This is a genomic window from Ruminococcus sp. 1001136sp1_2201st1_G3_2201SCRN_220225 (genome assembly GCF_040924365.1).
GTDB lineage: Bacteria > Bacillota > Clostridia > Lachnospirales > Lachnospiraceae > Blautia_A > Blautia_A faecis.
This window is the reverse complement of the sequence record NZ_JBCOME010000025.1, coordinates 1-57,671: the sequence shown is the minus strand read 5'-3', so window position 1 is coordinate 57,671 and position 57,671 is coordinate 1. Positions and strand designations below refer to the sequence as shown.

General features: G+C 43.5%; 42 protein-coding genes (1 of these 42 running past the window's edge). 40 read left to right on the top strand and 2 right to left on the bottom strand.

The window, feature by feature from the left end:
- From AB5642_RS09795 to AB5642_RS09725, 15 genes are all read left to right on the top strand, one after another.
- On the top strand, window positions 1-945 hold the 3' portion of the coding sequence (locus AB5642_RS09795; RefSeq protein ID WP_173734870.1) for a LacI family DNA-binding transcriptional regulator. The gene continues 63 nt to the left of window position 1, outside the view; 945 of the gene's 1,008 nt are visible here — the last part of the coding sequence; the start codon falls outside the window, past its left edge; its stop codon occupies window positions 943-945.
- Window positions 942-2,456: a xylulokinase gene (gene xylB, locus AB5642_RS09790; protein WP_173734871.1), complete on the top strand. Its 1,515-nt coding sequence runs from the start codon at window positions 942-944 to the stop codon at window positions 2,454-2,456. Before AB5642_RS09795 ends, xylB begins: the two co-directional genes overlap by 4 nt.
- A 14-nt stretch (window positions 2,457-2,470) precedes the next feature.
- Window positions 2,471-3,520 (top strand): galactitol-1-phosphate 5-dehydrogenase, encoded by a 1,050-nt coding sequence (locus AB5642_RS09785; RefSeq protein WP_118577758.1) that lies wholly within the window; start codon window positions 2,471-2,473, stop codon window positions 3,518-3,520.
- Window positions 3,521-3,524: 4 nt separating this feature from the next.
- Window positions 3,525-4,454 carry a 1-phosphofructokinase gene (gene pfkB / locus AB5642_RS09780; RefSeq protein WP_173734872.1) on the top strand — a complete coding sequence of 310 codons (930 nt, stop codon included), beginning with the start codon at window positions 3,525-3,527 and terminating at the stop codon, window positions 4,452-4,454.
- Between the two features lie 88 nt (window positions 4,455-4,542).
- Window positions 4,543-5,553 (top strand): aldo/keto reductase, encoded by a 1,011-nt coding sequence (locus AB5642_RS09775; protein ID WP_118577756.1) that lies wholly within the window; start codon window positions 4,543-4,545, stop codon window positions 5,551-5,553.
- Between the two features lie 417 nt (window positions 5,554-5,970).
- Complete coding sequence (locus AB5642_RS09770) at window positions 5,971-7,593, top strand: response regulator (RefSeq protein WP_173770688.1); 1,623 nt, start codon at window positions 5,971-5,973, stop codon at window positions 7,591-7,593.
- Window positions 7,590-8,660, top strand: a complete 1,071-nt coding sequence (locus AB5642_RS09765) for an FAD:protein FMN transferase (protein WP_195391729.1) — start codon at window positions 7,590-7,592, stop codon at window positions 8,658-8,660. Before AB5642_RS09770 ends, AB5642_RS09765 begins: the two co-directional genes overlap by 4 nt.
- A 116-nt stretch (window positions 8,661-8,776) precedes the next feature.
- Window positions 8,777-10,591 carry a sensor histidine kinase gene (locus AB5642_RS09760; RefSeq protein WP_173717496.1) on the top strand — a complete coding sequence of 605 codons (1,815 nt, stop codon included), beginning with the start codon at window positions 8,777-8,779 and terminating at the stop codon, window positions 10,589-10,591.
- The gene (locus AB5642_RS09755; RefSeq protein WP_195391730.1) at window positions 10,578-11,573 is read left to right on the top strand and encodes a substrate-binding domain-containing protein; all 996 of its coding nucleotides are present in this window, start codon (window positions 10,578-10,580) and stop codon (window positions 11,571-11,573) included. Before AB5642_RS09760 ends, AB5642_RS09755 begins: the two co-directional genes overlap by 14 nt.
- A 374-nt stretch (window positions 11,574-11,947) precedes the next feature.
- Window positions 11,948-12,925, top strand: a complete 978-nt coding sequence (locus AB5642_RS09750; protein WP_118577750.1) for an ABC transporter permease — start codon at window positions 11,948-11,950, stop codon at window positions 12,923-12,925.
- A gap of 20 nt (window positions 12,926-12,945) precedes the next feature.
- A complete protein-coding gene (locus AB5642_RS09745) occupies window positions 12,946-14,457 on the top strand; it encodes a sugar ABC transporter ATP-binding protein (protein WP_148461187.1) in 1,512 nt (503 codons plus the stop codon).
- A gap of 10 nt (window positions 14,458-14,467) precedes the next feature.
- Window positions 14,468-15,445 carry an ABC transporter permease gene (locus AB5642_RS09740; RefSeq protein ID WP_118577748.1) on the top strand — a complete coding sequence of 326 codons (978 nt, stop codon included), beginning with the start codon at window positions 14,468-14,470 and terminating at the stop codon, window positions 15,443-15,445.
- A gap of 179 nt (window positions 15,446-15,624) precedes the next feature.
- Window positions 15,625-16,737, top strand: coding sequence for a substrate-binding domain-containing protein (locus AB5642_RS09735; RefSeq protein WP_148461188.1), 1,113 nt, complete (start codon window positions 15,625-15,627; stop codon window positions 16,735-16,737).
- A 414-nt stretch (window positions 16,738-17,151) separates the two neighbouring features.
- Complete coding sequence (gene rhaB / locus AB5642_RS09730) at window positions 17,152-18,555, top strand: rhamnulokinase (RefSeq protein WP_118577746.1); 1,404 nt, start codon at window positions 17,152-17,154, stop codon at window positions 18,553-18,555.
- 170 nt (window positions 18,556-18,725) lie between these two features.
- On the top strand, window positions 18,726-20,144 hold the full coding sequence (locus AB5642_RS09725) for an arabinose isomerase (RefSeq protein WP_173717089.1): 1,419 nt from the start codon (window positions 18,726-18,728) through the stop codon (window positions 20,142-20,144).
- Window positions 20,145-20,310: 166 nt separating this feature from the next.
- On the opposite strand, the gene AB5642_RS09720 is transcribed toward AB5642_RS09725, so the two are convergent.
- Together AB5642_RS09720 and AB5642_RS09715 are read right to left on the bottom strand one after the other, a co-directional pair.
- Window positions 20,311-22,158: a sensor histidine kinase gene (locus AB5642_RS09720; protein ID WP_237925890.1), complete on the bottom strand. Its 1,848-nt coding sequence runs from the start codon at window positions 22,156-22,158 to the stop codon at window positions 20,311-20,313.
- Window positions 22,159-22,228: 70 nt separating this feature from the next.
- Window positions 22,229-23,776 (bottom strand): response regulator, encoded by a 1,548-nt coding sequence (locus AB5642_RS09715; RefSeq protein WP_173717937.1) that lies wholly within the window; start codon window positions 23,774-23,776, stop codon window positions 22,229-22,231.
- A 319-nt stretch (window positions 23,777-24,095) separates the two neighbouring features.
- Here AB5642_RS09715 and AB5642_RS09710 point away from each other — a divergent pair, with 319 nt between their 5' ends.
- From AB5642_RS09710 to AB5642_RS09590, 25 genes are all read left to right on the top strand, one after another.
- Window positions 24,096-25,607 carry a sugar ABC transporter ATP-binding protein gene (locus AB5642_RS09710; RefSeq protein ID WP_227200983.1) on the top strand — a complete coding sequence of 504 codons (1,512 nt, stop codon included), beginning with the start codon at window positions 24,096-24,098 and terminating at the stop codon, window positions 25,605-25,607.
- On the top strand, window positions 25,607-26,602 hold the full coding sequence (locus AB5642_RS09705) for an ABC transporter permease (RefSeq protein WP_195590354.1): 996 nt from the start codon (window positions 25,607-25,609) through the stop codon (window positions 26,600-26,602). Before AB5642_RS09710 ends, AB5642_RS09705 begins: the two co-directional genes overlap by 1 nt.
- A 2-nt stretch (window positions 26,603-26,604) precedes the next feature.
- Window positions 26,605-27,609 (top strand): ABC transporter permease, encoded by a 1,005-nt coding sequence (locus tag AB5642_RS09700; protein ID WP_173770682.1) that lies wholly within the window; start codon window positions 26,605-26,607, stop codon window positions 27,607-27,609.
- 110 nt (window positions 27,610-27,719) lie between these two features.
- Window positions 27,720-28,742, top strand: coding sequence for a substrate-binding domain-containing protein (locus tag AB5642_RS09695; RefSeq protein WP_368371566.1), 1,023 nt, complete (start codon window positions 27,720-27,722; stop codon window positions 28,740-28,742).
- 197 nt (window positions 28,743-28,939) lie between these two features.
- Window positions 28,940-29,872, top strand: coding sequence for an AraC family transcriptional regulator (locus AB5642_RS09690; RefSeq protein WP_173770680.1), 933 nt, complete (start codon window positions 28,940-28,942; stop codon window positions 29,870-29,872).
- 1 nt (window position 29,873) lies between these two features.
- A complete protein-coding gene (locus AB5642_RS09685; RefSeq protein WP_148461197.1) occupies window positions 29,874-30,386 on the top strand; it encodes a hypothetical protein in 513 nt (170 codons plus the stop codon).
- Window positions 30,387-30,673: 287 nt separating this feature from the next.
- On the top strand, window positions 30,674-31,960 hold the full coding sequence (locus AB5642_RS09680; protein WP_148461198.1) for an ABC transporter substrate-binding protein: 1,287 nt from the start codon (window positions 30,674-30,676) through the stop codon (window positions 31,958-31,960).
- A 231-nt stretch (window positions 31,961-32,191) separates the two neighbouring features.
- Window positions 32,192-33,091, top strand: a complete 900-nt coding sequence (locus AB5642_RS09675; protein WP_148461199.1) for a carbohydrate ABC transporter permease — start codon at window positions 32,192-32,194, stop codon at window positions 33,089-33,091.
- Window positions 33,084-33,911: a carbohydrate ABC transporter permease gene (locus AB5642_RS09670; RefSeq protein ID WP_173717083.1), complete on the top strand. Its 828-nt coding sequence runs from the start codon at window positions 33,084-33,086 to the stop codon at window positions 33,909-33,911. Before AB5642_RS09675 ends, AB5642_RS09670 begins: the two co-directional genes overlap by 8 nt.
- A 229-nt stretch (window positions 33,912-34,140) precedes the next feature.
- Entirely contained in the window at window positions 34,141-37,266 is a 3,126-nt protein-coding gene (locus AB5642_RS09665; protein WP_173770679.1) for a glycoside hydrolase family 2 TIM barrel-domain containing protein, read from the top strand.
- 75 nt (window positions 37,267-37,341) lie between these two features.
- The gene (locus tag AB5642_RS09660; RefSeq protein WP_313719196.1) at window positions 37,342-39,366 is read left to right on the top strand and encodes a beta-galactosidase; all 2,025 of its coding nucleotides are present in this window, start codon (window positions 37,342-37,344) and stop codon (window positions 39,364-39,366) included.
- A gap of 107 nt (window positions 39,367-39,473) precedes the next feature.
- The gene (locus tag AB5642_RS09655) at window positions 39,474-40,457 is read left to right on the top strand and encodes an AraC family transcriptional regulator (protein ID WP_173769564.1); all 984 of its coding nucleotides are present in this window, start codon (window positions 39,474-39,476) and stop codon (window positions 40,455-40,457) included.
- 177 nt (window positions 40,458-40,634) lie between these two features.
- Window positions 40,635-41,939 carry a BMP family ABC transporter substrate-binding protein gene (locus AB5642_RS09650; RefSeq protein WP_173769565.1) on the top strand — a complete coding sequence of 435 codons (1,305 nt, stop codon included), beginning with the start codon at window positions 40,635-40,637 and terminating at the stop codon, window positions 41,937-41,939.
- Between the two features lie 252 nt (window positions 41,940-42,191).
- The gene (locus AB5642_RS09645) at window positions 42,192-43,724 is read left to right on the top strand and encodes an ABC transporter ATP-binding protein (protein ID WP_243249467.1); all 1,533 of its coding nucleotides are present in this window, start codon (window positions 42,192-42,194) and stop codon (window positions 43,722-43,724) included.
- On the top strand, window positions 43,725-44,822 hold the full coding sequence (locus AB5642_RS09640) for an ABC transporter permease (RefSeq protein ID WP_173734883.1): 1,098 nt from the start codon (window positions 43,725-43,727) through the stop codon (window positions 44,820-44,822).
- The gene (locus AB5642_RS09635) at window positions 44,823-45,815 is read left to right on the top strand and encodes an ABC transporter permease (RefSeq protein WP_148461206.1); all 993 of its coding nucleotides are present in this window, start codon (window positions 44,823-44,825) and stop codon (window positions 45,813-45,815) included. It abuts the gene before it with no gap.
- Between the two features lie 241 nt (window positions 45,816-46,056).
- Complete coding sequence (locus AB5642_RS09630) at window positions 46,057-47,361, top strand: hypothetical protein (protein WP_368371565.1); 1,305 nt, start codon at window positions 46,057-46,059, stop codon at window positions 47,359-47,361.
- A 192-nt stretch (window positions 47,362-47,553) separates the two neighbouring features.
- Window positions 47,554-49,230 (top strand): M3 family oligoendopeptidase, encoded by a 1,677-nt coding sequence (locus tag AB5642_RS09625; RefSeq protein ID WP_178728704.1) that lies wholly within the window; start codon window positions 47,554-47,556, stop codon window positions 49,228-49,230.
- Between the two features lie 80 nt (window positions 49,231-49,310).
- Complete coding sequence (locus AB5642_RS09620) at window positions 49,311-49,883, top strand: hypothetical protein (RefSeq protein WP_178728707.1); 573 nt, start codon at window positions 49,311-49,313, stop codon at window positions 49,881-49,883.
- Between the two features lie 202 nt (window positions 49,884-50,085).
- Window positions 50,086-52,347 carry an ABC transporter substrate-binding protein gene (locus AB5642_RS09615; RefSeq protein WP_368371564.1) on the top strand — a complete coding sequence of 754 codons (2,262 nt, stop codon included), beginning with the start codon at window positions 50,086-50,088 and terminating at the stop codon, window positions 52,345-52,347.
- A gap of 91 nt (window positions 52,348-52,438) precedes the next feature.
- Window positions 52,439-52,567 (top strand): DUF6783 domain-containing protein, encoded by a 129-nt coding sequence (locus AB5642_RS09610; RefSeq protein ID WP_368072609.1) that lies wholly within the window; start codon window positions 52,439-52,441, stop codon window positions 52,565-52,567.
- A 51-nt stretch (window positions 52,568-52,618) separates the two neighbouring features.
- Window positions 52,619-53,605, top strand: a complete 987-nt coding sequence (locus AB5642_RS09605) for an ABC transporter permease (RefSeq protein WP_118579276.1) — start codon at window positions 52,619-52,621, stop codon at window positions 53,603-53,605.
- Between the two features lie 10 nt (window positions 53,606-53,615).
- On the top strand, window positions 53,616-55,358 hold the full coding sequence (locus AB5642_RS09600) for an ABC transporter permease (protein WP_226836499.1): 1,743 nt from the start codon (window positions 53,616-53,618) through the stop codon (window positions 55,356-55,358).
- Window positions 55,359-55,510: 152 nt separating this feature from the next.
- The gene (locus tag AB5642_RS09595) at window positions 55,511-56,563 is read left to right on the top strand and encodes an ABC transporter ATP-binding protein (RefSeq protein WP_368371568.1); all 1,053 of its coding nucleotides are present in this window, start codon (window positions 55,511-55,513) and stop codon (window positions 56,561-56,563) included.
- Window positions 56,556-57,563, top strand: coding sequence for an ABC transporter ATP-binding protein (locus tag AB5642_RS09590; RefSeq protein ID WP_173734888.1), 1,008 nt, complete (start codon window positions 56,556-56,558; stop codon window positions 57,561-57,563). Before AB5642_RS09595 ends, AB5642_RS09590 begins: the two co-directional genes overlap by 8 nt.
- Window positions 57,564-57,671: the final 108 nt, after the last annotated feature.

Below are 57,671 nucleotides of genomic sequence, written 5' to 3'. Positions count from 1 at the left end.
TATTTCAATGGGGGGAATGTAAGAGAGAAGAACCGTATCAAGATCGAAGAAGCCATCGAAGAATTACATTACGAAGTAAATGAAGTTGCCCGCGGTCTGAAGACCAATGCGACCAAGACAGTGGGGGTTGTGATTCCAGAGCTGAACAATGTTTTCTGCGCAGAAATCATCAGTGGAATGGAGGATATCCTCCGAAGCCATGGATATGCAGCGATTGTCTGTGACTGCAGAACAGATAAGAAGCTTGAAAAAGAAGCAGTGGATTTCCTTACCCGGAAACGTGTGGATGGAATTATCAATATGCCGGTAGATATGACTGGAGCCCATCTGAATGAATTTCAGAAAACAGGTAAACCCATTGTGCTTATCGACCGTATGATCCAGGGAATATCCTGCGACTGTGTGCTGGTGGATAATGTAAATGCAGCTGAGAAGGCTGTTGGCATGCTGGTAGAAGAACAGCATCAGAAGATTGGTCTGATCGGTGGACCGGATGAGGTATTCACTGCCAGACAGCGTATGTTAGGATATATGAAAGCACTTAAGGCTCATGGAATTGCGGTTGATGAAAAGCTGATCTGTCATGGTGATTACACGATCCAGGGAGGGGTTCAGGCAGTAGAAGAGCTGGTGAAAGAGAATCCGGATATGACAGCTGTTTTTGTGACGAACTATGAGATGACTATGGGGGCAGTGATCGGGCTTAACGAGATGGGGGTATCCATGCCAGAGGAGATTTCCCTGGTGGGATTTGACAATCTGCCTTTTGCCCGTGCATGCAGACCTGCACTTACCATTGTTTCACAGCCCACAGAGAAAATTGCAAGGGAAACAGCACAGATCATGCTGGAACGGCTTGAAGGAAGAGATGAGCTTCCTGACCATATTGTACGGAAACTTCAGACTGATATTTTTATGGGGAAATCCATAAGGAGACAAGGATGAGCAAAGACTATTTATTAGGAATTGATATTGGAACCAGCGCGTGCAAGGTTGCCATATTTAACAAGAACGGAAAGGTGATGGCTTCCGCCAATGGGGATTACCCTGTTTATTATCCTCATGAGGGATGGGCGCAGCAGAAGCCGGATGAATGGTGGCATGCGGTTTGCGGCGCTATTTGCGAATGCCTGGAGACAGGTAATATTTCAGGAGAGCAGATTGCCGGAGTGGGAATTGATGGGCAGAGCTGGTCGGCTATTGCCATTGACCATGAGGGAAATGTTCTGACAGATACACCTATCTGGATGGATACAAGAGCCCAGGAAATCTGCGACAGACTCAATAATGAAATCGGCAGTGAGAATATTTTCAATGTTGCAGGTAATTCTCTTCAGCCTTCTTATACCACAGCGAAGATTCTCTGGTATAAGGAGAATATGCCTGAAGTATATAATAAGATTTACAAGATCCTTCAATCAAACAGCTTTATTGCTTACAGACTGACTGGTGCCATCACACAGGATCTTTCACAGGGATATGGCCTGCATTGCTTTGATATGCGTACTGGTACCTGGGATGAAGTGATGTGTGAGAAAATGGGAATTCCTGTGGATTTTCTTCCGGAGATTGTTGCGTGCGATAAGATAGTGGGAACTGTGACGGAAGAGGCGGCAGCCCAGAGTGGACTGACTGTCGGAACTCCTGTAGTGGCCGGTGGTCTGGATGCAGCCTGTGGAACACTTGGTGCAGGTGTGATCCATCCGGGGGAGACCCAGGAGCAGGGTGGACAGGCTGGTGGCATGAGCATCTGCACAGATACATACAAAGCAGATCCAAGTCTGATCTTAGGATATCACGTAGTGCCAGGCAAGTGGCTTCTTCAGGGAGGAACTACCGGAGGCGGCGGTGTCATGCGCTGGTTTGAGAGAGAATTTGCAGCTTATGAGAGGAGCCGCAAGGCGGATACCGGGAAATCCTCTCTGGAACAACTGAATGAAATTGCCGAGGCAGTACCAGCCGGAAGTGAAGGCGTTGTGTTCCTTCCATATATGTCCGGGGAGAGATCCCCTGTCTGGAATCCATACGCCAAAGGCGTTTTCTATGGACTTGATTTTGCTAAGACCAAGGGACACATGGTAAGAGCCTGTATGGAGGGCGTAGCATTTTCCCTGCGCCATAATCTGGAGGTGGCTGAAGCAGCAGGTGCTAAAGCAGAAGTTCTTCGTGCTATGGGAGGTTCAGCCAATTCCCTTCTCTGGACTCAGATTAAGGCTGATGTGACAGGCAAGGCAGTGGTGGTCCCTGCTTCCGATACAGCAACCACATTAGGTGCTGCAATCCTGGCTGGCGTAGGAGTTGGATTTTATAAAGATTACGAGGAAGCGGTTTCCATGACAGTGAAAGAGACAAGACGCCATGAGCCCAATCCTGAGAATAAAGAAGTTTATAATAAGACATACCGTACATATAGGGATTTATATGAATCTCTGAAAGCTATGATGGTACGGAAGTAAGGAGGTATTTCAAGATGAAAGCAGCAGTTGTAGTTGCAAACGAGGATGTACAGTACCAGGAAATCGAAGAACCGCAGGCAAAACCAGGCTGGGTAAAGATTAAAGTAAAAGCTTCCGGCATTTGTGGCTCTGATGTTCCGCGAGTATTGAATCATGGTGTTCATTTTTATCCTATCGTTCTTGGACATGAGTTTTCTGGTGATGTAGTAGAAGTTGGCGAAGGGGTCACTAAGGTGAAAGTTGGCGACCGCGTTTCCGGGGCTCCGCTTCTTCCGTGCATGAAGTGTGATGATTGTCAGAATGGAAACTTCTCCTTATGTAAGCATTACAGTTTTATCGGTTCCAGGCAGCAGGGAAGTAATGCGGATTATGTAGTAATTCCAGAGCAGAATGCGATTCCTTTTGATCCGTCTATTTCCTATGAACAGGGTGCAATGTTCGAGCCATCCACAGTTGCTCTTCATGGACTCCTTCAGAATGATTATCAGGGCGGTCGCTGCGTAGCAATTTTAGGATGTGGAACAATTGGCATATTCACAATGCAGTGGGCAAAGATCTTTGGTTCCAAGAAGGTTGTCGTATTTGATATTAGTGAGGAACGCCTGGATCTTGCCATGAGAATGGGCGCAGATGCAGTTATCAATACAACCAAAGAGAATTATATGGAAGAGGCTATGGCAATTACCGGTGGTAAGGGCTATGAATATGTGTTTGAAACAGCCGGACAGGTTCCCACTATGCATATGGCATTTGAACTTGCTGCGAATAAGGCACACGTATGCTTCATTGGAACACCTCATGCAGATCTTACATTTACACCAAAGCAGTGGGAGAATATGAATCGTAAAGAATTTAAACTTACAGGCTCCTGGATGTCCTATAGTTCCCCGTTCCCAGGCAAAGAGTGGGATCTTACAGCTCATTATTTTGCAACCGGTCAGCTGAAATTTGATCCGGGATTTATTTATCGCAAAATGCCAATGAGTCAGGCTCAGGAAGCATTCCAGCTCTATAAGACACCTGGTCTTGTAAAGGGGAAGATTCTTCTGATGAATGAGGATTGAGCATATGATACTGACAGTAACATTAAATGCAGCCATTGATAAGCGGTATGTGGTAAATAACTTTAAGACTGGAGAAGTGAATCGTGTAAAGGAATGTACTTATGTTCCTGGTGGAAAAGGTCTGAATGTATCCAAGCCGGCTTCAATTTACGGAGCAGAGGTGACTGCCACAGGTTTTGTAGGTGGTTATGCAGGAGCTTATATTGAGAATGCATTGAAACCGTTTGGTATTAAAAGTGCTTTTTATCATGTAGCTGCAGAAAGCAGATCCTGTATTAATATCTGGGATGAAGTTAATAAAGTTCAGACAGAATTTCTGGAACCTGGGTTTACCCTTACAGAAGAGGATTTTGCCGGATTTGAGGAAAAATTCTGTAATCTTGTAAAAGAAGCGAAAGTAGTTGCAATGTCAGGAAGTGTTCCGAAAGGACTTGATGGAACTGCTTATCAGCGACTTATAAAGATTGTAAAAGAGGCAGGAATTCCGGTTATTCTGGATACCAGTGGCAAACTTCTTGAAATGGGAATTGAAGCAGCACCTACTATGATCAAGCCCAATATTGATGAAATCCGTATGCTCACAGGCAAGAAATGTGATAATATTCAGGATATTATAGATGCGGCGAAAGAGATTCATGCAAAAGGTGTGGAAATCGTAGCTGTTTCCCTGGGAGCTGACGGTTCTCTTGCAGTAGGTAATGGAGGAATTTTCCGTGCACTGGTTCCGAGAATAAATGCAGTGAACACAGTTGGGTGTGGAGATTCTATGATCGCAGGATTCGCACTGGGTTTATCCAGGAGACTTTCACTTCCTGAGACAATGAAACTGGCAAGTGCTATTTCAGCGGCAGCAGCCATGCGCGAGGAGACTGGATTTTTTGTGATGGAAGATATGGAAAAACTGCTTCCACAGATTGAGGTTACTAAATTATAAGAAAATGTAGTAAAAGATATTAAGCGAAAGTAAATTGCGTTGTAATTGAAAGCCATAGTGCAAAAGAAATGTTAAGGAGGATAAGAAAATGACAATGATTGATCCGGCAATTGTTCCGCAGAGAACACTTTATACTGGCGCTAAGATGCCAGCTGTTGGAATGGGTACTTTTGGAAGTGACCATGCAGATGCAGACGCAGTTTCTGCTTCTGTTGCAGGTGCACTTCGCGTAGGTTACCGTTCTTTTGATTGTGCTGCATGTTACGGAAATGAAGATATGATCGGAAAGATTTTCGCAGATGCATTTGCAGAAGGTATTGTAAAAAGAGAAGAACTTTTTATTGCCTCCAAAGTATGGAACGATATGCATGGTGACGGAGATGTACTGATTGCCTGTGCGAAGACCTTAAAGGATCTGAAGCTTGACTATCTGGATATGTATTATGTTCACTGGCCATTCCCGAACTATCATGCACCACATTGTGATGTGGATTCCAGAAATCCTGATTCCAAACCGTTTACAGTAGAGCGCTTTATGAAAACCTGGCGCCAGATGGAGCGCCTGGTAGATATGGGTCTGACGAAACATATCGGTATGTCTAATATGACAATCCCGAAACTGGAGGCAGTACTTCCACTTTGCAGAATTAAACCAGCTGCGATCGAGATGGAGCTTCATCCATGCTTCCAGCAGCCGGAGCTGTTTGATTATTGCAGAGCGCATGGTATTGAAGTGGTAGGATTCTGCCCAATTGGTTCTCCTGAACGTCCGGAACGTGATAAAATGCCAGAAGATATTGCGGATATTGAACTGCCAGAGCTGAAAGCAATTGCAGCGGCACATGGTGTACATCCAGCAGTTATCTGCATTAAATGGGCTGTACAGAGAGGTGCTTCCCCAATTCCATTCTCTTTGAAAGAGAAGAATTACACCATGAATCTGAAATGTGTCACGGAAGATCCTCTGACAGAAGAAGAGATGGAAACCATCCGTTCCCTTGATAAGAATAACCGTCTGATCAAAGGCCATGTATTCCTGTGGGAAGGTGCAAAGGACTGGCACGATCTCTGGGATGAGGATGGAGTGATTGTAAAATAATGGTTATAATTTCAAAGCTTCTTTGAATATCTTACACAGCAGAAAAGCTGCAGGGTTTATAATGCTTATAACTTTGCAGCTTTTTTGTTACCAGTAAACAGTAACAGTAACCAAACAGTTACTGTTCACTGGTAACGTTCCGCGAGGCGTTTTTTGTGAACAAAGTTCACAGAAAACCCGAGAATTGCGGCGCGAAATCATGCGAATGCATGATTTCTGTGCATCGCGAAGCGCGTTACTGTGAACGGAGTGAACAGTAACACACCAAACACACTCTGGAATTGTTTGTTTAGTTTGCATGATTTTATGGTATGTGATAATATAATATTTAGCTGAAATTAATAGAATACCATGTGCAAACAGGCGCAGGGGAGCCGATGAGGTACATGCTGTGTATAGAAAGGGAAAGCGAAAACTATGTATCGAATTTTACTTGTAGATGATGAGATCCTGGTACGTGACGCCATAAAGGAGAATATTGACTGGAAGTCCATGGATTGCCAGCTTGTAGGAGACTGCGAAAACGGAAAGCAGGCAGCAGATTTTGTGAAGAGCCATCCGGTAGATATTGTTCTCACAGATATTTTGATGCCGTATATGGATGGAATGGAACTGAGCCATTTTCTGCATGATAATTACCCGGAGATCGTAATTGTGATCTTCAGTGGCTTCGGGGAATTTGAATATGCAAAGAAAGCAATTCAGTATAATGTAAGCGAATACATGCTGAAGCCGGTAACTGCTATGGAGCTCAGAGAAGTTATTGGCAAAATGAAAGAAAAAGTAGATCTGCAGAGAAAAGAAAAGAAGAAAATAGAATCCCTCACAAAGACATCTCAGGATTATCACAAAAATGCTCTGGTGATTCGTTCGAAAGCGATTGAATCTCTGGTAAGCTGTACGCGGGATGTGCAGGAGAGCCTGGAGGAATTGTCTGGAATGGGAATTAATCTGGAGGCAGCATCTTATCGGGTTGCGTTATTTGACATGGATCTGTTTTCCGATATTCATCAGATTGATATGGAAAAACGCCAGGAGAGCGCATTAATGGCTTTTGTTTTATTTAATGTTGCAGATGAGATCGTGACAGATCGTAATGCAGGAATTGCCTATCAGGAAGGAAATAACCGGGTGTGTATCCTCTTTATGGGAAACCGCAGCAGGGAGTTTTCCAGAGAAATACAGGAAATCTGTCAGGAAATCCAGAAAAAAGTAAAAGAAGTGATCGGCATTGAAGCTTCAGCAGGAATTGGGGGCTGGGTAAGGAATCCCGGAGATACGATCCAGTCTCATAACCAGGCTGAGAAGGCTATTGAACTGCGCTATTTACTGGGCGGAAATCTGCTCATTGATACAGAAACACTGAATCCGGAGAGAAGTATTTCTTTGCAGCAGCCATTAAGCGATATGGTAGATGGAATCAAGAAAGGCAATGAAGCTGAGATGAATCAGGCTCTTTCTGTTATGAAATCTGAGATCAAAAAGGCCAGAGTGGATAAAAGTCAGGCCTGTGTCTGCCTTCAGATGATTCTGCGCCATGCAGGAAGCTGCTGGGAAGCTCTTTCTTCTGAGAATGAAGATCTGTTCCACAAAAGAGAAATTCTCATGGGACGGGTAACCGAACAGAAAACTTTTAAGGAAGCTTTTAAAATGGCAGAGGACTATGTTCACGAGGTATTCGAAAGGTGCTCTTCCCTGAACAGCTCCAGCGGGCAGAAGCAGGCGGTACTTGCTATGGAATATATTCGCCAGCATTACAATGAGCCGGAATTAGGATTGAATGATATCTGCTCCTATCTGAATATTGGTACAAGCTATTTCAGTACTATTTTTAAGGAAGCCACAGGAGGCACTTTCCTGGAATTCCTCAGTAAGACCCGTATGGAAAAGGCAAAGGAACTCCTGGAACAGACTGCACTTAAGAACTATGAGATTGCGGAGAAGGTGGGCTTTTCAGATCCCCATTATTTTGGAATTTCTTTTAAGAAAATGACAGGTAAGACTCCTACCGAGTATGCAAGGGAAAAAAGATCCATATGAAAAGAAAAGTACTGACGGCAGCCGGCATATGTATTGGAATTTTGATTCTTACAGAAGGCAGCAGGTATTTTGTTCAGAATCAGAAATGCCAGAAGCAGCTGTTTGCGATGGACACCTATATGGAGTTTACCGCATATGGTAAAAATAGCGAAAAAGCTGTAGATGCAGCTATAGAAGAAGTACAGAAACTGGATGCGATGTTATCAGCAGAAAACAGTAAAAGTGAAGTATATGCCTTAAACGAACAGGGAAATCTGCAGGCAACAGATGATCTGGCAGAACTGATCCTCCGGGGAAAAGAGATTTATCAGGAGACAGACGGACTTTTTGACGATACGATTTATCCGGTGATGAAGCTATGGGGATTTCCCACAGGTAATTATCATGTGCCTACAGCTGCAGAAGTACAAAAAAAACTGGCACTGGTGGATGGAAATAAAGTAGAAATACAGACCCGGGACTCTGATGAAAAGGGCAGGGACAGCAAAGAAAAAGCAAAGTTTGTAACGCTTGGAGCAGATCAGCAGATTGATTTTGGAGGAATTGCAAAAGGATATACAGGTCAGAAGCTGGCAGAGCTTTTTCAGGAATATGGCGTTTCTTCCGCATTGGTTTCTCTTGGAGGAAACATTCAGGCGATAGGGACGAAGCCAGACGGCAGCAGCTGGAAAGTGGGAATACGTGATCCAAAAGGCGGACAGCAGGATTATATTGGTGTTTTATCTGTGGAAAATCAGGCCGTAGTTACTTCTGGCGGTTATGAGAGGTATTTTGAAGAAAATGGGGAGACCTATATTCATATCATCAATCCCAGGACAGGATATCCGGCAGATGGAGATCTGCTGTCTGTGACAATCGTATCAAAGGACGGTACACTTGCGGATGGAATGTCCACGGCTCTTTATATTATGGGCTATGAGAAGGCTTGTCAATTCTGGCGGCAGCACAGGGAAGAATTCAATGTGATCCTGGTGACAGATGATGGGAAGATTCATATTTCAGAGAATCTTAAGGGAAATTTTCAGACAGAGTGGGAGCTGGAAATGATTGAATCCGGAAGTGAATAATTGCAGCTATAAAAAGATTTGCTGCCAGCAGGTGGATTATTTCTACAGAAATCAGTGATGAAAGATATGAAAAATAAAAAGTTAAATGAATGAGAAAACGCAAGGGAGAGCAGCCTATGAATAAAAACAAAAGAGAACGAAAATTTCTTAAAGGCTTCAAAAGTATTCAAAGCACTATATTTGCGGCTGTTTCTGTTCTGGTTCTCTGTGCGGTACTTGCAGCGACTGCAGTATCAGTAAGATATACGAATTCTACAGTTTATGAGAACTCTGCCATTTATACCCAGACCATTATACATCAGCTGAATCAGAATGTTGATTCGTATATTACATATATGGATAATATTGCCTCAGTTATTGCAAAAAGCCAGGATGCGTATCAGCTTTTGTACCAGCGTATCGGTGAGGATGAGGCTGTAAAAGAAGGGCACAGGAAGCGTCTCCAGGAACAATTCAGTACGATATTGAAAGGACGTGATGACATCTGCAACATTGGAATCGTGCAAAAAGATGGGGTTATGCTTATAAACAGCGGATATCAGGCCACCAATCCGGATCTGGATCTTTCCACTCAGGAGTGGTACACCAATGCAGTAGATAATTATAATCAGTATTGTCTCAGTTCTTCCCATGTCCAGCATGTGATTAAGGACCAGCGTCCGTGGGTGATTACATTAAGCCGCGAAGTCCATAATTTTTATGGCACGGGAAACAGTGACGGTGTTGTATTTATTGACTTGAATTACAGCGCCATCAGTGAGCTCTGCGACCAGAACAGCATTGGGGATAAGGGATATGTATTTATTCTGGATCAGAATGGAAACATCGTTTATCATCCAAGCCAGCAGCAGCTGTATAATGAGCTTCAGACGGAGAACATTGATATTGTTATGAATGCCGACACAGATACGGTAGTAACAGGAGAGGGAGATGACGAAAAAATCTATACACTTGCCCGCTCTGAAATAACTGGCTGGACGATTGTTGGCTGCATGAATATGGCAGAGCTTTTAAAGAGCAGCAAAGAGGCCAATAACATATATGTAATGACGGCCATTGTGCTGGTTGTGATCGCCATGCTTATTTCCAGCTTTATTGCCAGAAGCATAACTCTTCCGATTCAGAAGCTTCGTGATTCTATGGAAAGGGTTCAGGAAGGAGATTTCAAGGCAGCAGATGATCTGGTTATACCTTCCCAGAATGAAATTGGAAGTCTTACCACATCATTCAATGTGATGACCCATAAGATTGAAGATCTGATGGCACAGAATGTCCACGAACAGGAACTGAAGCGAAAGAGCGAACTGAAAGCTCTTCAGTCCCAGATCAATCCCCACTTTCTTTATAATACGCTGGATTCCATTATCTGGATGGCAGAAGGAAAGAAATATGAAGATGTAGTACTGATGACCGCTTCTTTGGCACGGCTTTTGCGGCAAAGTATCAGCAACGAAGATGAAACGGTCCTCATCGGCCAGGAAATCCAGTATGTAAAGAGTTATCTCACCATTCAGAAAATGCGCTATAAGGATAAACTGGAATTTGAGATCAATGTGGATCCATCTATTAACAGTGTGCATATAGTGAAACTTGTACTTCAGCCAATTGTGGAAAATGCAATTTATCATGGTCTTAAATATAAGAAATCAAAAGGGATGCTTACTGTTAACGGATACCAGAAAGATGGAAATGCAGTTATCGAAATAGCAGATGACGGTGTGGGAATGGATGAGGAGACCTTGAACCGGATCTTTGAGAAGCATAAAGTCAATTATCGTTCTAATGGTGTCGGTGTATACAACGTTCAAAGACGTCTCAGTATGTACTATGGAAAGGAATATGGTCTGAGCTATAAAAGTGAAAAAGGAAAAGGTACGACTGTTACAGTGGTAATTCCGATCGAGCAGGAGGAACATCATGAAAAAGCGTAAACAATGGCTTATGCTTGTATGCATAGCGCTGGCGGTGTGTCTGGTTTCCGGAGGAATGCTTTATATTCGTCAAAAAAATAATAACAAAAAGTGGTCATTAATTTACATACCGAAAACAGAGGATGGAACCAATGACTTCTGGACCTCCTTGATTTCAGGGACAAGAATGGCGGCGCAGGAATGCGGTGCAGAACTGGAAGTGCTGGCACCGGAGAGAGAACAGGATGTGGAGGTACAGAATAAACTTCTGGAAGAGGCCATTGAGAAAAATCCGGATGCAATATTATTTTCCCCTTCCAGTTTTGATGCTTCCGATGAATTATTGCAGAAGGCAAAAGATAAGGGAATCAAGATCACATTTATAGATTCCTATACAGAAAGCAATATTCAGGATATGACAGTTGCCACAGATAACCTGGAAGCAGGAAAGCAGCTGGGGGAATATGCCAGAACTTTTTTAAATAAGGATTCTCAGATTGCAATTGTAAGCCATGTAAAAGGTGTTTCCACTGCAATCGAAAGAGAACAGGGCTTTCGGGAAGGTCTGGGGGATTATAATAAGAATGTTGTAGACGTAGTATATTGTAATTCCCAGTTTGATAAGGCTTCCCAGCTTACAGAAGAACTGATGGAGAAATATCCGAATCTTGAAATGATTGCAGGAATGAATGAATATTCCTCTGTAGGCGCAGCACGGGCGGTACAGAAACATGATATGGAAGACCAAATCCAGGTAGTGGGGGTAGACAGCTCCCAGGAAGCAGTCCAGCTTATGGAAAAGGGTGTCTTCAAGGGAATTGTTGTGCAGAAAGCGTTTAAGATGGGCTATCTGGGTGTAACGGAGACTGTGCGTATGCTGCAGGGCAAACCTTACGATGAGAATGTAAATTCCGGCTGTCAGCTTGTAACTCCGGAGAATATGTATTCCAGCGAAATTGAAAAGCTGATCTTTCCGTTTAATACCATAAAACAGACTTTGTAACTGTTCTGTATCTTCACAGCTGCACGTTTTGTGGAAGAGTTACCTGATTTATGCTGTACCAGATCTTTTTAATATACTACTCTGCCAGATAAAGTGAGACCTCAGGTTCGATCCTTTTGCGTTTCTTATGTATGAAAAGGATTGAATTTGGGGTTTTTTGATTTTACACGGTAAAGTGTTAGTGCATATTTCACATAAAAGGTTAAAAATTTATGACCATACCGTAAATATTTAACCTTTTTCTGGAAAATATTCTATTACAATTGTGCAGAATTCAAGGTATTATATAGAAAACGCAGAGAGTGCAAAAAGTTATTGCTCAGGAAGAGTGAGGTAAACCTGGACAATAACAAAAAATCAAGGAGGGTGAAAAGTTGGAAAAGTTAAAACAAAATCCAATTGTGAAAAAGCTCGGCCTGAACAGAATCATGCTTGTCTGTATTCTTGTTCTTATGTTCGTAGTTTTCAAGGTAGTACTCGGAAGTAAATTCCCTGTTGGCGACAGTATCAAATCTACTTTGAACTATGTATACTTCCTGGGCTTTTTATCACTTGGAGTAACATTTGTAATTGCTACAGGAGGAATTGATTTCTCCATCGGACCGGTTATGTTCTGCTGTGCACTGGTTTCCGGTTACTGCATGACTTCTTATGGAGTTCCTTGTGCAGCTGCCATGGTTCTGTGTGTGCTCATTGGTCTTGCATTTGGTATATTTAATGGATGGCTGGTTTCTTATATGTCAGTTCCGCCATTTATCGTATCCATGGCTTCCATGAACATTGCAAAAGGTATTGCTTCTGTATTTACCAAGACACAGTCAGTCAGCTGGCCGCAGAGTTCTGATCCGGTAAACGGATGGTTCCGTAATATCGCATCTTATAATGGATTCCCGGTTGGTCTTGTGATCTTCCTTGGAATGGCAGTGGTTTGCGGTATTGTTCTTTACAATACAAAGCCAGGACGTTATATCCTTTGTCTTGGATCTAACAGCGAGGCAGTTCGTCTTTCTGGTGTCAATACCAGAAAATGGAGAATGCTTGCATATGTGATCTGTGGATTCCTGGTAGGAATCGGAGCACTGTTCTTTGTAGCTACTTATACAACCGTTCAGCCAGGATATGGCGATCAGTATAACAACGAGGCAATTGCAGGCTGTGTAATGGGTGGTACATCCATGGTTGGTGGACTTGCTTCCATCGGCGGTACTGTAATCGGTGTATTTATCATCTCTCTTCTTCAGCAGGGAATCATGGCATTTGGTCTTGGCAAAGGACAGCAGATGATTATTACAGGTATCATTGTTATTGTAGCAGTTTACGCTGACGTTTCTGCAAGACGCAGAAAGAACTGATCATAAGGGAGGATTCGATAATGGGTGAAGTTATTTTAACTATGAAGGATATTGATAAGTCCTTTCCTGGAGTTCATGCCCTGGATCATGTTAATTTCGAAGTGAAACGCGGTGAAGTACATGCACTTATGGGAGAGAACGGAGCCGGAAAGTCCACACTGATGAAGGTGCTTACCGGTATTTACCAGAAGGATTCCGGAACAATTACATATAAAGGCAAAGAGACAGAATTTCACAATACCCGTGAAGCTCAGGATGCCGGAGTGGTAATCGTACATCAGGAATTAAATATGATCGGAGATCTGACTGTTGCACAGAACATCTTTATCGGACGTGAACCGAAGAAGGGAATCCGTGTAGACGACAAGAAGATGATTGAAGATTCCAGGAAATTATTTCAGGATCTGAATATTGAAATCGATCCGAGAGAAAAAATGAGTAATCTTACTGTTGGTAAGCAGCAGATGTGTGAGATTGCAAAGGCTATTTCCCACAAAGCTGAGGTAATCATTTTTGATGAGCCGTCAGCAGCTCTTACTGAGAAGGAGATTGCGGATTTATTTGAAATCATCAAAGACCTTCGTAAGAAGAATCTTGGTATTGTATACATCTCACACCGTATGGATGAGATCAAGGTCATCACAGACCGTGTAACTGTCATGCGAGATGGTGGCTATGTTGGAACCCTGATCACAGCTGACAGTACAAAAGAAGATATTATCAACATGATGGTTGGTCGTGTTATTTACGAAGATCCGAAGGATCATAGCATGGTTGCCCCAGATGCTCCGGTTGTTTTGAAGGTAGAGCATCTGAATGCAGGCAAGATGGTTCAGGATGTAAGCTTCGAGCTTCGTAAAGGAGAAATCCTTGGCTTCTCAGGACTGATGGGAGCAGGACGTACCGAGACAGCCAGAGCACTGTTTGGGGCAGATCCGAAACAGAGCGGTAAGATTTCCATTATGGGTAAAGATGGACAGCTCCATGAAGTAACCATCAACAGCCCACAGGATGCTGTTAAATATGGTATCGGTTATCTGTCTGAGGACAGAAGAAGATATGGAGTTGTTGTTCAGAAATCTGTAACAGAGAACACAACCCTGGCTACCATGGAAGAATATTGCAACGGTTTATTCATCAACAAAGCCAAAGAGAAAAAAGTTACAGAGAGATATGTGAAAGAGCTTGCAACCAAGACTCCTTCTACAGACCAGCTGGTAGTGAATCTTTCCGGTGGTAACCAGCAGAAGGTAGTTATTGCAAAATGGCTTACCCGTGACAGTGAGATCCTGATCTTCGATGAGCCTACAAGAGGTATCGACGTTGGTGCGAAGAACGAGATCTACAAGTTAATGAGCAAGCTTGCAGCAGAAGGAAAATCTATTATTATGATTTCCTCTGAAATGACCGAGATTCTCCGAATGAGTGACCGAATCATCGTTATGTGTGAAGGTAAGGTAACAGGAAATATTGATATTTCTGAAGCTACACAGGAACACATCATGAATAAGGCGACACGGAATATCGATTAAGGAGGACGTCATGACTAAGAAGAAAAAAAGTATTTTAAGTGATCAGAGATTTATTGTTTTGCTGGTTATCATTGCACTGTCTGCTGTTTTCTCCTTTATGAGTAAGGAGTTCAGACAGTACACCACAATCCTGAGTATGCTGGATTTCTCATATTATGACCTTCTGATGGCAATCGGTGTTACATTCCCGCTTATCACAGGCGGTGTAGACCTGTCAATCGGAACTGGTATGGTATGTTACGCATTGATCGGCGGAACACTTGTAAGAAGCAACAATGTTCCAGTAGTAGTAGCAATGCTGCTCTGTGTAGTGCTTGGAATTGCAATCGGCGCATTGAACGGTGTTCTCATTGGTATCATGAACCTGCCGCCATTCCTTGCTACTCTTTGTACCTGTATGATTACCCGTGGTGCTGGTTCTCTTTGCAGTGCTACACCATGGCCAACACTGAATCAGCCAGGCGGATGGTTCCATTCCATCTTTAAACTGACAATCGGACAGGGAAGAAGCGCTTCCCGTTACCCGCTCGGTTTCCTTTGGATGATCCTTCTGGTAATCCTGATGGAGTTCGTTCTGAATCATACAAAATTCGGACGTTACACCATCGCAATCGGTTCCAACAAAGAAGCAGCAGCTCTTTCCGGAATCAATGTTAAGTTTTACCATGTAATGGTATACGTAGTTTGCGGTCTGTTTACCGGACTTGCAGCTATCGCATACGCAGCAGTAACTCCTACTGTACAGCCTGGTACTGGTGCTGGACTTGAGATGGACGCAATCGGTGGTGTATTCGTTGGTGGTGTTGCAGCTTCCGGTGGTTATGGATCTGTAGTAGGAACTCTGGTAGGTATTTTCGTAATCATGCTGTTAAAGACCGGTCTTCCATATGTCGGTCTGCAGGCAAACTGGCAGCAGATCATCACAGGTGTTGTATTGATCGTTGCAGTATTGATCGATATCCTGAAAGAGAAAAAAAGTGCACACTAATAACTGAAACATACAGGCTGGCTTTCAGACAGTCAGCCTGAAGAAAAGTAAAATTCTGTTTATAAGCAGAACAGCTGGTAAACAGCAACAATTTCATAACGGATGTGAAGCGTCGGAGAGTGTAGCGACGTATCATCATAAAAAACTATATAATTTTTATTTCAAGGAGGAAGTAGTAAATGAAAGCAAAGAAAGTTATGGCATTAGTACTCTGTGCAGCAATGGTATCTGGTTTAGCAGCAACAACTGTTATGGCAGCTCCGGAAGATCAGTTTGAAGGACTTACAGCTAACGAAGCTTATGAATTCCCTATGATGGTTAAATCTTTCCAGGCTACATACTGGGAAGCAGCTATGAAAGGTATGGACAAAGCAGCTGAAGAATTAGGTGTTACCTATACAGCACAGGGACCAAACAGTGAGTCCGATATCGCTGACCAGGTTAACATGATCAATACAGCTATCGCAGCTAATCCTGTTGGATTAGGACTTGCAGCTTGTGATACATCTTCTGTTCAGGAAGCTCTTCAGACATGTGTTGACAAAGGAATCCCGGTTGTTACATTTGATACAGGTATCGCTGATGCTCCGGAAGGATCTGTAGTTTGCGAAGTCTGCACAGACAACAATCAGGCTGGTTCTGTAGCAGCTGAGAACATGTATCCGGCAATCAAAGACGTTATCGCTAATGCTGACGGACAGGTTATCATCGGTGAGGTTAACCAGGATGCTACAGGTCTTAACATCCAGCAGCGTGGTACAGGATTCATCAATAAGATGATCGAGCTGATTAAAGCTGATGGAAAAACAGTAGCAGTTAAAGGTAATGAGTTCTATGTAAACGCAGCAGAAGGTGCTGACGCTGAAGAAGCTGACGCAGACGTTGTTATCCAGGTTGCAGTTCCGGCACAGACAACTGTAGAGCTTTGCTCCACAGAGGCTCAGGCTATCCTTTCCCAGGAAAACTGTATCGCAATCTTCGGTTCCAACCAGGTTGCAGCAGAGGGTGTTCTTGCAGCTAACGCTAACCTGAACGTTCTTGGTTCTGACGCAGCTAACGGTGATGTTATCGGTGTTGGTTTCGACGCTGGTTCTATCATTAAAGCAGCTGTAACAGATGGCACATTCCTTGGTGCAGTTACACAGTCTCCTCTGATGATGGGATATTATGCAATCTACGCTCTGACAGCAGCTGCTAACGGAGCTGAGCTTGAGGATGTTCCTACAGCTGGTTACTGGTATGATTCTACAAACATCGACGATGAAAACATCGCTCCAAACCTTTACGACTAATTAAAAAGTAAAGAGACGACACAACGTCCAATGTTTGCAGGTTTATAAACTGTGAATGAAACAGACCCCTGGGGCATTGCCCCGGGGGTTTTCTGGGTGAAAGAGGAATTATTGCAGCACGGAAAATATTGTCACTATCTTCCGGATACTTTATGTGAGAGGTTTTTGGTGAATATAGTGGATAGAATATTCTGGTTGCAAATAAGGACACTTTTTTAGACAAACAAGGTTCTTATTTATTGATGGATATTATAGTACTATGATATCATCAATTAGAAAGGCAGCTGTGTGAGGAACATCAGGATTTGTACGTTATTGTTTATGGAAAATGTTCGATGAGACATTTGTGTGTGACAATAAGACAGGAACCTTGATACATACAGCGTAATTTTACAATTGAGGAGGTTTCATAAAATGACAAAGTATTATTTAGCAGTAGATATCGGTGCTTCCAGCGGACGTCTGATCCTTGGACATCTTGAGAATGGAAAAATGGAGCTTGAGGAAGTTCATCGTTTTGAGAATGGAATGGTAAAGAAAGACGGCGAGCTTTGCTGGGAGTTTGACAGACTTTTCCAGGAAATTAAGAATGGTCTTAAGAAATGTAAAGAGATCGGCAAGATTCCAGTAAGCATGGGCGTTGATACCTGGGGCGTTGACTTTGTACTGATGGATAAGGACGACAAGGTTCTTGGAAATACAGTAGGATATCGTGATCACAGAAATGAAGGTATGGATGAGGAAGTATATAAGACGATTTCTCTTGAGGATCTTTATGCACGTACCGGTATTCAGAAAGCAATTTTCAACACGGTATATCAGCTGATGGCTGTGAAGACAAAACATCCGGAATATCTGGAACAGGCTGAAACTATGCTTCATGTACCGGATTATTTCCATTATCTTCTTACAGGCAAGAAAACCTGTGAATATACAGAGGCAACAACAGGTCAGCTGGTAAATGCAGAAACAAAGGACTGGGATTACGAACTGATTGATAAACTTGGATATCCAAGAAAAATGTTCCAGAAGCTGATCATGCCTGGTACCAGTGTTGGACACTTTACAGAAGAGGTAAAAGCAGAAGTTGGGTTTGATGTGGAAGTTGTAGCACCGGCTACACATGATACCGGATCCGCAGTTCTTGCAGTTCCTGCAAACGACGACGATTTTATTTATATCAGCTCCGGAACATGGTCATTGATGGGAATTGAAAGAGAAAAAGCTGACTGCTCCAAGAAGAGTTGCGAGATGAACTTTACGAATGAGGGCGGCTATGCAGGAAGATTCCGTTATCTGAAAAATATCATGGGACTTTGGATGATCCAGTCTGTTCGTCATGAATATGATGATAAATATGGATTTGCAGAAATCTGTCAGATGGCAGAGGAAGCGAAAGATTTCCCATCCAGAGTAGATGCAAATGATGAGTGCTTCCTTTCTCCGGAAAGCATGATCGAAGAGGTTAAAGATTACTGCAGAAGAACCGGACAGAAGGTTCCGGAAACTTTAGGAGAAATTGCTACTGTTATTTATACCAGTCTTGCTGAGTGCTATGCAAAGACAGCAAAGGAACTGGAAGAGATGACAGGAAGAACCTTCAGTCGTATCCATGTAGTTGGCGGCGGTTCCAATGCAGGCTATCTTAATGAGCTGACTGCGAGAGCAACAGGCAAAGAGGTTCATGCAGGTCCTGGAGAGGCAACTGCAATCGGTAATATTACCGCTCAGATGTTAAAAGCAGAAGAGTTTAAATCAATCGAAGAGGCTCGTACTACCATTCATGAGTCCTTTGGAATTAAGGTATATCAGGCTTAATGAGAAGTTAAAACAGCCGGGATATACGATCATTTGTATAATGGCATTTGTGGTTATGAGCTGTGGCATATGGGCAAACAGATTGTTTCTGAACCTATGAGCAATAAGCGTTATGTTCGCAGCCTGAATCACAGATGCATAATATATCAAATTAAACAGGAGGTACTACTATGTTAGTAAACACAAAAGCAAAGGTTGGCGTATTTTCTATTGCTTTAGGCGCATATCTGCCTCAGTTCCCTTCACTGGTACCAGAGTTTGAGGCTCAGTACGAGGCATTTAAGAAAACAATTCCGGATACCGTAGAAATCATCGATGGAGGAATGGTAACAACAAAAGAACAGTCTATGGCTGCTGGGGATAAATTCCGTGCAGCAGACGTTGATCTCGTTTTCCTTCAGATGTTAACCTACGCTACATCCTACAACATGCTTCCTGCAATCCGTGACCTGAATGTTCCGGTTGTTCTGGTAAATGTTCAGAAGCTGAAAGCTCTGGATTACGATCACACAGACATTGCTACATGGCTCGGCGAAGGATATGCCTGCGGTGCTGTTGGAGAAGCTGTTGCTGACCTTGAGAGAGCTGGAAAGAGACATGCTGTTATCACTGGTGTTGTAGAAGGCGGAGATCCAGATGTTCAGGCTGAGATTGAAGACTGGTGTAAAGCAGCTCAGGTAAGAAGAAGATTCCGTGACACAAATATTGCCCAGATTGGAAGACCTTACCCAGGTATGATGGACCTTTACATTGATGAGACTAACCTGTATAACAGAATGTTCCTTTATACCAAACAGTTTGACTGGGAAAAAATGTGGGCAATTGCGGATGATATCACAGATGAGGATGCAATTCGTGCAAAAGCTCAGGATATTCTGGACACCTTTGATATTGAGGGCGGCGGAACAATTGAGAAAGTATGGGATATGGCAAAATATGTTGTAGCATTTGAGAAATGGGTAAAGGACGAGCATCTTGGAATGATCGCTTCCCATTATGACGGATTTGCACAGGGCAAGGCTGGTGTCCTTGACAGTATGCTGATTCCGGCATTCTCTATGCTGATCAAACAGGGTACTGCATGTGCTGTTGAGGGTGATATGAAGGTTGCCATGGCAATGAGTATTCTGAAGACAATTTCCGGCACAGGCCAGCTTTCCGAGATGTATTCCATTGACTTCAATGATGACATCTGCATTATCGGTCATTCTGGAAGTGGTGATGCCGATATTTCTGATAAGAAACCTACCATGAAGATCGTACCAGTGTTCCATGGCAAAACAGGCGGCGGATATCTGACACAGTTCTATCCATACACAGGTCCGGTTACCTATCTTGCAATCACACAGGATGGAGACGGACGCTTCAAATTCGTTGTTGCTGAGGGAATCAACGAGGAAGGACCAATCCTTTCCTTTGGCGATACGAACATGAGAACTCGTTTTACATGTGGCGCAAGAGAGTTTGTAAACCGCTGGAGCGAAGCTGGCCCGACACATCATATGGCAGCTGCAACAGGCAGACATATTGATACCATCCTGAAGGTTGCAAAGATCTTCAATGTACCGGTTGATATTGTAACAAGATAATTTTCAAAGTTGTGTAAATAATAGCAAGAATAAGACCATCTATATGGTCTGTACACATATTCATATTCAATAAACGGGAGAGTCTGTGGACTCTCCCGTTTGTTATCTTCTGTGAAATTCCATACAAAAAGCACCGCCTGCGTAAGACGGTGCTGAAAACATCAGTTTACAGGGGCTTTGGCGTTTCGCCAGAGGTTTCATCCCTCTTCGCTGGAATCCGAATCTGCACTTCGGTTCCTTTTCCTACATCGCTGGAATAAGTCAAACCATAATCTGCGCCATAAAGCACTTGAAGCCGTCTGTGAGTATTATAAATCGCAATATTGGTTCCACCTGAAATACTGGTTCCTTCCCCGGAAAGAATCACGGGCAGTTTATCCGGCGCGATTCCAACTCCGTCATCAGAAATCAGAAGTACAATATCCCCATCCTCCATCCATCCGGTAAGTACAATAGTTCCAGACTTGGAAGGTTTTTCCAGAATGCCGTGTAGTATGGAATTTTCTATAACAGGCTGCAGGGTCAACTTTGGAATCTGGTATTCCATCAGTTCATCCGGAATATCGGAAATGAAGAAAATGCTGTCATGATAGCGCATATTCTGCAGGTGAACATAGATGGAAACATGTTCTTCTTCCTTGGCGATAGTACTGATTCCCTTTTTACGACTAAGTGTCAGCTTGTAGAATCTGGAAAGACTTTGCACTGCGTTACAGACCTCAGAGGTACGTCCCTGCTGGGCCATCCAGTTGATCATATCCATGGTATTATAAAGAAAATGGGGATTGATCTGAGCCTGCAGGGAATTAAACTCGGCAATTCGCAGATCCTCAGCAGCCTGGGCCTGTTTTTCCATAAGCTGATTCATTTTGCGTGTCATATAGTTGTATGTATCAATAAGGTCACCAATTTCATCGTGCGCACTTGGGCTGTCCATAGGGACCGGAGGACCGTGACGGACTGTTCTCATCTGACTGATAACGGAGGAAATTCGCCCTGTAATGGATTTGGACAAGGTACTTGCAAGCAAAAAGGCAAGCACCAGTACCGCAATATAAATGGATAAAAACTGCAAAACCAGGGTATTACTCTGATTGATCAGGGGCTGGGAGGGAAGTACCGTCACCATAAACCAGCCTGGCTGTTTGATCCGGTAGAAACCAACGTAAACGGTTTTCCCCAGAATATCCTGCTCCACGAAACTGTTGGAGGACATGTAGGACTCCATGATCTTGTCGTAATTCAGCCAGTAAATTCCGGCGAGAGAATCACTGGAAGCAGAAACCAGGTTGTTACGCTCATTCATAATATAAGAAACACTGCCGTCCAAAGTAAGATTCTCAGACAGGATCTGCTGAAAATCATGACTGGAATAATAGACCGCCATATAAGCATCATAAGTTCCGTTGTTATAGATCATAGAAGCATGGGTGATATATGCCTGATCTCCATATGCCTTTTGTTCCTTTGTACCAAGATAGAAGGAGGGACAAAAAAGCTGGGAAACGCGGCTTCCGCGGAAAATACCATACCAGTAGGTTCCACGGATCTGATCAAGAGATAGAAAAGTATCTTTCAGGTCTTCCTTATTTAAAAGTGCATTTATGTCTGAAGGAGAGTCTTTTGGTACCTCCATATAAATTTTGACATTGGTAACAGGTGTACCAGTGATCAGCTGATCTACCTTTTGGGAAAAAGATGCCGCATCCGGGGAATCTGCCAGATTCGTGAAGGAGTCGGTTATGGCATTTTTAAAAAGTGTCTGGTAAAAATCAAGGGAAGAAATCTCTTCGCTTACATCCAGGACTTTCTGAATGGATTCTTCTATCAACGGTGCCGTTTCTGCAGACCGGTCCTGTTCCTGGCGGATTGTATAGGAAACTACCATGTCGTAGGCTCTTCCATAAAAAAAGAAGATAATGGCAATCGCAGGAATTGACACAATCAAAAGAAGTACCAGGGTAAACTTGGACTGCAGGTTCAGATCCTGGTACCATTGCTTAAGCTTATGCAAATTATTTCACACTCCTCAAAAATATATAGGTGTTTTGAAATATATAAAATTTTTTATGTGTTGCAGAAAACTAACTCATTTTCTCTCGATATTCAGAAGGAGAAAAACCTGTATACTTCTTAAAACTTTTACCGAAATAATTCCCGTCACTGTATCCCACCCGCGAGGAAATATCTGTAATTTTATACCTGGGGTCAGACAGCAGCTGCTTGGCCTTTTCCATTCTGTATTCTGTGAGGTACTGATTTAAAGTCTGACCGGTCTCATTTTTGAAGAAGGTACACACATACGAGGTTGATAAAAATACATGATCACTGATATCTTTCACAGATAAGGTCTCGTTCATATATTTCTGCCCTATGTAATCCTTGATCAGAAAAATAGTAGAATTTTCTTCTTCTGTGCTGACTGCTGTCTGGAAAAAAATCTCTGTCTTTTTCACCAGCTTCTGGTGCATCTCATTATAGGAAAAAATCTTTTCCAATGTGTCTATTAAATTTTCCTGGGTATCTGATAAGGTTAGCTTCAGCTGACGCGCAGCATTGTCCAAAGCACGGAATAATTTGTAATAGAGATCCTTGGCCTGATTAGGCAGAATATTCTGATTCTGGTTATAATACAGAAACAGATTATCAAGGAAAGCTTTTGCTTTTTCCTTATTTTTTTCAGTGAGAAGAGTGAGAAATTCATTCTCCGGACTGGCAGAAAGCTCTGCGGCTGTTTCGGAAACAGGTGCCTGATAAAAAGGAGACAGAAAGGTACCTGTGGGGAAAAAGAAGCTGCTCTGCAGGGAAATAACAGCAGAAGTATAGGACTGATAAGCTCTGGAAATACCTGTAACAGTGTCTCCGGCTGCGATGCAGAATCTGGTGCAGCGGGAATACAGATTACAGAAAAATTCTTCAATACTTTTTCGAACGGCAGCTCCGGGAGTGGAACCAAACAAAAAGTAAACCATATACTGCACACGCTTTTCTGCAAAAATACAATCTATATGGAAGGTTTTTAAAAATTCCCGGACTGACAGAAACATGGCGTTTGCCTCTGAAAGAGGAAGCTCCTCCTCTGTATCGGTTTTAAGCACAATTGCAGTAAAAGGAGTGGTATTGCTGATAGACAGAGACAGCTCCGCTATGAGCTGATCAATACTTTCCTTCGCATGTGCGAAAGGCTGGGTGAGAAGAAGTGCCAGGCGGGAAGCGCTTTCCATGGAATGGATGGACGCATTTTGCCGGGTGCGTTTTTTCTCCAGGCAAAGATCACGGGCTTCCATAATGGCATCCCGGATTTCCACTGGGTTCAGAGGTTTCTCTATATAATTGACGGCTTTTAGCTTGATGGCAGCCTTTAGATATTCCTTATCCGAATATCCGCTCATAAAAACAGGAACAATATCAGGAAGAATTTCTTCCAGCTGTTCCAGCATTGCGATTCCATCCAGACGGGGCATACGCACATCGCATAGTACAATGTCCGGTCTGTGTACCCTGGCCATTTCAATTCCGTTTATTCCATCATCTGCCTGAAGCACTTCCTGGATTCCGATGGATTGCCAGTCAATGGAAGAAATCACACCGGTACGGGTGAGCTCTTCATCGTCTACGATCAGTAATTTCATAATGAATCTCCGTTATATCCCTCCGGAAATCACCGGAGCTCCTGATTAGTGAAATGACAGTAACTGCGAAAGAAATGAACAGTTATCTGTAAGGTTATAAAAACGTATTAATAAAAAATGCCACACCTATCATACCACAATTATATCCAAAATACGAGACTAAAAGTACCTTGCTTTGTGGAATATTTTTAAGATCAGTGGAAAATTTTACCCATTAAGTGGAAAATATTTTACCCTGTTTCAAAATATTTTCCCATTTTCAAACAAAGTGCACAGGTGGTAGAATAATAACAGATCAAGAAAGGGAGGAGAAAAAGCCGTGTCTGAATATGTTCTTGAATTAAAAGGCATTACGAAAATTTTCCCCGGCGTTAAAGCACTGAACAATGTACAGTTCCAGTTAAAGCCTGGCGAAGTTCACGCACTGATGGGCGAAAACGGTGCAGGTAAATCTACCTTCATTAAAGTAATTACCGGTGTACATAAAGCAGAAGAAGGCGAAATGTACCTGTTTGGAGAAAAAGTGGATTTCAAAGGTCCGAAGGATGCACAGGAAGCAGGAATTGCAGCTGTTTATCAGCACCCCACATCCTATCCACATTTAACAGTAGCTGAAAATATTTTTATGGGACATGAGATCAAGAAGAATCACATAATCCAGTGGAAAGCTATGAATGAGGAGGCAAATAAGCTTCTGAAGCAGCTGAATGCAGATTTCGATTCCACAGCAGAAATGGGAACCTTAAGTGTGGCCCAGCAGCAGATGGTTGAGATCGCAAAGGCATTGTCCACAAATGCAAAGATTGTTATCCTGGATGAGCCTACCGCTTCTCTTACAAAGAGAGAATCCGAGGAGCTTTACAGAATCGTAGATCAGTTGAAAGAAAAAGGCGTTTCCATTATCTTCATTTCCCATCGTTTTGAGGATATGTACCGCCTGGCAAGCAGAGTTACTGTTTTCCGTGACTCTCAGTATATTGGTACCTATGATGTAGACGGAATCACCAATGCAGACCTGATTAAAGCCATGGTTGGCCGTGAGATCAAGGATCTGTTCCCGAAACCGGAGGTTAAGATTGGTGATGAGATGCTTCGTATCGAGCACTTATCCCGTACCGGATATTTCAAAGATGTTTCCTTCAATGTACGCGCTGGCGAGATCGTAGGTCTTACAGGTCTGGTTGGTGCAGGACGTACAGAAGTTGTAGAGAGCGTCTGTGGAATCACAAATCCAGATGAAGGTAAGGTTTATCTGGAGGGAAAAGAAGTACATATCAAACAGCCATCTGACGCAATGAAAGAAGGAATTATCCTTCTTCCGGAGGATCGTCAGAAGGAAGGTCTGATCATGAGCTGGGGACTTGGAAGAAACGTAACACTTCCGACTATCAGCAAATATGCGAAGAACGGCTTCAATGACGAGAAGACAGAAAGAGATCTTTCCAAGAGACTTCTGGAAGAGGTTGATACCAAGGCAGTTGATATTTTCCAGCCTGCAAGCTCTCTGTCCGGTGGTAACCAGCAGAAGGTTGTAGTTGCCAAGGCTCTTAGCCAGGAGATGAAGGTTGTTATCATGGATGAGCCGACGAAAGGTGTTGACGTTGGTGCCAAGGCTGAGATTTATGCGATCATGGGTGATCTTGCAAAGAAGGGTTACGCAATTATCCTGATTTCCTCTGAAATGCCTGAAATCCTTGGAATGTCTGACCGAATCGTTGTAATGTGCAACGGACGTAAGACTGGTGAGCTGGGAAGAGGCGAAGCAACTCAGGAGATGATCCTTGAGCTGGCAATGGAGAAAGGTACAACCGGAAAGGGGGCAGCTAAATAATGGAAAAGAAATCTTTCATGAAAAAGCTGACAGGTTCCCGTGAAGCACTGCTTGCAGTGATCCTGGTTTTGCTTTTCGTAGTAATCACAATCATCAGCCCGTCATTCCTTACATTCAAGTCTCTGACGGATATGCTGAAAAACAATGCTGTAACAATGGTAATGTCACTTGGTATGCTGTGTGTTATGCTGGTAGGTGGAATTGATATTTCCATCATGTCTACTCTGGCACTGACTGGTATGTCAATTGGTATGCTTCTGAAATATGAACACATTTCCAGTACTTTCCTGGCATTTGTGATCGCGCTGGCAATCGGAATCGCATGTGGTTTCCTGGTAGGTCTTGTAATCTCCAGAGCAGATGTACCTCCGATCATTGCAACAATGGGCTTCATGTACATCTACCGTGCAATGGGATATCTGGTTTCCCACAATGGTGAGTGGGCAAGTGCAGCAGCCCTTGGTGAATTTAAAAATTTTGCAACAACAAAATTCCTGGGAATGAGCCTTGTAATCTGGGTGATCATCCTTTGCTATGTGATCTTCTTCGTATTCATGAAATGGACTACCATCGGAAGAAGAATCTATGCAGTAGGAAGTAACCCGAGTGCTGCTGAAGTTTCCGGTATTAATGTAAGGAATATTAAGCTTCTTGTTTACACTATCATGGGTCTTCTTGCCGGTCTTGGCGGAGCCCTTCAGGTTTCTATTTACGCTTCTGCAATGCCTGATATGCAGCAGGGCGGTGAGATGGACGTTATCGCAGCCTGCGTTATCGGTGGTGTAAGCATGAGTGGTGGACGTGGTACAGTACTTGGTGCTCTTCTTGGATCCCTGATCCTTGCAACCATCGCAAAAGCACTTCCGCTGATCCCATTCTTCGATCAGCTGTGGCTGAATACCATCAAGGGTGTTATCATTCTTGTAGTAGTTGTTGTAAACATTGTTTTACAGCGTACAGCTGACAAAAATGCATTAAAGGGAAGGGAGATGTAATCATGGCTGGAAAATCTGGAAGAAGTATTAACAACGTGCCGAAAAGCCCTGTGAAACAGATGATCTTCAGCTGGGAAGGCATTCTGGTACTCCTGTTTATTGCAGTAAATATTTTCTGCGCAAACTTTTCCGAGTTCTATAATCTGAAGAGTCTGCTCCGTCAGATGCCTGTTTATCTGGCAGAAATCTTCTTGATGCTGCCGATGGCATACATTCTGGTACTTGGTGAGATTGATATTTCCGTTGGATCTATCGTGTGTCTCTCCGCAACAATGGCTTGTATTGTGGCAAACACAGGAGCTCCATTCCTCGTGGTGATCCTTGCCACACTTCTGGTTGGATCCCTTTGCGGTGCTGTAAACGCATTTGTCCTTACCAGATTCGAAGAACTGCCTCCAATGATCGTAACACTTGCAACCCAGATTATTTTCAGAGGTATTGCAGAAATCGTTCTTGGAAGTGGTGGAAGTATTTCCGTAACAAACACAGAAGGCTTTGCTGCACTTGGCGGAAAGGTAGGACGTGTTCCTTACATTCTTTTCCTGGTTCTGATCCTTGGAATCATTGCAGCTGTTATCCTTGGAAAATGTACTTTCGGACGCAGGGTATATGCAATCGGTACTAACCGTCTTGCAGCTTACTACTCCGGAATTCACGTACAGAAGATCCGTTTCGTGATCTACACTCTGATGGGAACCATCTCCGGACTGTGTGCACTGTTCCTGATGTCTTCCTCATTCGGTGCAAATACCACAACCGGTAACGGATTTGAAATGGATGCCATCGCAATGGCAGTATTCGGAGGAATCTCCTCCACAGGTGGTAAAGGTAATATCGCCGGCGGTCTGATTTCCGCATTTATCATCGTCTGCCTTCGTGTTGGTCTTGGACAGAGAAACATTCATCCGCAGGTTATCCTGCTGATCATCGGTGTGCTTCTGATCGGTGCAGTTGCACTTCCGAACATCATCAAAGAGATTCAGAAAAAAGCAAAAACAGCGAAATAAAAAATCCTTAACGAACTCATATATAACCTTATAAAGCTTGTAAACTGCCTTGCAGAAGGCGGGGCAGTTACAAATACAAAAACTATATTATTCCATGGGAGGAAAAAAACATGAACAAAAAAATCGTAAGCGCAATTCTTTGTGGTGCAATGATCCTTGGATCCGCAGTTCCGGCTATGGCAGGTTCCGCTGACGGAAAGAAAATCGCACTGGTTGGTAAATCCGCTGGTAACGCATTCTTCGAAATCGCTGCAAAATCTTTCGTAGAGACAGCTGAAGCAGAGGGTGCTACTGTTGATACAGTTTATCCAGAGGCAGCTACAGCAGATGCTCAGATCAAAGTTCTTGACAACCTGATCTCTCAGGACTACGATGCAATCTGCATCTCTGCAAACGATGTTAACGCACTTCAGGCAAAATTACAGGAAGCTATGGATGAAGGAATCAAGATCTCCTGCTTCGACTCTGCTACAAACCCAGACAGCCGTCAGATCTTCATCAACCAGGCTGGTACTGTTGCTGTAGGACAGGCTCTTCTTGATGCTTGCCTTGATATCTCCGGTGGAGAGGGACAGTTCGCAATTCTTTCCGCTACTTCTCAGGCTGCAAACCAGAACGCATGGATCGACGCTATGAAGAAGATTATGGAAGAGGATGACAAATATTCCAAGCTTGAGCTTGTAGAAGTTGCATATGGCGATGACGAGCCACAGAAATCCACAGACCAGACAGCAGCTCTTCTTGAGAAATACCCGGATCTGAAAGTTATCTGCGCACCTACAACAGTTGGTATCGCTGCAGCTGCTAAATACCTTCAGGACAATGGATCTGCTTGCAAACTGACAGGTCTTGGACTTCCATCTGAGATGCTTGAGTACACAGGTGCTGATGATGAGCATTCCTGCCCATACTTCTATCTGTGGGATATGCAGGGCCTTGGAAAACTTTCCGCTCTGACAACAATCGCTCTGATCAATGATGAGATCACAGGTGCTGTTGATGAAACCTTCACAGCTGGTGACCTTGGCGACTACACAATCACAGCAGCTGATGACGGTGGTACAGAAGTAGTTCTTGGTGCTCCACTTGAGTTCAACCCAGACAACATCGAAGAGATGGCTAAACTGTACTAATCAGACAGTCTGAAAAGATTAAATGGTAATATAACGAAAAGACCCTGCCGCGTGCAGGGCCTTTTTGTGTTCAGGTGTCTGTTTGAAAGTCTTTCGCAGACACGTTCCGGGTAGATTGCTGTTTTAGAAAAGAAAAAAGTATGGTATGATAGGAGAAATACAGTAGAATAGTTACAAGGAAATTTACAGGAGACTACATGGCAAAAAAACGAAAAATGAAAATGGAATTCCGCTATTACCAGATGCAGGATGGAATCCCCATTCTGGCACTTCTTGGTGAAAAGTGGGTGCAGAATTATGGAAGGGATGTGGATTACCTTCACTTTCATAACTATCTGGAGATCGGTTTCTGCTACAGTGGCGAAGGAGAGCTGGTGTTAGGAGAAGAGCCTGTACGCTTTGCAGGGCGGGAATTTACCATTATTCCACCGAACTTTCCCCATACGACCACCAGCGATGTGGGAAATATCAGCAAATGGGAATATTTGTTTATTGATGCGGAAGGTTTTTTGCAGGTGGCTGCAGGAACGCCCCTCAGGGCAGAAAAAATGATCCAGCGTATTTATTCAAAAGCACTTTGCCTGAAAGAATCAGAATATAAAAGCCTTTCAAACAAAATAATCAAGATACTGGAAATTATGCGCGCCAGTGATGAGTTTTATCTGGAAGAGGCCAAAGGAGTATTATTGGCATTACTTGCGGAAGTGGCAAGAATGAACCGTTCCTCTGCTGAAGAAAATATTGAGGAAAAAGGAAAGATCACCAATATGATCTCCAGGGCCATCGACTATATTTCACAATGTTATATGGAGGATATCCGAATTGGTGATCTGGCAAAAGCCTGCCATATCAGTGAGACTCATTTTCGCAGGGTGTTTACCTCCTATATGCACATGAGCCCTCTGGAATATATTAACAAAGTAAGGATTCAGACTGCCTGTGAGATCCTGAAAAAGACGGATGAGTCTATCGCAGATATTGCCTACAAATGTGGCTTTACAACCAATTCCACATTTAACCGGAACTTCCGCCAGCTGATGGGAATGTCGCCGGCAGAGTGGCGGAAACGCCCGGAAAATTACGAACAGCAGCTTTTGAAATTTGATATTCATTCAGAGGAGGGATGGTAGAATGTACGATTACAAAATAGTAGAACAGGTGACCAGAAAGAAAAAGAGGCTTTCCGGAGTATTAAAAAAGACCATGGTATTTTTTGCCGTAGTGTTTGTTGTTATGGGAATTACCATATCCCAGGCCTTTATGCTGGCTGGTTTTTGCCTGGCAGGTCTTTATTTTATTTACGGGACCTTTTGCCAGCGGGATTATGAATACATAATGGAAAATGAACAGCTTACCATAGATGTGATTTATGGAAACAAGTACCGTAAGACAGCCCATGAGCTGGATCTCCGGCAGCTGGAGGTGGTAGCCCCTCACTGGCATGGCTCAGTGGCAAAATACAAAAAGAACGGTGGAACAGAGCACTTAAAGAAGTACGATTATACTTCCTATGAAGAAGATACTCCCTATTACACAATGATCATTAAGGAAGACGGACGTAAGATCAAATTACTTCTGGACCTTACGGAAGAGATGCTCCATACCCTGAAAACTAGGTATCCTCAGAAAGTCTTTTTTGCATAGAAATAAAATAAAAGAATGTGAATAGTTCACAAAATATACATATAAAGTTTGTGAAAAAGTACAGAAAATCAATTATAACATATGCACTATGGTGGAAAAGTGATATATGTTTCGTGAACATGACGAAAAAATGTGAAAAAATGAACAAAATAAGAAAAAGCCTTAAACACATATTATGGTCGAAAATGCACATTATATGAGCGGTATTGCATACATCACCCTATATGCGGATGGTATAATACATTCATAAGAAATACAGAGAAACAATTTTAAGGGAGGATATTTCTATGAAGAAAAAAGTACTTACCGTATTACTTACAGGTGCAATGGTAGCTTCCATGGCAGCAGGAGCAACAGTTGTATCTGCAGAGGACAACGACAACACATTAACCGTATGGGCATGGGACCAGAACTTCAATATCAAGTCCATGCAGATCGCAGCTGATCAGTATGCAGCTGATCATGAAGGCTTTTCAGTAGATATCATCGAGACATCTTCTGATGACTGCCAGACCAAGCTTACTACAGCAGCTAACGCTGGTGACTACAGCACACTTCCGGATATCGTTCTCATGCAGGATAACAGCTATCAGAAATTCCTGAAAGCTTATCCAGATGCTTTCACAGACCTGAAAGATATGAATGTTAACTGGGATGATTTCGGAGCTCTGAAACAGTCCTATTCTATGGTAGATGATACACATTACGGTGTTCCGTTTGATAACGGTGCTGTTATCGCCTGCTACCGTACAGATATCCTTGAAGAAGCAGGATATACACTGGATGACCTTACAGATATCACATGGTCCAAATTCGAAGAGATCGGTAAAGATATTCACGAGAAGACCGGCAAATACCTTCTTACAAGCGAAGCAACAGGCGGCGATACCCTTATGATGATGATCCAGTCCTGTGGTGCGAACTTCGTTAACGAAGACGGCGAAGCTTATATCGTTGGCAATGAGACAGCTGAGAAATGTATCGACCTTTACACAGAGCTGGTTCAGAACGACGTTGTGAAACTTGTAAACAACTGGGATGAGTACATTGCAACCATCACAAGCGGTGAGGCTGCTGGTATTGTAAATGGTAACTGGATCACAGCTACTCTGATGTCCACAGAAGATCAGAAAGGCTTATGGGGAATCACCACAATGCCTAAGGTTGACGGTGTTGACACAGCTACAAACTATGCAAACAACGGTGGATCTTCCTGGTATATTACCTCTAACTGCAAGAATGTAGAGCTTGCTGAGGACTTCCTTGCAAGCACATTTGGCTCCAGCACAGACTTCTATGATGCAATCCTTTCTGAGACAGGTGCTATTTCCTGCTATCTGCCAGCTGGTGAGTCTGATGTTTACAATGAGCCAAACGAGTTCTTTGGCGGACAGCCGATTTTCTCAACAATCGTAGAGTACTCTTCTCATATTCCGGAGTTCACAAAGACTCCATATCACTATGAGGCAAGAGAGTGCGTAAACACAGCTGTTGTTAATATCGTAAACGGAACAGCTAAGGAAGACGCTCTTCAGGAAGCACAGGATACACTGGCATTCAAGATGACTGAGTAATCCTTTCCGGGCAGTGATTAAAATTAAATAGGAATTAATTATTAGGAGGCGGGGGACTGCTAAGTAGTCCTCCGTTTTCTGTTCAAAGAAAATGCCTGTTACTCCATACAGGCGCCTATCTAACAGTTGTACGGCTGAGCAAAAGAAAGTCACATAAAAATATTTTGCTCACTGGTACAGCTGTTAGATGGAAAAGTTGCAGTATATATAGGCTTGAAAGGAGGAGTTCCTGTGAATTCCAAGAAAAAAGGTATGACACTGGCTACGAAGCAGAAAGCTGCCGGATGGATATTCCTGGCACCAGCTTCTATCATGATCGCCATCATGAGCTTTTATCCAATGATCCGGGCATTTATCATTTCCCTGCAGACAGGTGCCGGCGCAAATATGCGTTTTGCAGATCCAATCTTCAGTAACTACAAACGAATCCTTGCAGATAAAGTGTTCCAGCAGTCCATTGGCAACACATTCCTGTATCTGATCATTCAGGTTCCGATCATGCTGATTCTTGCGATTCTGCTTGCACAGCTTCTGAACAACAAAGACCTGAAGTTCAAAGGCTTTTTCCGTACATGTGTATTTCTTCCATGTGCAACTTCCCTGGTTTCCTATTCCTTGATCTTCCGTTCCATGTTTGCAACAGACGGTCTGGTCAACAGTGTACTGATGAAACTGGGAATTCTCTCCACAGGATATAATTTCCTTGGAAACTCCACCAGTGCGAAGATTGTTATTATCATCGCCCTGATTTGGAGATGGACCGGATACAACATGGTATTCTATTTGGCAGGACTTCAGAACATCGAATATTCTGTTTATGAGGCAGCGAAGATCGATGGTGCAAACGGATGGAAAACCTTCTGGAAGATCACAGTACCGCTTCTGAAGCCGACTATTATCATGACCTTCATCATGTCCATCAACGGTACCTTACAGCTGTTTGATGAGTCCATGAACCTGACAAAGGGTGGTCCTGCAAACTCAACCATCACAATGTCACATTATGTTTACAATACCTGTTTTGTCAACGTGCCGAACTTCGGATATGCAGCAGCAATGTCCTTTATTATCTTTATTATGGTAGCAGTTCTGGCATTTATCAACTTGAAAGTAGGTGATACTCGTGACTAAGAAAAACAAATCTGCAATCCAGAGAAGATTGATTCCTACATACATTTTTCTGATCATTGTATCATTTTTCTCCGTTTTCCCGCTGTACTGGATGATTTCAGCAGCTACAAATACCTCCACGGATGTATCACGCGGACGTATTATTCCGGGAAGCTATTTCATGGAGAACTTTAAGAACCTGACATCCCAGCAGCCACTTTGGAGAGCACTTGGAAACTCTTTCTTCTATGCAATCCTGACTACAGTGATCTGCCTTCTGATCTGTTCCATCGCCGGATACGGATTCGAAGTATATCATGACAAAGGAAAAGACAGATTGTTTTCTATTCTCCTTCTTGCCATGATGGTTCCTCAGGTTGCTACTATGGTTCCGTTGTTTAAGATGTTCTCAAAAGCGAAGCTTCTGAATACATCCATCGGATTTATCCTTCCGATCATTTCCACACCGTTTATGATCATGATGTTCCGACAGAATGCAAGAGCTTTTCCAGTAGATATTATCGAAGCAGCACGAATTGACGGCTTAAGTGAAGTGAGAATCTTTTTCCAGATGTTTATTCCAACCATGAAATCCACCTACGCGGCAGCCGCTGTTATTACCTTTATGAATGCCTGGAATGCATACCTGTGGCCGAAGGTAATCATGACAGATAACAAAGCCATCACAATGCCAATGCTGATCGCCAACCTGATCACAGGCTATGTAACCGATTACGGTATGCTGATGTGCGGCGTATTATTCTGTTCCATTCCGACCATGGTTGTATTCTTCGTTCTGCAGAAGCAGTTTGCAGAAGGTATCACCGGTGCGGTGAAATAAGTTTGAAAATCTAAGGGTGCTGCGATTTATTTGCGGCGCCCTTTTTTCTGAACATGGATACGCAATCTATGGACGATTTTTATATATTATTCTGTAAAAATTCCATGGAAATAGAAAGTTTATATTACTATAATAAAACCAGTACAGGGCATCTGGAAAATATTGCCCGCAACGTTTAGAGAGAGGGTTACTGTTGTTACCAGTGAACAGTATCGAGAAAGGATTATATATGAAGGAATTTGATTATTCATTAGTTAAGAATCCCGAGTATTTTAAAGACGGAAGAATGGAGGCGCACTCCGATCATATCACTTATGCAAACGTGGAAGAGGCTTCCACAGGTGAGACTTCTTACCGCCACAGCTTAAATGGAATCTGGAAATTCCATTATGCCCGCAATTACGGAAATACCATAAAAGGCTTCGAGAGAGAAGATTATTCCTGCAAAGACTGGGATGACATCCGTGTGCCGGCCCATATCCAGATGGAGGGCTACGATGCACCTCAGTATGCCAATGTGCAGTATCCATGGGAAGGACACGAGGATATTCACCCAGGGGAGATTCCGGAGCATTTCAATCCTGTGGCAAGCTATGTGAAATATTTCACAGTGCCGGAACAGATGAAAGGAAAACGTCTTTTTATTTCCTTCCAGGGTGCAGAAAGTGGAATCGCTCTCTGGCTGAATGGCCAGTTTGTAGGATATAGTGAAGATTCTTTTACCCCGTCAGAATTTGAACTCACCGATTATGTGAAAGAAGGGGAAAATAAGCTGGCAGCTCAGGTGTTCAAGTGGACAGCCAGCAGCTGGTGCGAGGATCAGGATTTCTATCGCTTCTCCGGAATTTACCGGGAGGTTTATCTTTATACAGTACCGGATGTGCATGTGTATGATCTCCAGATCCGCGCAATCCCGGATGAGAGCCTTAACAAAGCCCGGTTTGAAGTCAAGACCAGCACCTGGGGAAAGGGAAACGTACATATTGTTCTGTCAAAAAAAGGACAGACCATATTGGAGGAAAATAAGAGCTTAGGCGAAAATGCAGCAAGTACAGGAAGTGACCGGAACGGAAAAGATACAGCCACTGAAGCTGCTGGCAGAACCGTTCAGAAAGGTGTTGCTGATACATTTAGCTGGACAGTGGAGAATCCGATTCTCTGGAGTGCAGAAGATCCTCAGCTCTACGATTTGATCATGGAGGTTTTCGATGAGAATGGTATTCTTCAGGAAGTGATCCCTCAGAAAGTCGGTTTCCGCCGATTTGAAATGAAAGACGGAATTATGACTTTAAATGGAAAACGAATTGTATTTAAAGGTGTGAACCGTCATGAATTCAGTTCCATAACAGGAAGATGTGTATCCGAAGCAGAGCTACGCAAGGATCTGACCATCATGAAGCAGAATAACATCAATGCCATCCGCACCTGTCATTATCCGGATGCTTCTCTGATCTACCAGCTTTGTGATGAGTTTGGAATTTACATGATCGATGAGACCAACCTGGAAAGTCACGGCTCCTGGGATACAGCGGAATTTACGAAGGACTATACTTATGTGGTTCCCCATGATAAGCCGGAATGGCAGTCTATGATGTTAGACCGCGCCAATTCCATGTATCAGAGAGATAAGAACCATCCGGCAATCCTGATCTGGTCCTGTGGAAATGAGTCCTTCGGTGGTAAGGATATTTTTGAAATGTCCCAGCTCTTTAGAAATGCAGATCCTACCCGTCTGGTACATTATGAAGGTGTCTGCCATGACCGCAGATATAACGCTACCAGCGATATGGAAAGCCAGATGTATCCATCCGTGGAAGCAATTAAAGAGTTTCTTGCAAAAGATGATTCCAAGCCCTTTATCTGCTGTGAGTATACCCATGCCATGGGAAATTCCTGCGGTGCCATGCATAAATATACAGATCTGACAGATACAGAGCCGAAATATCAGGGTGGTTTTATCTGGGATTATATCGATCAGTCTATTTACAAAAAAGACCGTTATGGAAAAGAGTTCCAGGCATATGGCGGAGATTTTGGCGAGCGTCCTACTGATTATAATTTCAGTGGAAATGGTATTGCATATGGCGGAAATCGTGATGCGTCTCCGAAGATGCAGGAAGTGAAATTTAATTATCAGAATATTACTGCACAGGTAAGTGCTGATTCAGTGAAGGTGATCAACAAAAATCTGTTTGTAAATACGGACACATTTGAATGCAGAGTAACTCTTCAGAAGGATGGAAACGTAATTCGTACAGAAGTACTGGATACAGCAGTGGCTCCTTTGAGCCAGATGGAATATGCTCTTCCATTTAAGAAAGAGGAGAAAGCAGGTGAGTACACGGTAACTGTTTCTTTCCATTTGAAAGAGGATATGCCATGGGCGAAAGCAGGTCATGAGGTTGCCTTTGGACAGTATGTTTACCAGGTGGAAGCAGCTGTTAAGCCCTGCACAGAGCATCTGGAGGTAATTCGCAGTACCCATAATATTGGCGTGCGCGGAGCGGAATTTGAGGTGCTTTTCTCCGTATTGAACGGTGGTCTTGCTTCCTATAAATACGCAGGAAAAGAAATGATCGAGGCAATTCCGAAGCCTAATTTCTGGCGTGCACCAACAGACAATGACTGTGGAAATCTGATGGCAATGCGCTACGGACAGTGGAAGCTTGCCAGCATGTATGTAAACCATAAGGATTACCGCGGAACGGCATATGGACCTGGAAATGCACCAAAGGTAGAGGAAAAAGAGCATTCCGTAAAGGTATCCTATACCTATTTTCTTCCCACTATTCCGGCAGCTGAGTGTACACTTGCTTATGAAGTTTTCGGAGATGGAAGAGTTCGTACCACACTTTCCTATGATCCGGTGAAGGAGCTTGGCGATATGCCGGAATTTGGTGTGATTTTCAAGTTTAATGCAGATTATGACCATGTATCCTGGTATGGACTTGGAGAAGCTGAGACCTATGCAGACCGTAAGAAAGGTGCAAAGCTTGGAATCTACGATAATATGGTAAAAGATAATGTGGCAAGATATATGGTTCCACAGGAATGCGGTGCCAAGGAAGAGGTCAGATGGGCGAAGATCACAGACCGGAAAGGCAGAGGAATGCTTTTTGAGATGGATAAAGAAAACGGCCCGATGATGTTCTCTGCCCTGCCATACACACCTCATGAGATGGAAAATGCAATGCATCCATATGAGCTGCCCCAGATTCATTACACAGTAGTGCGCGTGGCAAAAGGCCAGATGGGAATTGCCGGAGACGACAGCTGGGGAGCAAGAACCCAGGAAGAATATCTGCTGGATACAAGTAAGCCTATGGAGTTTTCATTTGTATTTAAGGGAATCTGAGAAAAAATACGTTACTGCTCACTCCGTGGTCAGTAACAAAAATACTCTTATCATGGCAACAAAAAGGAGATTGAGATGGCAAAAAAAATAGAATATGGCCGTATGCTGCATGGTGGTGATTACAATCCGGAGCAGTGGCTTGACCGCCCGGACATTCTGAAAAAAGACATTGAATATTTCAAAAAAGCCCATATTAATACAGTATCTGTAGGAATCTTTTCCTGGGCAGTACTGGAACCAGAAGAAGGAAAGTACAATCTGGGCTGGCTGGAAGAGATTATTGACAATTTATATAAAGAGGGAATTTCCACGATCCTGGCAACACCGTCAGGCGCAAGGCCAAAGTGGATGGCCGATAAGTATCCGGAGGTCCTTCGCATGGATCCGGACCGCACCAGAAGATTTTTCGGAGGCAGACATAATCATTGCTATACATCTCCGGTATATCGTCAGAAGGTTCATGATATGGACAAGCTGCTTTCCCAGAGACTGGGCAGTCATCCTGGTGTGATTCTGTGGCACATTTCCAATGAGTTTGGCGGAGAATGCTATTGCCCTCTTTGTCAGCAGAAATTCCGGGAATGGCTGAAAGAAAAATATGGAACCATTGAGAAGCTGAATTCCAGCTGGTGCACCACATTCTGGAGCCATATTTACAATAGCTTCGATCAGATTGAAGCCCCTTCCCCAAAGGGGGAGAACGAGCTTCATGCATTGAAGCTTGACTGGAACCGGTTTGTTACAGACCGCACCATTGATTTCATCAAAGGAGAGGTTGCTGCAATCCGTGAAGGTGGTTCTGAACTGCCGGTAACAGCCAATCTGATGTATGATTACAACGGTCTTGATTACAAGAAGTTCCGCGATGTTCTGGATGTGGTATCCTGGGACAACTATCCAAGCTGGCATAAGAAAGAGGAATTTTTCACTGCCATTGATGCAGGTATGCAGCATGATCTGATGAGGAGCATTAAGAATCAGCCATTTCTTCTCATGGAGTCCTGCCCATCTGCCACAAACTGGAAGCCCATCAATAAGCTGAAAAAGCCGGGAATGATGCTGGCTGCCTCTCTTCAGGCAGTAGCTCACGGCTCCGACAGCGTTTTATACTTCCAGCTGCATCAGAGCCAGGGGGCTTCTGAAAAATTCCACGGCGCAGTGATCGACCACTATGGCGGAGAGGATACCCGCGTGTTTAAAGAAGTGACAGAGGTTGGAGAGGCTCTGGAGACACTGAAGGAAGTCTGCGGCAGCCAGATGAAGTCTCCGGTAGCAGTCCTTTATGACAGAGAAAATAACTGGGCAATCCAGGATGCACAGGGACCGCGGAATGAGAACATGTTCTACACAGAAGCGGTACAGAAGCAGTACCGCGCCCTGCGGGAACAGGGACTGAATGTGGATGTGATCTCTATGGAGCATGAGCTTTCCAGCTATAAGATCGTGGCAGCGCCAATGGCTTATATGTTCAAAGATGGTTACGAAGAAAGATTAAGAGCATATGCAGAAAATGGCGGAACCCTGGTGATCACTTACTGGACCGGCCTTGTGGATGGTACAGACAAGTGCTTCCTTGGAGGAACACCATACGGGCTTATGGAGGCAGCCGGTCTTCGTACTACGGAGATCGATGCTCTTTATGACTGGGAAGAGAACCATGGAATTTCAGAACCGGGCAATCATCTGGAAATCAGCGGCACCTACACTTGCAAGAACCTTTGTGAGCTGGTAAAGGTTTCTGACGCAGAAGTGCTTATGCGCTATGGCGATGACTTCTATGCGGGAGCTCCTGTAGTGACACATAAAGCATATGGAAAAGGTCACGTATATTACGTTGGCGCAGATATGGAACAGGCTTTCTACAGTGATTTCTACGGAAAGGCAGCAAAGGAAGCTGGCATTCAGGCACCGCTGGGATTCGTACCGGCAGAGGTTTCTGTCACCTTACGTGAAAATCAGGAAAATGAATATCTGTTTATCCAGAACTATGCAAGAGAAACCAAGGCAGTTCCGGTTCCAGCAGAATATGAAGTGATCTACGGCGCAGCGGATGAGATTATGCAGCCGCTGGCAACCAGGGTCCTGAAAAAGAAAAAATAGAGATTAAAAATAGCGGAAGAAGTTAGTGTGAAAAGAGGTTTTGACACTAACTTCTTTTTGTGTATATAATTAGAAAAACAGAAATCATGCAGCAGGAGGTATGTGCAGTGCAGAGAGAACTCTTGGAGCAGCTTCGTGAAATTACAGAAGAAGAGAGAAGGATCCTGAACGGAGACGCAGAAGTGGACAGGGATCTTTACACGTCTGGAAGCGATTTTACCATTGACAGCAATAAGATGCTGGAGGAAGGAAAGCTGATCGCAATCCGCACCCATACCAGGTTTGTTCATTTTCCCCTTCACCGCCATAATTATGTGGAAGTACTCTACGTATGCGAGGGAACTCTTACGAATATTATAGATGGCAAACAGGTTATTGTGCGAAAAGGGGAACTGCTTTTTCTGAATCAGTTTACCCATCATGAGATTCTGGCAGCTGGCAGGAGTGACATTGCCATAAATTTTATGGTATTGCCGGAGTTTTTTGATGTGGCATATTCAATGGCAGGAAATAATAATGTTCTGGCAGATTTTCTGGTGAATGTACTGCGCCGGGATAACCAGCAGGGGGAATATCTTCATTTTAAGGTATCTGAGGTTCTGCAGATCCAGAATCTTCTGGAAAATATCATTTATTCCCTTGTAACAGGAAGAGGCAACCAGAATAAAATCAATCAGACTACCATGGGACTTATTTTTCTTTACCTTATGGACTCTGTACAGTATGTGGAAATGCGCCTTCCAAATCAGTACGAGAACATGATATCCATGACGACTCTGGATTATATTGAGCAGAAATACCGCACGGCCACCCTGACTGAGCTATGCGACATGCTTCACCTTCCCATGCATGTATTAAGCAAAATGATAAAAAAAACAACATGCTTTAATTTTAAGGAGCTACTTCAGCGGAAACGTCTTAGCAAGGCTGTGGAACTGATGTGTGATACCGACCTTCCCATCAGCGATATCATTGCAGCAGTGGGATATGAGAACAACAGTTATTTTCACCGTGTATTCAAGGAAAGATATGGGGTAACGCCAAGAGCTTTCCGCGTGGCTAATCAGAAAAATGATAAAGTAAGATTATGAAGAACGCGTAAAAATATTTTTACAAAAAAATTATCATTTGTTCAAAAATATTTTTTGAATTATATATAAATAGTTGACATTTAATTAGAAAAAAATAAAATAACTGTAACGTTTAAGATTTTTCTTACATAGAGGGGAAAAGTCTCAGGCAAATAAAAATATCAAGGAGGAAGTAAAATGAAAAAAATGTGTAAAAAAGTAGTCAGCCTTCTTCTTGCAGCAGTGATGGTGCTTACAATGACCGCCTTCGCTTCTGTTGTTTATGCCGCTGACGAGGACAGCGTTGAAGCTGATCCGAACTTCAAGATGGGAGTTATTCTTGTAGGTGATGAGACAGAAGGATATTCTGCAGCTCATATCGCCGGTGTTAAGGAAGCAGCTAAAGAGCTGGGCCTTGACGACAGCCAGATTATCTGGAAATACAAAGTTCCGGAAGACTCCAGCTGCTACGATGCAGCAATCGACCTTGTTGGACAGGGATGCTCCCTGGTAATCGGTAACAGCTATGGACATCAGACTTATCTGGTACAGGCTGCTCAGGAATACCCGGATGTAACATTCGTTTCCATGACAGGTGATTTTGCAGCAATCAGCGGATGCGAGAATTTCAAGAATGCATTCACCAACATCTATGAATCCCGCTATGTATCCGGTGTTGTAGCTGGTCTGAAGCTGAAAGAGATTCTTGAGGATGGTACTCTTACTACAGAGACACAGCCAGACAGCTTTGATGCAGACGGCAATGTAAAGGTTGGTTATGTTGGAGCATTCAGCTATGCTGAGGTTGTTTCCGGTTATACCGCATTCTACCTTGGTATTAAGAGCGTTGTTCCGAACGTTGTAATGGAAGTTAAGTACACAAACTCCTGGTTTGATATTGACAAAGAGGGTGCAGCAGCTGAGGCACTTATTGCAAACGGCTGTGTGATCATCGGACAGCATGCAGACTCTACAGGTGCTCCTGCAGCTACACAGAAGCTTCATGATGATGGCAAGATCTGCTACTCTGTAGGCTACAATATTGATATGCTTGAGACTGCTCCTACAGCAGCACTTACCTCTGCTACCAATAACTGGGCAGTATACTACAAACATGCAATTGCAACCGTAATGGGCGGTGGTGACCTTGAGCAGGACTGGTCCGCAGGATATAATGACGATGCAGTAGGAATCACAGAACTTGGTGAGTCCTGTGCAGAAGGAACAGCAGACTATGTTGCTGATATCGAGAGCAAACTGAAAGACGGTTCTCTTCAGGTGTTTGATACCTCTACATTTACTGTAGGCGGCGAGGAAGTTACTTCTGCACCGGTTGACCTTTCCTTCATGGATTACACAACTGATCCTGCAACTGTTGTATATCAGGGCGAGACTGTTGAGGCTATCGAGGATGGACACTTTGCAGAGTCCACATTCAGAAGCGCTCCATACTTTACACTTCGTATTGATGGAATCACAGAGGACGCAGACGCTGTTGAATAAGCAGTAATGCGAAATCCTGCGAAGCATGATTTCTGTGCATCGCGGAGCAGGTAGCTGGGAAGAAACCTGAACAGTTATCGAATTACATGAAATCCAAAAGGGGAGCTGTAAAAAGGCTTCCCTTTTGTTTCGTAAGCGGGAAAGTTAAAATCCACGCGGATGTGGGATTTTGGCGAACGCTTCAAAGATAGGCAAAAAACCAGAAGAGCTTGTTTTGCCTTGATTATAAAACGGGAAGGGAGGCACAACACTTTGGAATATGCCATTCAATTAAAAAATGTTACCAAAACATTTGGAAAAGTTGTTGCCAACAAAAATGTCAACCTTGACGTAAAAAAAGGTGAGATTCTCTCCCTTCTGGGAGAAAATGGAAGTGGCAAGACCACTCTTATGAATATGATCTCCGGTATTTATTTTCCAGATTCCGGCGAGATCATGATAGACGGCAGGAAAGTGGAAATCCGCTCTCCGAAAGATGCCTACGATCTGGGAATCGGTATGATCCATCAGCATTTTAAGCTGATCGATGTATTCAGTGCTACGGAGAACATCGCCCTCGGCCTTGACAAGAAACAGAAATTTGACCTGAAAGAGGTTAAGAAAAAAGCCAAGGCTATCTGCGATAAATATCACTTTGACCTGGATTTAGACCAGAAGGTTTATGAGATGAGTGTATCTCAGAAACAGACTCTGGAAATTGTAAAAGTTCTCTACAGAGGAGCAAACATCCTGATTCTGGATGAGCCTACGGCAGTTCTGACTCCTCAGGAAACGGCAAGACTTTTTGAAGTAATCCGAAACATGAAAGCAGATAACAAATCCGTTATTATCATTACCCACAAGCTTCACGAAGTTCTGGAGATTTCTGACCGCGTGGCAATCCTTCGAAAAGGGGAGTACATAGGCACAGTAGAGACCAGTGAAGCTACAGAAAATTCCCTTACAGAGATGATGGTTGGCAAGAAGGTAGAACTGAATATTGCCCGCTCTGCGCCTGTAAATCCTGTGAAACGCCTTTCAGTTTCCCATCTGACTGTTTATAACCGTGAGGAAATCAAGGTGCTGGACGATGTAAGCTTCGATGTTTTCGGCGGAGAAGTCCTTGGTATAGCGGGAATTTCAGGAAATGGACAAAAGGAGCTTCTGGAAGCCATTGCAGGACTTCAGATTACAGCCCAGGGCAGCAGCATTGAATTCTATGAAAAAGGTAAAGAAGACCAGCCCCTTCAGCTGGTTGGCAAAACACCAAAGAAAATTCGGGATGCCGGTGTGCATCTTGCATTTGTTCCAGAGGATCGTCTTGGAATGGGACTTGTTGGTTCCATGGGTATGACGGGAAATATGCTGTTAAAGAGTTATGGAAATGGTCCATCTCCGATTACCGATATGCGTGCTCCGAAGAAAATGGCAGAAAAGGTAAAAAAAGAGCTGGAGGTAGTTACCCCAAGCTTAAATACTCCTGTATCCCGCCTTTCTGGCGGTAATGTACAGAAGGTTCTGGTAGGCCGTGAAATCGCAGAGGCACCGACAGTCCTGATGACTGCCTATGCAGTACGTGGTCTGGATATCAATACCTCCTATACGATCTACAATCTTCTGAATGAGGAGAAAAAAGAGGGCGTTGCAGTTGTTTATGTAGGTGAGGATCTGGATGTGCTCATTGACTTGTGCGACCGCATTCTGGTTCTCTGCGGCGGCAGGGAGAATGGTATCCTGGATGCCAGAACCACCACAAAAGAAGAAGTTGGTCTGCTGATGACAAATCTTCGGAAGGAGGGGAAATAAATGAGTGAATTAAAAACAAAAGAACCCTTAGTCCGAATTATAAAGCGTGACAAAAGCAGCTTCGGCTACAAAGTATGGGTTCGTGCAGCTGCCATTTTACTGGCACTGGTTGTAGATGCAATTTTCATTTACAGCGTAACCGGACTGAATCCGTTATCCGTATATGTAGTTATGTTTAACGGTACCTTTATGACAAGTATTCGTTTTTCCTGGGCAATGCGAGATCTGGTAACCCTGCTCTGCATCGGTATTGCTCTTGCCCCTGCGTTTAAAATGCATTTCTGGAACATTGGTGCAGAGGGACAGGTATTGGTGGGTGGTCTTGCCACTGCCATGGTTATGGTAAAATGCGGAGCCAGCCTTCCTACACCGGTGCTTTTCCTGGTAATGTTCCTTACCAGCGTGATCGCAGGCGGTCTGTGGGGCTTTATCCCGGCTGTGTTTAAGGCATACTGGAACACAAACGAAACACTGTTTACCCTGATGATGAACTATGTGGCAACCAGCATTGTGGCATGCATGACTAATATTCTTCGTGGAAAAGCCTCCAGCCTTGGTAAACTGAACATGTCTACACAGGTTGGATGGTTTCCGCAGTTTTTGGGACAGAGATATAATATTAACATTCTGATTGTTGTGATCCTGATGTTTGTCATGTTCTTCTATTTGAAATATTCCAAACAGGGATATGAGATCACCGTTGTCGGAGAATCTGAGAACACTGCAAGATATGCCGGTATCAATGTAAAATGGGTAACCATCCGTACCATGATCATTTCCGGTGCTATCTGCGGTCTGGTTGGTTTCCTGATCGTAGCAGGAAGAGACCAGACCATTTCCACCACATCTGCAGGTGGAAACGGATTTACCGCCATTATCGTAGCATGGCTTGCAAAGTTTAATACGTTTTATATGGCTCTGATCTCCTTCCTGCTGATCTTCCTTTCCAAAGGTGCAGCAGAGATTGCTTCTGCATACAGCCTGAACGATTATGCAGCAAGTATTATTGAAGGTGTGATCTTGTTCTTTATCCTTGGAAGTGAATTCTTTATCAACTATAAAATGATTTTCCGTGGTTCCAAAAAGGAGGTGCACTAAATGAGTAATCTGATTGCGTGGATCATCAGGGCAATTCCATTTGGAACAATTATCATGTTTGGTTCCATGGGTGAAATCACCACTGAGAAATCAGGAAACCTGAATCTTGGTGTTCCGGGAATTATGTATCTTGGCGGATTTGCTGGCTTCGCCAGCTCCTATTTTTACGAGAAAAATTCAGCAGATCCAAAAGGTTGGATATGCGTGATCCTGGCGCTTGTGGCAGCAATTGCAGCTTCCATGCTGGGAGGGCTGATTTTCAGCTTCCTTACCATTACCCTTCGTGCAAACCAGAATGTAACCGGTCTTGCACTTACCACATTCGGTATGGGTGTTGCCAATTTCTTTGGTGTATTTATTTTAAATGGTGCAAGCTACACTGCAGCTCCGCTGGCATACGCTTCTTTTTCAAAGAAGATTCCATTCCTGTCCAGTAAGCTGGGAATTGTAAGTAAAACTGTTTTTGCCTATGGTTTTCTGGTGTATGCGGCAATCATTATTGCTGTTGTTCTGCATTATGTGCTGAACAAAACAAGAGTAGGTCTGAATCTTCGGGCTGTAGGCGAAAATCCGGGAACTGCAGACGCAGCCGGAATCAATGTAACCAAATATAAATATCTGGCAACCTGTATTGGTGCCGGCCTTTCCGGAATCGGCGGCTTATATTACGTTCTGGATTATAATCAGGGAATCTGGGCAACAACAGGGCAGATCGAGGCTCTTGGCTGGCTGGCAGTTGCGCTGGTTATATTTACCACATGGAAACCGCTGAACTGTATCTGGGGTGCGTATCTTTTCGGTATGCTCTACTGGCTGTATCAGTTCCTTCCAAGTATTCTTGGAATCAAGGTTGCAAGCTATGTCACAGACCTGATCCAGATGGTTCCTTATGTGGTTACGATTATCGTACTGGTTGTAGTAAGCTTCCGAAAGAAAAAAGAAAATCAGCCTCCGGAAAGTCTGGGACTTTCCTACTTCCGAGAGGAAAGATAACAGGGATTGGTTTGATAGAATATTGAAATTTCAGAATCCTCTGCTTATGCTGTATGGTGCAGCATGCAGAGGATTTTTTTATTCTTCAGACGGCAATACGATTTGTGAAAAATCAGTGTCCATAGGAAAAGAAAGTTTACAAAATATTTCGAAAATGTTATATTATTTTTAAATAACATGCGAAACATATAGAAAGGATAGTTGGCTCTTAGCTATACAGTTATCAGAAAGGAATAAAAATATGAAAAAAAGATATGTTCTTGCTGCGCTGGCAGTTATGACAGTACTTGCAGGCTGTGGAGATAATGCTTCCCAGCAGAAAAACACGGACAATACTACCCAGGAGAGCACAGCAGAGGATGATCTGACAGCTGCTGATCCGGATGAAGATGGAGAAGAACTGGATCCTGAATTTTCACAGGATGTAGAGAATAATGAAGTGATCGATGCAGATGATGCAGAGGAAGAAGCAGCTCTTGATCCCATTACTCCTTCTGAATATCTGGTTCAGAATGCTTCCGATTATGTGACTCTTGGAGATTATGATGGTGTAGAGGTTACCAGGTATACCTATGAGATCACAGACGATATGGTACAGGATGAGATCCAGGAAGAGCTGGCAGATGCCAGTGATGAGCAGTCTACCAATGCACCTTCCGAGGACGGAAATATTGTATATATGAATCTTACTGCCAATGTGGAGGGTGAGGAAGCTGCTGATCCTGACGAGACTTTTATCACCTTGGGACAGGAAGAATTTGGTGCAGAATTTGACCAGAAGCTGACAGGTGTTTCCACTGGAGATAAACTGGATTTCAGCATCACGTACGGAGATGATACCTGGCAGGAAGACTGGCAGGGAAAAAACGTTGACTTTTCAGTGGAGGTAACAGATGTTACAGCTTCCAATACTCCGGAATATGATGAGGATTATGTGAAGAATTATACCGGGTATGACACGAAGGAAGAATATGAGGCTTCTGTAAAAGAATATCTGGAGCAGTCCTATGAGGAACAGAGTACTTATGATGAGACAGAAGATCTGATTTCTGCCTGCCTGGCACGTACAGAGTTTACGGGAGAGTATCCGGACGACCTGTTTGAGGCATGCAGGGAAGAGGCACTCTCCGGTTATTCCATGTTTGTAGAGGAAGACGGAGATGTAAATGATGTACTGGATATGTTCGGGGTTACAGAGGATGATATTGCAGAAGAAGCCAAAAATCTTGTAAACCGCCGCCTCTTCATCAGTGCATATGCCGAAGCCAATAATATTGAGGTAACAGAAGATGAATACGTGAATTATGTGAATGAGTATGCTGACTACTATGGCGAGAGTCCTGCTGATTTTGAGACTCTTTATACACGGGAAACGCTTGTAAATGCCCTTTATGAGAGCAAGGTAACAGAGCTTCTTCTGGAAAAGGCAAACGTGACAGAAACTCCATATACACCAGAAGAGTATGATGAAGAGGAATCCAAAGAAGATGACACGCTTGATGATCTGGAAATCGTAGAAGAAGGAGAAGAAGGCGTAGCTGAATAAAATCTGAAGATTTGGCAAAACACACTTTCAACGTCATAATGTTCTTTGATTAACATTTTTTATAAATTTAAGCCTTTTAATTTAGATGTGATTATGATATAGTAAATAATACGCGACAATGGACGGACAGCATTCTGAAGATAAGCTTTAGGAAGTTTGTCCGCCCATTTGTGTCTATAAAGGAGGAACGAGATGAAATTTTCAGAAATGCCTTACACTCGTGTGGATTTTCCAGCTGTAATTGCACAGGCACAGGAGATTATCCAGCGCGCATCTTCTGCGAAGAGCGGAGAAGAGCAGTTCGAGATTCATCAGGAATTTAACAAGCTGATGGATCACGTGAGAACTCTTTACACCATCGCCCATATCCGCAGGGATGGAGATGTGACAAATGAGTTTTATGACGGCGAGAAGAGCTACTATGATGAGAAGCTCCCGGAACTGAACGCAGTGACAAATGAGTATAAGAAAGTACTTTTTGCCACTCCATATCGTCAGTATATGGAAGAGAAAATCGGACCGGTTGCATTTAAGTCCATGGAACTGGAGATGAAATCTTTCGATGACAGTCTGATTCCGCTGATGCAGGAGGAGAATGCCCTTGCTTCCCGTTACAGCAAGCTGATCGCTTCTGCCAAGATCATGTGGGAAGGAGAAGAACTGAACCTTTCCCTTATGCGTAAATATATGCGCTCCCAGGATCGGAATACCCGTAAGAAAGCATGGGATGCTTTTTCAGGCTTCTTTGAGGAGAACCAGGCTGAGCTTGATGAAATCTACGATCTGATGGTGAAGAACCGCACCAGACAGGCACAGATGCTGGGCTTTGAGAATTACATTGATATGGGCTACTGCCGCATGAATCGTAATTCTTATACCAAGGAAGATGTACAGAAGCTTCGCGAGCAGATTAAGACTGTATTTGTACCGTTAGCTTCCAGAATGCACAAGAACCGTCAGGCACGCCTTGGGGCAGATGCACTTCGTTATTATGATATGGGGGTTTATTTCCCACAGGGAGATCCGGCACCGATTGGTACTCCTGAGGAGATTCTTGAGAGTGGCCGCAAAATGTACACCGAGATGTCTGATGAGACAAGGGATTTCTTCAACATGATGATGGAGAATGAGCTTTTTGATGTATTCGGACGTAAGAATAAGGCTACTGGTGGTTACATGACGGAGCTTCCGGATTATGGTGTACCGTTTATTTTTGCAAACTTTAACGGAACCAGTGGTGATGTGGATGTAATCACACATGAGTGTGGACATGCATTTCAGAGTTATGTATCCTGCAAGGATCCGATCACCGATCATTCCAGGTATCTGACCATGGAGACTGCTGAAATCCATTCCATGTCCATGGAATTCTTTGCGGAACCATGGATCGAGCTTTTCTTCGGGGAAAGAGGGGATGATTACCGCAAGATGCACCTTGAGGATGCCATCGACTTTATTCCTTATGGAACAATGGTGGATGAATTCCAGCATATTGTATACGGCAATCCTGAGCTTACACCTAAGGAGCGACGTGATGCATGGAACAAGCTGGAGCAGGAGTACCGTCCATATATGGATTCAACTGGCTGTAGGTTTATGGAAGAAGGCGGTTACTGGCAGAGACAGCATCACATTTTTGAGATGCCTTTCTACTATATTGATTATGTACTTGCACAGCTTTGTGCATTCCAGTTTAAGATCCGCATGGAGAAAGATCATGACGCTGCATGGGCTGATTATATGAAGCTCTGCCGGCTTTCTGCAAGTGATTTCTATCCGTCCATGCTGAAACAGGTGGGACTTACAGTTCCATTTACAGATGGCTGCATTCAGAAGATTGTGGATGAGCTGGATAAGAAGCTGGGTTGAGTCATCAGGCAAAGACTATGAGAAGGAAAAGCACTTTCAGGTAATAGATTGGGAACTCACAGGAAAGTTGAGGCAGAATTGTGAAAAAATATGGGAATGATTACCGCCAGAGAGGGGAAAAATTTGAATATACCGGAAAATGGTATGGCAGCAGCCTGTCAGTGAAGGAACTGAAAAGACATGCCCTTAACAATACAGGCCTTATGGCAGCCGCCCTTGTGATCTATTTTGCCAGCTTAATGCTGAACAATGAAGGCAGCAGGATCTTCTGGATATTGCTTCCCTATATGGTAGTAGTCTTCCCTGTTTCTTATGGAATCATGGGAGGGGCGTCCTTATTCCTTTTTTGCAGACAGCAGGAGGGAAAAGCAGGTAACTCACAGGTGCTAATCCCGGAAGAGCATATAGGGCATATGACCTGTGCCCAATATGAAAAAGGGGTGCGACGTCCGGTAAGATGCAGCATTGCCATCACAGTACTGGGACTTTTTACAAGCGTGGCAAACCTGATTTTTTTGTTAAAAGATTTCGAAAATCTTATTTTTACAAGGGAACTATTATTCGAGGCTGCTGCTGTGTTGATTTTAGTACTGGGAAGTGTTAGCACTGTGCAAAACTGGCAGATTAAAGCGAAATTTACAAATTTTGAGTGAAAATCTTTCAGTTTTTGACAATTATGGACAAAATTCCAGACATATTTCGCCATATAGCTATTGCACATGTAATAAAACATGGTAAAATAGAGAGGTATAAGACAACAAATTTTCAGGTTGTCTGTAGTAGCTGGCCTCAGGAGTCTCCAACAGGCTCTGATGAATAGTTACAATAAAATATCTTAAAAAAGGAGGATAAGATATGAACAAGAAGAAGTTAATGGCCCTGTTATTAACAGGTGTCATGGCAGCATCAACAGTGAGCGTACCTGTTTTTGCTGAAGAAGCTGAGGGAGGTTCTTCTGATACACCGCTTGTTATTGGACAGACTAACTTCTCCGAGAAATTCAGTGGATTATTCCACGAGGCAGTTCCGGATCAGCAGATCGCAGAGAATGTAGGTGAGTATCTGTTTGGAAGTGACCGTACAGGTGCTATTATTTACAATGGTATCGAGGGTGAGACACATGAGTATAACGGAACGGATTATACTTATACAGGACTTTCCGACGTAACTGTTACAGAGGGCGAGGATGAGACTGTATACAATTTCAAGCTTCGTGAGGGTGTAACATTTTCTGACGGTGAGCCTCTTACTGCAGATGACCTGATTTTCACATATTATGTACTTTCTGATACAGATTATGATGGAAATGCAACATTCTACTCCACCAATATCAAAGGTATGAAAAACTACCGTCTGAATTCCACAGCAGCAGATTCCATCACAGATGAGGATGTTGCAAATACACTTGCAGACATGCCGGATGAAGTTGCTGCAAGAGTGAAAGATGAGCTGATTGTTCCGCTTCTTACATCTGAGTATGAGTGGGCGCAGACTGCATGGGAAGATTATGCAGATGCTTATGGTGTTACAAACGGAGATGAGTTCTTTGGAATGCTTTACGCAGTAGATGAGAACTATTCTGTAGATGGCAAAGATCAGGATACGATCATTAATGAGATCGCAGACCAGTATGGCAAGGACTATCTTGCACTTGCAGCTGCCTATGGCGACGAAGCATACTTCGATGAAGATGCAGCAACAATCGCTTCCGAATACCTGGTAGAGCAGAAAACTGCAGCAGGTGAAGGTGAAGAGGTTGCGAACATCGAGGGAATCAAGAAGCTTGGTGATTACGAAGTTGAGGTTACCACAGATGGTTTCGAGGCAACTACAATCTATCAGCTTGGTGTAATCGTTGAGCCAATGCATTATTATGGAGATGCTTCTCTCTATGACTATGATAACAACCAGTTCGGTTTCACAAGAGGAGATCTCTCCGCTGTACGTGATAAATCCAACCAGCCACTTGGCGCAGGTCCGTACAAATTTGTGAAATATGAGAACAAGACTGTATACATGGAAGCAAACGAGAACTACTACAAGGGTGCTCCTAAGACAAAGTACCTCCAGTGGCGTGAGACTTCCGACGCAGATAAGATTGCCGGTGTTGAGCAGGGTACAATCGACCTTTCCGATCCATCCGGAAGCAAATCTGCATTTGACCAGATTAAGAGCATCAACGGAAACGACGAGCTCAGCGGTGATAAGATCATCGTTAACGCAACAGACAACCTTGGATACGGATACATCGGTCTTAACGCAAACACAATCAATGTTGGCGGAGAGCCAGGATCTGATGCTTCCAAGAACTTAAGAAAAGCTCTTACAACTGTACTTGCTGTATATCGTGATGTAGCAATCGATTCTTATTATGGAGATGCTGCTTCTGTAATCAACTACCCGATTTCCAATACATCCTGGGCAGCTCCTCAGAAATCTGATGCAGATTATCAGGTGGCTTACTCTGTAGATGTTGATGGAAATCCGCTTTACACAGATGATATGACAGATGATGAGAAGTTTGCAGCAGCAACACAGGCAGCTCTTGGCTTCTTCGAGGCAGCCGGATACACTGTAGAAAACGGCAAGGTAACAGCAGCTCCAGAAGGTGCTAAGATGACTTATGAGATCATCATCGGTGCTGACGGAAGTGGAGATCACCCAAGCTTTGCAATCCTTACAGACGCTAAGGCAGCTCTTGAGTCCATCGGATTTACACTTGAGATCAATGATGTTACAGACTCCAACATTATGTGGGATGCTTTAAATGCAGGTACCGCAGAAATGTGGGCAGCTGCATGGCAGGCAACAGTGGATCCTGATATGTATCAGGTTTACCACAGCGCAAGTGTAAAGAGCAATTACTACCACATCAATGATGAAACACTGGATCAGGATATTATTGATGCCCGTTCCACAGCTGATCAGGAATACAGAAAATCTGTTTACAAACAGTGTCTGGACATTATTCTTGACTGGGCAGTAGAGATTCCGATCTATCAGAGACAGAACTGCGTTATTTACAGCCCTGAGCGTATCAATGCAGATACCTTTACGAAAGATGTTACTACATTCTATTCATGGTATGGAGATATCATTAATATCGAAATGAACTAAAGGTATAAAAGAAGAATGACTTGTTAGCGCAGTGGGTCCACCATAACCAGTGGACCCACTGCCTTACTGGCAGTATGCCTTGGGCTAGAGCGTGTCTGAAAAAGCATTCCCGCAATCTCCCACAAATTGTGACGCACATCTTGCAGAAAGCCTTTTTCAAACATGCTCTGGAACCCGGCCCGGTAAAACGGACAGAACCGGCAGGACACACTGCCAGTAAGAACAAGGTAAGTCAGTCTTCCCGCCCGATACTGAAAGGATAATTTATATAATGAAAAAATTTATTGTACGTCGTGTACTTCTTGGAGCGATGATCCTGTTCTTCGTTTCCATGATCATTTATTCAATTGAGAGAGCCCTTCCGACTTCTTATGTAGAGGGAAGAGCCCGTGATATGTCAATGAAACAGGGCGCGAAGCCCTATGATGAGCTGGTTGCTGAGTTAAATGCCGCTTATGGACTGGATAAGCCGGTTCTGGAGGGCTATTTTATCTGGCTTGGAAAAGCTGTTCATGGTGAATTTGGAGAATCCTGGATTTTCCATCAGCCGGTAAAACAGAAATTTGCCAGCGTTATCTGGTATTCTTTTGCTCTGGCACTGGCCTCCTTCCTGTTGGAAATTATCATTGCCATACCTTTGGGTATTATATCGGCAACGAAGCAGTACAGCAGGATTGATTATGCAGTTACCGTTTTTGCATTGATTGGTATTTCGCTGCCGTCCTTTTTCTTTGCTACCATTTTGAAATGGATTTTCTCTATTAATCTGAAATGGGTTGACCTGTATGGTATCGTAAGCCGTATGCATGAGTCCTATGGAAGTGTAGGTAAGGTACTGGATATGGCACAGCATATGATCCTTCCGGTTATTACGCTGACTATCGTAAGTGTTGGTTCCCTTATGCGTTATACCAGAACCAATATGCTGGAGGTTCTGAATGCAGATTATATCCGTACTGCCAGAGCGAAAGGTGTTCCGGAGAAAAAGGTGGTTTCTCATCATGCATTCCGCAATACTCTGATTCCGATCATCACCATCCTTGGAAGTACACTTCCGAACCTGTTCGGTGGAGCGATGATCACAGAGACTTTGTTCCAGATTCCGGGAATTGGATATACCTCCTACCAGGCATTAACTCAGGGAGATATTCCGTTTACCATGTTCTATATGGTATTTCTGGCATTTCTGACATTAACCGGCAATCTGATCGCAGATATCCTGTACGCTGTGGCAGATCCAAGGGTACGAGTAAATTAGGAGGAAAAACATGAGTACAGATCCAACAAAGAAAAAAGACGATCATGTCAGTACCTCCAAGGCACTGGATGATGAACAGCGTGTAAAAGTCCTTTCACCAGGAATGCTTGTTGCAAAGCGTTTCTTCCGCAATAAACTGGCTGTGGCAGGACTTGTAATTCTGGTAGCGATGTTTTTGTTTTCATTTATAGGTGGTATGGTAAGCCCTTACAATGAAAGCCAGGTATTCCGTAAAACAGATCATGTATGGAAAGACTATGCGGGAGCTACCTATAATAAATCTTATATTTTTACAACAGCAAATGGTGCAGAATTTCCTGCGCAGGGACAGCAGAAATTTATTCTTGCTACAAACAAGGGAAATGATTCCTTTGAAGCAAATGATGTAACCTACGGATTGGAACAAAAAGGTGAAGATTACTGGGCAATTTATTCTTCAGAATCAGTAGCAACCGTTCTTACACTGAAAGGAAAATCTACTTATAAACAGGTTGGAAATACAGAAATAACAGATGAAATCAAAGAAGGCTATGAAGAGGCTGTGGCAAATGATGCCAATACCTTTGAAGTAGATGGAACTACCTATACAATTGAGAAGGCCGGACGTGAGAATCAGATCACAATTTCCGGCGAAGTTGCATTTGCAACCAAGAAAGTATTCAGCGCAGCAACGAATGATGCAGAGATGGGATTTGATTTCCAGCAGGCAGCACTTGATGCAATTGAAGCAGGAGATGCTTTTTTTGAATACGATGGCGCAACCTATGAGCTGACTACAACAGAGAAAGAGACATCCACAGAGGTTGTAAAGGATGGCGAAGTTTATGCTACTGTTTCCAATCTTCTGGTATCTCCTCAGGCAAAGGGTGTGTTCCTTTCTCTTTCCTTTAAAGAAGCAGTAGAACAGGCAATTGCTGACAAAGCTTCTACATTTACAGCTGTTAATGAGGCTGGCGAAGAAGAAACCTATCAGCTTCAGACCAAGAATACACAGTATGTTGTAAGAAGCCAGAAAGCAACTACTGTAAATGATACTTATTCCGGACCAAGCAAAAAGCACTGGTTAGGAACAGACGGAAACGGTATGGACATGCTGACCAGACTGATGTATGGCGGACGTATTTCCCTGATGATCGGTTTCGTTGTTATCATTATTGAAGGTATTATTGGTATTCTGATCGGTGGTGTGTCCGGTTATTTTGGAGGATGGGTAGATACCATTCTCATGCGTGTGGTTGATGTTGTAATCTGTATTCCGGCAATGCCGCTGTACATTATCATCGGTTCTGTTATGGATTATTACAAAATTGACCCGCGAATCCGAATTTATGCACTTTGTGCAATTCTTGGTATCGTAGGATGGCCGGGAATTGCCCGTATGGTTCGAGGTCAGATCCTGTCTCTTCGTGAGCAGGAATTTATGGTTGCTACAGAAGCTACCGGTGTTCGTATTTCAAGACGTATTTTCCGTCACCTGATTCCGAACGTTATTCCACAGCTGATCGTTATTGCAACAATGGGACTTGGTGATGTTATCCTGATGGAAGCAACTCTTAGCTTCCTTGGAATCGGTGTTAAATTCCCATACGCTTCCTGGGGTAATATTGTAAATGCGGTAAATGATGTATACGTATTGACCAACTTCTGGTTCGTATGGATCCCGGCCGGATTCTTAATCCTGCTGACCGTTCTTGGATTTAACTTTGTGGGTGATGGTCTTCGTGATGCATTTGACCCGAAAATGAAACGGTAGGTGCGAATATGGCATTATTTGGTAAGAAAAACGCAAACTATATCTCAGCTAAGGAAACCAAAAGAATCTCCAAAGAGAATCGAAAGATCACCAATGAGATAGAGAAGAAGAGAAACAGAAAGAATATTCCGGAGTCAGAGTATATCACTACCATGAAGAATCCGGAAAACGTAGTTGAGTTTGACAATGTTCATACTTATTTCTTTACAGATATTGGAACTGTTAAAGCCGTTGATGGTGTAAGCTTTGAAATTCCTCAGGGAAAAACAGTTGGTGTTGTTGGAGAATCCGGTTGTGGAAAGTCTGTAACTAGCCTTTCCCTTATGCAGCTGGTACAGCGTCCTCAGGGACAGACTGTAGAAGGAGAAATCCGTTTTAATACCGGAGACAGGGTTTACAATATTGTAAATACTCCTACAAGTGAAATGCAGAAGCTTCGCGGAAATGAGCTTTCCATGATTTTCCAGGAGCCTATGACTGCACTGAACCCGGTATTCCGCATTGGAGAGCAGGTTGATGAGATCACCAAGCTTCACAATCCGGATATGAGCAAAGAGCAGGTAAAGGCCAGAACCATCGAAATGCTGAAGCTGGTTGGAATTGCCAACAGTGAGGGCGTTTATAAGATGTATCCTCATGAGCTTTCCGGTGGTATGCGTCAGCGTGTATGTATCGCAATCGGTCTTGCTTGTAATCCAAGACTGATCATTGCTGATGAGCCTACCACAGCTCTTGACGTTACCATTCAGGCGCAGATCCTGGATCTGATGCGTAACCTGAAAGATAAGATCAATTCTTCCATTATGCTGATCACTCATGACCTGGGGGTTATTGCAGAGATGGCAGATTATGTAGTTGTTATGTATGCTGGCCGTGTAGTTGAGAAGGGTACTGCAAGTGAGATCTTCAAGAACCCATCTCATCCATACACCATTGGACTTATGCGCTCCAAACCGGTTGTAGGCAAGAAGGTTGACAAGCTTTACAGTATTCCAGGTAAGGTTCCGAACCCTATTGATATGCCGGATTACTGCTATTTCCGTGATCGTTGTGAGCTTAGCTGTGACAAGTGTCAGGGAAGTTATCCAGGCGTGATCAAATTAAGTCCTACACATGAAGTAAGCTGTTACCGTTATGCAGACCGTCCGGAAGCCGGATGGCTGGCGAATGTTCATCCAGGGGAAGGGGGCAAAACTCATGAGTGAGAATAAGACAGCAGAAAATACAAAGAATCAGCAGTCCGATAACATTCTGGAGGTATCCCATCTTAAGAAATATTTCCCGATCAAGGGTGGAATGTTCGGTAAGCAGGTTGGAGCTGTAAAAGCAGTTGATGACGTTTCTTTCACATTAAAGAGAGGAACCACGATGGGTCTGGTTGGAGAGTCCGGATGTGGTAAATCTACCACAGGAAGAACCATCTTAAGGCTGATTGAGAAAACAGACGGACAGGTTCTCTTCAACGGAAAAGATGTTTACGGTCTTTCCAATAAAGAGATGCGCGATATGCGTACCAAGATGCAGATTATTTTCCAGGATCCATATTCTTCCCTTTCTCCAAGACTGCCAGTCGGAGAAATCATCGGGGAAGCAGTAAGAGAGCATAACCTGGTTCCCAAGTCTGAATATGCAGATTATGTGACCAAGATCATGGATGACTGTGGACTTCAGTCTTATCATAAAGACCGTTATCCTCATGAGTTCTCTGGTGGACAGAGACAGCGTATCTGTATTGCGAGAGCACTTGCATTGAATCCGGAGTTCGTTGTGTGTGACGAGCCGGTTTCTGCGCTTGATGTTTCGGTACAGGCTCAGATCATCAACCTGTTAAAGGAACTTCAGGAGAAGAGAAATCTGACTTATCTGTTTATCTCTCATGACCTTTCCGTTGTAGAGCATATTTCCGATACTATCGGTGTTATGTATCTGGGTGGTCTTGTGGAGACTGGTACCACATCAGATATTTTTGCAAATCCTCTTCATCCGTATACAGAGGCTCTGTTCTCTGCAATTCCTATGCCGGATCCGGATCTGAAGAGAAACCGTATCATTCTGGAGGGAAATATTCCATCCCCGGCGAATCCGCCTAAGGGATGTAAGTTCCATACCAGATGCCGGAAGTGCATGGAGATTTGTAAGAATCAGGTGCCTGAGGTAAAAGATATGGGAAATGGGCATAAGGTGCGCTGCCATCTGTATGACTAAGAATAAAGCAGGCCAGGGATTACCTGGTCTGTTGCTATTTAGTGTGTTGAAAGTTGTTCAAGGCGGACGCATTCGGACAATGGTGATTGCTCACTCGCCGGCGCAACG

Excerpts from the sequence above, each read along its gene's own strand:
- AB5642_RS09595 (WP_368371568.1), top strand. The coding sequence starts at position 55,511 with ATGAAGAATCCGGAAAACGTAGTTGAGTTTGACAATGTTCATACTTAT.
- AB5642_RS09635 (WP_148461206.1), top strand. The coding sequence starts at position 44,823 with ATGAGTAATCTGATTGCGTGGATCATCAGGGCAATTCCATTTGGAACA.
- AB5642_RS09785 (WP_118577758.1), top strand. The coding sequence starts at position 2,471 with ATGAAAGCAGCAGTTGTAGTTGCAAACGAGGATGTACAGTACCAGGAA.
- AB5642_RS09665 (WP_173770679.1), top strand. The coding sequence starts at position 34,141 with ATGAAGGAATTTGATTATTCATTAGTTAAGAATCCCGAGTATTTTAAA.
- AB5642_RS09660 (WP_313719196.1), top strand. The coding sequence starts at position 37,342 with ATGGCAAAAAAAATAGAATATGGCCGTATGCTGCATGGTGGTGATTAC.
- AB5642_RS09770 (WP_173770688.1), top strand. The coding sequence starts at position 5,971 with ATGTATCGAATTTTACTTGTAGATGATGAGATCCTGGTACGTGACGCC.
- AB5642_RS09625 (WP_178728704.1), top strand. The coding sequence starts at position 47,554 with ATGAAATTTTCAGAAATGCCTTACACTCGTGTGGATTTTCCAGCTGTA.
- AB5642_RS09745 (WP_148461187.1), top strand. The coding sequence starts at position 12,946 with ATGGGTGAAGTTATTTTAACTATGAAGGATATTGATAAGTCCTTTCCT.
- AB5642_RS09630 (WP_368371565.1), top strand. The coding sequence starts at position 46,057 with ATGAAAAAAAGATATGTTCTTGCTGCGCTGGCAGTTATGACAGTACTT.
- pfkB (WP_173734872.1), top strand. The coding sequence starts at position 3,525 with ATGATACTGACAGTAACATTAAATGCAGCCATTGATAAGCGGTATGTG.
- AB5642_RS09615 (WP_368371564.1), top strand. The coding sequence starts at position 50,086 with ATGAACAAGAAGAAGTTAATGGCCCTGTTATTAACAGGTGTCATGGCA.
- AB5642_RS09760 (WP_173717496.1), top strand. The coding sequence starts at position 8,777 with ATGAATAAAAACAAAAGAGAACGAAAATTTCTTAAAGGCTTCAAAAGT.
- AB5642_RS09725 (WP_173717089.1), top strand. The coding sequence starts at position 18,726 with ATGTTAGTAAACACAAAAGCAAAGGTTGGCGTATTTTCTATTGCTTTA.
- AB5642_RS09685 (WP_148461197.1), top strand. The coding sequence starts at position 29,874 with ATGTACGATTACAAAATAGTAGAACAGGTGACCAGAAAGAAAAAGAGG.
- AB5642_RS09690 (WP_173770680.1), top strand. The coding sequence starts at position 28,940 with ATGGCAAAAAAACGAAAAATGAAAATGGAATTCCGCTATTACCAGATG.
- AB5642_RS09695 (WP_368371566.1), top strand. The coding sequence starts at position 27,720 with ATGAACAAAAAAATCGTAAGCGCAATTCTTTGTGGTGCAATGATCCTT.
- AB5642_RS09755 (WP_195391730.1), top strand. The coding sequence starts at position 10,578 with ATGAAAAAGCGTAAACAATGGCTTATGCTTGTATGCATAGCGCTGGCG.
- AB5642_RS09590 (WP_173734888.1), top strand. The coding sequence starts at position 56,556 with ATGAGTGAGAATAAGACAGCAGAAAATACAAAGAATCAGCAGTCCGAT.
- AB5642_RS09765 (WP_195391729.1), top strand. The coding sequence starts at position 7,590 with ATGAAAAGAAAAGTACTGACGGCAGCCGGCATATGTATTGGAATTTTG.
- AB5642_RS09650 (WP_173769565.1), top strand. The coding sequence starts at position 40,635 with ATGAAAAAAATGTGTAAAAAAGTAGTCAGCCTTCTTCTTGCAGCAGTG.
- AB5642_RS09640 (WP_173734883.1), top strand. The coding sequence starts at position 43,725 with ATGAGTGAATTAAAAACAAAAGAACCCTTAGTCCGAATTATAAAGCGT.
- AB5642_RS09775 (WP_118577756.1), top strand. The coding sequence starts at position 4,543 with ATGACAATGATTGATCCGGCAATTGTTCCGCAGAGAACACTTTATACT.
- AB5642_RS09715 (WP_173717937.1), bottom strand. The coding sequence starts at position 23,776 with ATGAAATTACTGATCGTAGACGATGAAGAGCTCACCCGTACCGGTGTG.
- xylB (WP_173734871.1), top strand. The coding sequence starts at position 942 with ATGAGCAAAGACTATTTATTAGGAATTGATATTGGAACCAGCGCGTGC.
- AB5642_RS09600 (WP_226836499.1), top strand. The coding sequence starts at position 53,616 with ATGAGTACAGATCCAACAAAGAAAAAAGACGATCATGTCAGTACCTCC.
- AB5642_RS09705 (WP_195590354.1), top strand. The coding sequence starts at position 25,607 with ATGGAAAAGAAATCTTTCATGAAAAAGCTGACAGGTTCCCGTGAAGCA.
- AB5642_RS09735 (WP_148461188.1), top strand. The coding sequence starts at position 15,625 with ATGAAAGCAAAGAAAGTTATGGCATTAGTACTCTGTGCAGCAATGGTA.
- AB5642_RS09605 (WP_118579276.1), top strand. The coding sequence starts at position 52,619 with ATGAAAAAATTTATTGTACGTCGTGTACTTCTTGGAGCGATGATCCTG.
- AB5642_RS09680 (WP_148461198.1), top strand. The coding sequence starts at position 30,674 with ATGAAGAAAAAAGTACTTACCGTATTACTTACAGGTGCAATGGTAGCT.
- rhaB (WP_118577746.1), top strand. The coding sequence starts at position 17,152 with ATGACAAAGTATTATTTAGCAGTAGATATCGGTGCTTCCAGCGGACGT.
- AB5642_RS09740 (WP_118577748.1), top strand. The coding sequence starts at position 14,468 with ATGACTAAGAAGAAAAAAAGTATTTTAAGTGATCAGAGATTTATTGTT.
- AB5642_RS09700 (WP_173770682.1), top strand. The coding sequence starts at position 26,605 with ATGGCTGGAAAATCTGGAAGAAGTATTAACAACGTGCCGAAAAGCCCT.